The sequence below is a fragment of the Chlamydiota bacterium genome (assembly GCA_012729785.1).
Lineage (GTDB): Bacteria > Auribacterota > Tritonobacteria > UBA1439 > UBA1439 > UBA1439.
The window spans coordinates 112,795-156,000 of record JAAYCL010000037.1 but is presented as its reverse complement, the minus strand read 5'-3'; the positions used below and the strand labels follow the sequence as shown (position 1 = coordinate 156,000).

Below are 43,206 nucleotides of genomic sequence, written 5' to 3'. Positions count from 1 at the left end.
GTCGCCCCCCGCGCGGGGGCGTGGATTGAAACCGCTCCCTGATCTCCTTATCCTCTTTCTCCAGCCGTCGCCCCCCGCGCGGGGGCGTGGATTGAAACTGCCGCCCCCGGGGCGAGGTTCTTCCCTCCGCCGGTCGCCCCCCGCGCGGGGGCGTGGATTGAAACAACTTTGTGCCGTCTGGTATAGCGGCGTGGGGAGTCGCCCCCCGCGCGGGGCAGCATCCTCGACCATGAGCCGGAGACGCGGGAGGCGGTCAGCGGGGGATGAGGCGAGATGGGACCGGCTCCCCGGCGGAGACGGGGGAGCGCGCGCGGAGGTAGTCGGCGAAGGCGTCGCGGTCGAGGACGCCGCTGTTGGTCATGTCGCGTCCCTCGAGGAACGTCGCATACGAATCCCCCCCCTGGGCGAGGAACGAGTTCGTCGTCACCGTGTACGCCGCCGCGGGGTCGAGCGGTTCGCCGCCGCAGCGGACGGATCCGACCCTCGACCCCTCGGGCGCCTTCGGGGAGTATTCGACCGTGAGGCCGGAGAGCTGGAGGATGCCGTACTTGAGCGCGAGACTCTGCTCGAGGATCCGCAAGAGCTGCGCGCCGGTGAGCGTCATCGTGTACAGGGTGTTGTCGAACGGCAGTATCTTGTAGATGTCGCGGTAGGTGACCGGGCCCGCGAGGAGCGGGTTGCGGATGCCGAAGTTGTTGTGGAACGCGATCTGCGCCCCCGTGGCCGCCCGCATGCTGTCGGCGATCAGGTTGCCGAGCGGCGCCTCGGCGGTGTCGTTGCCGGCAAAGTCGTCGCTCGACTCCGCGACCGTCTCGTCGAACCTCTCCCCGACCAGCGCGGCCCACCGGTCGACGATCGCCTGCGCCTCGGGGTCCGGCAGGCAGCGGCCCTTCTCGAGCGGGACCAGCTCGTAGCGGTGGCTGGCGACGCGCCCGCGGTCCGGGTCCACCCGGCAGTCGAGCCGGCCGAGGTACTGCCCCGTCCCGCCCGCCTGGACGATGAGGGTGCCGGTCCTGCGGACGCGCAGGGGCTTGCGCAGCAGCTCGTGCCCGTGGCCGCCGACGATGACGCCGATCCCCTTCACCTCCGCGGCGATCTCCTTGTCCTGCCACGAGCCGCAGTGGCTGAGCAGGACGATGAAGTCGACCCCCTGCGCCTTCAGGGCGGCGATCTGTTCCCTGACGACCCCCTGCGGCTTCTCGAAGACGATCTTCTCGGTGCGGCCGGGCATCACGATCGCGGGCGTCGACTCCGTGATCACACCGATGATCCCGACCTTCAGCCCGTCCGCGTCCTTCACGACCGCCGGGCGCAGGAACGACGGCGGGGGGCCCCCCGACGAGACCCGGACGTTCGCACCGAGGATCGGGAAGCGGGCGGCCGCCGCGAGCGCCTCGACGACGCCGACGCCGAAGTCGAACTCGTGGTTGCCGATCGCCATCGCGTCGTAGCCGGCGGCGTTCATCGTCTCCACCACCGCGATCCCCTTCGACACGTTCCCCTCGGGCGTGCCGAGGAAGATGTCGCCCGCGTCCAGGAGCAGCGTCGGGATCCCCGCGGCGCGGTTCTCCTCGCGGATCTCCCTGACACAGCTCGCGAGCGTCGCGGCCCCCCCGGACGGCTTCCGCCACCCCTCGACCCGCTCCTCCGTGATGTGCCCGTGGACGTCGTTGGTGTGGAGGATGCAGAGCTGCCGGAGCGGCGCGCGCGGCGTGACGGCGCAGCCGGCGAGAAGGGCGAGGGAGGCGAGAAATAAGGGGCGCGAAAATCTCTTCAGCATAGATCCCCCGGGAAACCGGAAACGAGAAACCGCGGTTCCGTCACATCCTTGCGCACCGGTCGCACGCGAACCGGCGGCGCCTGCGCGCATCGAACTCCGGCGCCTCCTTCAGGCAGGTGCCGAGGATCTTGAACGACTGCGCGAACAGCTTCACGCTCTGCCGGTTGAGCGCCGCCGGCGTCTCCCCGACGTCGCTCCAGCCGGGCGTCGAGAGGTCGCCGGGTGGGAGGGCGAGGGCGTCCCAGTTGTTGAACAGCCGCCCCCAGTCGCTTTCGAGCGCCTCGCGGATGATCCGCTGGTGTGTCGGGTACCAGAACGAGTCGTGGTAGAGGACGCTCGCGACGTACGCCCACGGGGCGAGCACCGTCTTCAGCGTCCACTCCACAGGCCTCCGGAGCCGGCCCCAGTATATCCGGTGCTGCATCCGGCTCGCGAACGTCATCTTCCTGAACGGCCCGGTGAAGCGCCAGTTCTCCGCCGCCGCGTTTCGGTCGCCCGCGATCTCCACCTCGCGCGTGTCGGCGCAGCCGAGCCCGGCGTCGTGGGCGAGGCGCAGGTATTTGATGTCGCGGAGCGGGTCGAATCCCATCATCCGGGCGGCGACGGCGTCGATGGCGACCTGGTCGACCGAGGCGAGGATGACGTTCTTCACGTGCGGCCGCATGCAGCGGGGCCCGGGGCCGTCCCCGGCGAAGGTGCCGTCCATCACCGCGAAGACGCCCCGGTGGATCCTCTTCTGGATCGCCAGCAGGTCGACGAGCGTCTCGTGGATGACCGGGTGCGTCCAGTGGCGCCGCTCGTTCAGGAGGCCGCCGAAGGCGTTTTTCATCGCCCCGGTGGTGGTGGTGAAGACGTGCGTCTTCACCGTGGGGAGGTGGACGATGTTCTCCCCGACGAAGCGGCGGGGGAGCATGAACCCTTTCGGGTAGACGTCGTTCAGGCAGAGGAAGCGCTTCGCCAGGTCGCCGACCGCGTCACGGACGTTGATCCACTCCTCGCCCTCGTAGAGGTGGATGTTCCGAAGCCCGTGGGCCTCGACGACGTTCAGCTGCTTGTTCTCCCGCTCGCCGAGGCGCGCGTCGATGACGACGGTCCGGTTGTGGCAGCCGTGGATGCGCGCGGGGTCGTAGCCGTCCCGCTTCATCGCCCGGATGACGCCGTCGAGCTGCCACGGCGTCGTCGAGGATGCCGGGAAGAAGAAGTGCCACGAGATGTTGATCTTCAGGGCGGTGTCGGCGTCGTTCGGGATGACGTCCCGGTAGCCGGCGAGGTTCATCAGCCGGTGGTAGTCCTCGAGCACGGTGGCGGGGGAGGTGCGGAGGACGGCCACGACCGGCTTTTTCATCGCGGCAGCATTGTAGCACAGGCGCCCCCGCGGCGGAACCGGGCGATGTGCGCGGAGGGAAGGGCGGCCGGCTCCCACCGCCCCTCCCCGCCGCTTGTGGCGCGCGCCGCAACCGGGTATACTCGCCCCATGGCGGACGCGCCCGATTCCTTGTGGCAGCAGGCCCTCCGGGTCATCCCCGGCGGCGTGAACTCGCCCGTGCGCGCCTTCCGCGCCGTCGGCGGCGAGCCGTTCTTCGTCGAGTCGGCGCGGGGGGCCCGGCTGCAGGCGGCGGACGGCCGCGCGTTCATCGACTACGTCCTCTCCTGGGGGCCGCTCATCCTCGGCCACGCGCACCCGGTCGTCCTCGGGGCGATCGAGGAGGCGCTCGGGAAGGGGACGACCTACGGCGCCCCCACGCGCCGCGAGACAACGCTCGCCGAGCTGATCCGCGGCGCCCTCCCCTCCGTGGAGCAGGTGCGCCTCACGAGTTCCGGGACCGAGGCGGCGATGGCGGCGGTGCGGCTCGCGCGCGCCTTCACCGGGCGCAGCGCCGTGGTGAAGTTCACCGGCTGCTACCACGGGCACTCCGACGGCCTCCTCGTCAAGGCCGGCTCGGGCGCCGCGACCTTCGGCGTCCCCGACAGCGCGGGCGTCCCGCCCGCCTTCGCGCGCGAGACCGTCCCGCTCCCGTTCAACGACCTCGAAGCCGTGGAGGCGCTGATGCGGAGCCGCGGCGCGGAGATCGCCTGCGTCATCGTGGAGCCGGTGGCGGGCAATATGGGCGTCGTGCCGCCGCGCGACGGGTTTCTGGAACGGCTGCGCGCGCTCACGCGGGCGCACGGGGCGCTCCTCGTGTTCGACGAGGTGATCACCGGGTTCCGGCTCTCGTATGGGGGCGCGCAGGGGGTCTTCGGAGTGGCGCCCGACCTCACGGTGCTCGGCAAGATCATCGGGGGGGGGCTCCCGCTCGCGGCGTTCGGCGGCCGGAGGGAGCTGATGGGCCTCCTCGCCCCGGAGGGGCCGGTCTACCAGGCGGGGACGCTCTCGGGGAACCCGCTCGCCGTCGCGGCGGGGATCGCGACGCTGTCGATCCTCTCGGGGGGAGGGATCTACCCGGCGCTCGAGGAGAAGGCGCGCCGTCTCGCCGAGGGGCTGGGCGAGGCGTGCCGAGGCGCCGGCGTCCCCTGCGCCGTCTCCCGCGCGGCCTCGATGCTCACGCTGTTCTTCCGCGACGGCGCCGTGACCGACTGGGAGTCCGCCCGGCGCGCCGACCAGGACCGCTACGCGCGCTTCTTCCACGCGATGCTCGACCGCGGCGTCTACCTTCCGCCGTCCCAGTTCGAGGCGATGTTCCTCTCCGCGGCGCACACCGACCGCGAGATCGACCGCACCCTCGCCGCGGCGAGGGAAGCCGTCAAGACCCTGTAGGGGCCGCCGCGACGCCCCGCCGTTTTCTCCGCAGCGCCGAGACCAGCAATGTCACCGCGACCGTCGCCGGCAGGGCGAAGATCGCCTGCTCGGGCCAGAAAAGCCCGATCCATCCCCCCCGCCACGAGAACGGGAAGAGCCAGAAATACTCTGGGCCCAACTGCTTCTGGCAGGCGTCGAGGGCGAGATGGAGCAGCGCGCCCGCGAGGAGGCAGGCGAAGGCCTCCCTCCGCACCGAACGCACGAACAGGAGCGCGCACAACGCGCAGCAGGGGACGACCAGAACCGGGGAGTGGAGCGGCTTGACGAACGGGTAGGCGGCGGGGAAGAGGATGTGCGCCGGGCGGGAGAGGAGGTCGGGGAGGACGGCCCCGAGCGCGAAGAGGGGGAAGAGCCGGTCGAAGAGACCGCGGCGGACGAGCTGCGCGGAACAGAGGTGCGTCAGGAGGTCGGGCATCCGGTCACCCCATGCGTCTTGTTCAGGCCGCGCATACCGCGCTCCGCGTTCATCTGCGCCCCGTCGCTCCTGCCCGAGCTCTCCGCGTTCTCCGCGTTCACTTCTGTCCGACGCCCGGCAGGCGGGCGCGACGGTCCGGGGCGGATCCTCCTGTCTCCCCCGGCGCCTTCGCGGCGGAACGGGTGCCTGTCTCAACGGGATGCGGGCTGAGTCCCCTCCCCCGCGAGGAGGGGAAGGGCGTTTCGTATCCCCGGCGAGGCGTGGACGCGGACTGTTCCTCCCTCCTCGGTCACGAGGATGCACTCCGTGCGCGGAAGACGCTCCACGAGCCGGAGCGCCTCGGGCGCCCCCATCACCACCAGCGCCGTGCCGAGGGCGTCGGCGACGACGCACGAGTCGGCGACGATCGTCGCGCTCGCCACCCCCCGCTCCGCGGGACTGCCGGTGCGCGGGTCGAAGATGTGGCTGTAGCGCTTCCCGTCCTGGATGAAGCAATCCTCGTAGTCGCCCGAGGTGGCGACCGCCCGGTCGGAGAGGTCGAGGGCGACAAGAACCCCCTGAGAACGCGGGTGGCGGATGCCCACGCGCCACGGCGTGCCGCCCGCGCTCATCCCGAGGCAGTACACGTCGCCGCCGATGTCCACCAGCGCTCCCCGCACCCCCGCAGCCCTGAGGACGGACGCCGCGCGGTCGGCCGCGTAGCCGGCGGCGATGCCGCCGAGGTCCACGCGCGTCCCCCGCGGCTCGGCGCGGGCGAAAAACCCGCCCGACTCCTCTCGCAGGGCGACGCGGCCCGATACGCGGACCGGCGCGTCGGGGACCGCGCGCGTCCCTCCGGTCTTGAACCCCCAGGCCTCCTCCGCGGGAAGGACGCAGACGTCGAAGGCGCCGCCGGTGAGGCGCGAGATCTCCGCGGCGCGCCCGAGCACCTCGAAGGTGCGAGGGTCGACCTCGACCTCCCCCTCCGCGCCGTCGGCGTTGAGGCGCGCGATGTCGCTCCCCGCGCGGTAGATGCTCATCAGGCGCTCGATCGCCGCGATCTCCTCGAGCGCCTTCGCCGCGGCGCGCCCCGTGCGCCCCGAGATCCTCTCGAATACGCTCCCGACGATCGTGAGCTCCGCCCGCGTCCCCATCGCGGCGGCGCCGTAGCGCCACTCCCGGGGCAGGAAGAGCGCCGCAACGCAGACCGCCGCCGCGGCCGCGGCCGCGAGCGCCGCCGCGCGCCGTTTCACCGCCACCCCCCGCCGAGTTGCCTGTTGGCTCCCCCCGCACGGCGTGCTACACTTCGGCGGTGGGCAGCGAGGCGGCGAAGCGTAGGCGTGCGGGCGGAATGATCTTCATCGCACAGGCGCCGCGTCATGTGCGTCATGGTATCACAGAGGGCCCCGCAGTCGCAGCGGATATCCGAGACGGGCGCTCCCGCCGCGCCGCAGCCGCGTGCGATCCCGTTGTGACCCTGGGCGGCGGCTTCGACCTCGCGCGCCGCCTGCTCGCGGGGATGGAGGGTGCGCCATGTTCGACATCGGCGGTCCCGAGCTCGCGGTCATCCTCCTCGTCGCCCTCCTCGTCCTCGGGCCCCGGCGCCTGCCCGAGGCGGCCCGGTTCCTCTCGCGCGTTGTCCGGGAGATCCGCAACGCCGTCGAGGAGATCAAACACGACCTGAACGACCGCGGCGACCTCGGCGGATGAGGGAGGGGCTCGAATGGCTCGTCGCATCGGGATGCTGATCCGCGCGGGGGTACTCGTCGTCCTCGCGGCGGTTCCGCTCATCTACTCGGGGCGGTTCCACAACTCGTTTGGCGTCCCGAAACAGGCGTTCTTCCAGGCGGCGGTGGCGGTTTTGCTCCTCCTCTTCGGGGCGCAGGCGGTGCTGCAACCGCGGCGGCTCGTTGCGCGCTCCGCCCCGGCCGATTTTCCGCTGTTGGGCTGGCTCGCCTGGTTCGCCCTCGCCGCCGTCTTCTCCGTGGACCGCGCCCAGGGGATGCGCGAGCTCGCCTACGCCGCCTCCCTCGTCGGGCTCTACTTCCTCGTGACGCGCAACGTCGAGACGCGCGGCCAGGCGATCGCCCTCGTCGCGGTCGTGGTCGCACTGGGGGTCGCGGAGTCCGCCTACGGCATCGCGGAACGTTTCGACGTGAAGCTCCTCTACGAATCCAGGGTGAAGGAAGCCCTTCCCTCCACGGACGTCTCGTCGTGGCGCTGGGATATCCTCGGCACCTTCGGCAACCCCAACCACCTGGCGAGCTACCTCGTCCTCTGCTGCCCGGCGCTGCTCGGCGGCCTCGGCCTGCGGCGGCCCGCGGCGCGCCTGGCGTCGCTCGCGGGGCTCATCGTCGCGCTCGTCTGCCTCGTCCTCACCGGCGCGCGCGGCTCCTGGGTCGCGGCGGCGGCGGGCCTAGCCCTGCCGGTCGCGTGGGCGCTCAAACGGGGGGGGCGCGGCGTCCTCGGCCCGGCCGCGGCCGCCCTCCTCCTGCTCGCCGTGACGCTCGCCGCCGTCTGCCTTCTCCAGCCGCGGATCAAAACGGAGCTCGCCGCGCGCGTCACCGGGTCGTTCAGCGACTCCACGGGGTCGATGTACTACCGGATGCTCGGCTGGAAGGTCGCCGGGCGGATGATCGCCGCGCGGCCGCTGCTCGGCAGCGGCCCCGGGACGTTCAAGATCCTCTTCCTCCCCACGCTCGCGGATCTGCTGGCGGACCGCGACCCGCTCTCCTACTGGTTTCTCAAGGAGAAGATGAACGAGGCGCACAACGAGTTCCTGCAGGCGGCGGTCGACGCGGGCATCCCCGGACTACTCCTGTTCCTGTGGGCGCTCGCCGCCGTCTTCCGCGGCATCCTGCGGCGCGCGCGGGCGGCGGGGTTCCACGACGGTTTCTTCATCGCCTCCGCCGCGGCCGGCCTCGCGGCGGTCCTCGTGGACGCCTTCTCGTCGATCCCGTTCCACGTCGTGCCGACGCGCGTCGCCTTCTGGGCAATCGCCGCCGGCCTGCTCGCATGGCCCCCGCCGCCCCCCGCGCTCGACTCGCGGCCGGGGGAGGGGCCGGCGCCGGCGTTGGCCTGGACCCTGGCGGCGTATCTGGCCGTCTTCTCCGCGCTGTCGGCGATCCAGGCGGTCCGTTCCCTGATCTTCGACTACCGGTTCAAGATGGCCACGACGCTCAACTATATGCAGCGGATGCCGGAGGCGCTCGTCTGGTTCCGCAGGGCGCTCGACGCCGACCCGTCGTCGGGACAGGTCAAGTTCTACTACGGCTCGACGCTCGTGCACCTGGGCCGCAACGCCGAGGGGGCGGCGTTCCTCGAAAAGAGCACAAGGAACTTCCAGGACATCTACCTCTACAAGAATCTCGGGATCGCCTGCGAGCGGATGGGCAGGATCGACGACGCGATCGCCCAGTACCGGCGGTGGCGGGGGATGGGGATCGCCGCGCACGAGGCCAACAACCTCATCGGCCTCGCGCTGCTTCGGCAGGGGAAGCCCCTCGAGGCGGCGGAGGCGTTCAAGGAGACGCTGCGGGTGCGCCCGTGGGATCTCCCGGCGTACTCGAACCTCGCCGCCATTCTGATCGACGCCGGGCGCTACGACGAGGCGGTGGCGGTTTTGAATCCTGACCCGCTCTGGAAGACGCCGGACGCCTACGCCGTCTACGGGGTCGCCCTGCTCAAGGCCGGGCGTCTCGAGGAGGCGCGCCGCAAGTTCCTGCGGACCCTCGAGCTGGACCCGCGCTCCGTCAAGGCGCGCAACAACCTCGGCGCCCTCCGCTATATGCAGGGGGACCTCGAGGGGGCGCTTCGCGAGTGGGAGGAGGCGCTCAAGACGGATCCGGGAAACGTGATCGCATCGAGGAACGCCGAGACGGTGCGGGGGAAGCTGGAGGAGCGGCGCCACGCCGCGGCGCGCTGGCCGTTCTTCTCCGCGGGGGCGTCGCGCCCCCCTACACCCGGATCTCCTTCACGATCGCCTTGATGAAGCGGATGAAGTCGCCCTTCACTCGGCGGGTCGTCTCGATGACCTCCGCGTGGCTCAGGGGCCGCTCGAGCACGCCGGCGGCCATGTTCGTCAGGCAGGAGATGCCGAGCACGCGCATCTGCATCTGGCGGGCGACGATGACCTCGGGGATCGTGGACATGCCCGCCGCGTCCGCGCCGATGAGGGCGTAGCCCCTGATCTCCGCGGGCGTCTCGTACGACGGGCCGGTGGAGGCGAGGTAGACGCCCTTCTGGAGCCGTATCCTCTCGCGTTTTCCGATCCGTTCGGCGAGGGCGAGCAGATCCCGGTCGTAGGTGTAGGTCATGTCCACGAAGCGCGGGCCGAGCTCGTCGGAGTGCTCGCCGCGGAGCGGGTCCTGCTTGAAGTTGTTGATATGGTCCGTGATGAGCATGAAGTCGCCCACCTTGAACCCGCGGTTGATGGCCCCCGCGGCGTTCGTGACGAGGAGGACCGGAGCCCCGAGGAACTTCATCACGCGCACCGGGTAGGTGATGTCGGCGAGCGAGTGCCCCTCGTAGTAGTGGAACCGGCCCGACATCGTGACCACGCGCCTGCCGCAGAGGGTGCCGAGCACGAGTTCGCCCGCGTGCCCCTCGACCGAGGCCATGGGGAAATGCGGGATGTTCTCGTAGGATATCTTCACTGGGTTCTTGATGTCGCGCACGATGGCACCAAGGCCCGACCCCAGCACCAGGGCGATCTGGGGCTGGATGTCCGTGACGGCGTGGATGTAGTCAACCGACTGCCGAAGGTTACGCAGCATCTTTTTCATCGAGAATCACACGCTCCTTTCCGTGGACGTATCCGCATCGTGCCCGATCTCCTCCTCGACCGCCTCCTCCTCGCGCTCCAGCGCGCGGAAGCTCACCCCCTCGCGCCAGAGACAGATGACCCCGACGAGGTTGATGAAGATATACTGCGAGCCCCACGCGATCCAGCCGCCGGCGAGCGCGGTGTTGGCCGCGTGCCCGAAGACGGTGAGCGCCTTCCGGTAGGCGAGCTGGAACGAGCCCAGGTAGCCCGGGCTGGGGACCATCACGGCGAGGGAGAGCATCGACAGGAGGAGGGCGTAGCCGGTCAGGCCGAGGCCGCGCACCCCGAAGGCGCGGTTGATGAAGTAGTAGGTCCCTATTATCGCCGCCCAGACCAGGACCGAGTGCGCCACGACCAGGGCGACCTGGGCGCCGTCCCTGAGGACGCTCAGCCCCCGCACGAACGAGGCGACGGCGGCGCGGGCCCGCAGGGCGAGTCCGGGCGAGAGCCGGACCAGGAGACGGTGCGTCCCGCCCTCGACGGCCGCGGGGTACACCCTGGCGGCGATCAGGAGCGCCAGGACCCCGAGGTAGCCGGCCACGAGCACGAGGGCGAGGTGTTTGAGGTACTCCAGTTCGGGGCTGAAGGTGATCGAGAAGACGAGGAAGAGAAAGATCCCCATCACGCACAGGGCGTCGGACACCCGTTCGAGCACCACCGTGGCGAGCACTGTGCCGATGCTCACGCCGTGTTTCTTCCCGATGAGCACGGCGCGGATGACCTCGCCGCTTCGGGCGGGCAGGACGTTGTTGGCCATGAAGCAGATGCTGATGGCCGAGAAGAGATCCATGAAGCCGATGCGCTTCGTCGGCGAGAGGAGACATCCCCAGCGGAACACCCTGAAGAGCATCGAGACCGACACGCACGCCATCGCCGGGAAGAGCCACCGGTACTCGGCATGGGCGAGGGCCTCCCAGAGGGCGCCGAAGTTGACGCCGCGGAACGCCACGGCGAGACAGCATAGGGCAAGGGCGATCCCCAGTACGGCCCGCGTGCGTTTCTTCATCCAGCCGCTTCCCCCTCCGCCGCGGCCGCAGCCGCGGACCGCGCTCCCGGATCGGAGACGAATGATAGCACCCGGACGGGGCGGTTGACAAGGGCGGGAGCGGCTTCAGCGTGCTCCACGGTTTCAATGGAACCGACGGCGAAACCGGCATCTCCGCCCTTCCTGCGAGTGGGAGCATGCTTTGCGGGACGACGCTGTCTCGCGGCGGGCACGGCTCGGGAGGGTACCCTCTTGTGCGAACAGGGCGATACAAAGGATGGCCGCCGCGTGTGGGAGCGAAATATTCGGCGTATTGCCGAACGCGCCGCGACGAGCTACATTGTACTGATATCTCATCGATAACGGGTCTGCGGACGCACGGGAGCGTACTATGCCGGGCGCATCGAAAACGCATATTCGAGCGGCGGCGGCTCTGTGCATCGCGGGATTCTGTAGTAACCCTTGCGCGCCGCTCTCAGCGACCCCGGAACTGCTGCGCACGCTCTCCGAAAGTTCCAAGATCTCCGCGGACAATTCCCCCCTGGACGATTTCTTCTCCGGCGCGCCGGTGTCCCGCGTACTCGTGACCCTGCGCGAACCCGCGGGAACGAACCGCCTCGCCGGAATCGCGGAGATAGCGGAACGCCCGGCGCTGCGGGCGGCGGCGGAAGCGGCGCAGGACAGGGTGATCGCCTCTCTCGATCCCGAGGAGGTCTCCATTACGCGGACCTTCACCTACCTGTTCGGTTTCGCCGCGGAGACGACCGTTGAGGGCCTCCGGGGACTAATCGAGCGCGAGGAGGTTCTTTCGATCGGCCGGAATCGAGTTCTCGATGCGCATCTCTCCCAGGGGATCCCGCTGATGCGCGCCTCCGCGGTGCGGAGCATCTACGACGGGACGGGCGTTTCGATCGCCATCTGCGACACGGGGATCGACTACACGCACCCGATGCTGGGAAACGGCGGGTTCCCGAACAGCAAGGTGATCGGCGGGTATGACTATGGGAACGGCGACGCGAACCCGATGGATACGCAGGGGCATGGAACCTGCTGCGCCGGGATTGCGGCGGGGACCATCGGCGCCACGGGCGATTACATCGGCGGGGTGGCGCCGAACGCGAGGCTGTACGCGTTGAAGATATCCCCCGACGGTTCCGGGAGCGCCGACGAGGCGGATATGATCAGCGCCTGGGACTGGTGCATCACGCACCAGTATGACAACGCCGCGAACCCGATCGTGATCATCAGCACGAGTTTTGGGGGCGGGAGATACTACTCCGCCTGCGACAGCGCCAGCCCGTTGATGACCGCCGCCGCGGCGAATGCGGCCGCCGCGGGCATCAGCATCTTCGCCTCCTCGGGGAACGAAGGCTACTGCGATTCGATGGGCTGGCCCGCCTGCATCTCGCACGTGAACTCCGTCGGGGCGGTATACGACGCGGCGTTCGGAACGTATTACCCGTGCGTTTCGTCGGCGTCCTGCGCCACGAAATACTCGACCGGCAGCTGCGACACGGGATGGTACGCGGCGGATGCCACCGCGGCCGATCTGGTCACTTCCTACTCTAACACCGCCTCATTCCTGACCCTCTGTGCCCCCTCGAACCGCGCCTCCACGACGGATATCTCAGGCGCGGGGGGGTATGCCTCCGGGGGGTACTACACCTCGTTCGGGGGCACGTCGGCTGCGTGCCCGTACGCCGCGGGCGCCGCGGCGTGCCTGCAGAGCGCCGCGGCGGCTCTCACGGGAGACTTCCTCTCCACGGCAGAGGTCCGGCTGCTGCTGACGGCAAACGGCGATCCGGTGGAGGACGACAAGATCGCGATCACGACGCCGAGGGTGAATCTCCTCGCCGCCGTGGAGGCCATCGCCCCCGCCGCATGGACCTATCCGCTGAAGCTGAATTGCCAGGCGGCGGGTTCGGCTCCGTCGGGGTTTCGGCCGACACCCGAGGTTCCGTTCTACTCGTGGATCCGCTACGGCTGGCTTCCCTGAACCGCGCAACGGCGCGGAGGGGTTGAAGAGGGACGGGCGAGGAGGGCGGCGCCGAGGGCGCCGACGATCTGCGGTTCCGGGGGGATGTCGACGGCGACGCCGAGACGCCGCCCGATGGCGTCCGCGACGCCTCTGTTCTTGGCCACGCCGCCGGTCAGGGTGACCCTGCGGCCCAGGGGGAATCTGCCCGCCATCCCGGCGATCCGATCGGCGACCGCCTCGTGGAGCGCGAGGACGATGTCGCGGCGGGGCATCCGCCGGCTGAGGAGGGAAACCACCTCTGACTCCGCGAAGACGGTGCAGGTGTTGCTGATGCGGAGTCCGCTCGCGCCGCCGCGCCGCGCGCGAAGGCCCTCGTTCCCCATCTCCTCCAGCGGGATCTCGAGCGCCTGCGACATGATCTCGAGAAACCGCCCCGTCCCCGCCGCGCAACGATCGTTCATCACGAAATCCCTGACGAAGCCGTCGCGCACGGAGATGATCTTGGTGTCCTGGCCCCCGATGTCGATGACGGTCTCGGTGCCGGGGAAGAGAAACGAGGCGCCGCGCGCGTGGCAGGTGATCTCGGTAAGCGCCGCAGCCGCGAACGAAACGTTCTTGCGGCCGTAGCCGGTGGCGGCGGCGGCCGCGACGCCGGACGGTTCGAGGCGCGCCGTGCGGAGCGCGCCGCGGAAGGCATCGCGCGCGGCTTTGACGCCGTCCGCCCCGGTCGAAAGGATCGAGAAGGCGAGGATCTCGCCGCCCTTCAGGACGAGCGCCTTCGTGGCGATCGCGCCGGCGTCGATGCCGGCGGTGCAGGGGAACGCCTCGGAGGAGGAACGGGTCGCCCTCCGGGGAAGCGCGGGGCGCGGGGCAGGGGGGGGCGCGCTACTCCTCTTCCTTGTGCTCGTCCCACATCTGCTCGTAGTCGATCTCATCGATTCCGGTCGTCGCCTTGGAGACGTCCGGAGCCCAATCCTTGAGCTCGCGGGGCGAGGTGTCGATCTCCTCCGACCTGAGCACCTCGTAGCTCCTGCCGTCGTCGGTCTTGTAGTTGATCTTCTCCTTCAGGCAGAAGCTCATGACCGCCCTCATCGCGCGCGCGTCGAGTTTCTCGCGGAAGAACTTCTTCTTCTTGCGGCTCCACTTCATCCGGTAGGTCTTGACGAGCTTGTCCTTGACCCGCTCGATGCCGTCGCCCCAGACGAAGATTGTGCCCACGATGCCCCTCCATCCCTGCCTTGGCGCGCCGTACCCCGGTGTAAAAAACCCGGCTTTTCTGGAAGCGGGGGGAAGGTAGCCGAAAGGCGGGGGGGTGTCAAGCGAAAAGTCGCTAAAGACGCCGCGGATCGCGGCGGGGGGGGCGTGCGAGCAACAACCGCGCCTTTATTCGGCGATACAGGGGAACAAGCTGCGCGCCGCGCCGCGCCCCGGCCCGGGGCGCGGAGACCGGAGGTTTCAACGGCGGGGGCGCGGGGGCTCGCCGCGCGCCGCAGGCGCGCGCTGGACGGAGAATCGGCGCCGGGAGGGGACTGCGGCTTTTCCTCGCGCGCGGCGCGGACGGTTCTGCTATCATTGCGTCGACCCTCATCCCGCACGCGGAGCATAGGAAAGTGAAGGACACGTTCACCGCGGAGATCGGCCGTCTTATCCGGCCGATGGAGGAGCTCGGGCCCCTCGTGCCCGACACCACCTTCTTCCTCAAAAACACCGGCAGCTTCGTCTACGCCGAGGGGTATTGGCACCCGCCGGGGGCCTTCTACGGGAAGATCATCGACTACCCATGCGCGGAGGGGACGTTCGAGGTGCACGGCAGGCGCTACGAGCGCCTCACCATGCGCGTGGAGAACGGAACGCGCCTCCTCGTGCCCCACGACGTCCAGCTGCAGATGCAGTATCGCATCGACCCCGGGTTGCAACCGCCTCCCGCGAAGCCGGTCATCACCGGGTACCACCATCCGTTCGAATTGCAGACGATGCAGGGGTGGTTCTGCGGCCACCGGTCGATGGAGGCGGCGATCGAACGGTACCCTGAAACGGGCAGGCGCATCCGCGAACTCGCCGCCCTGTTCGATGTCCCGCTCGAGCGGCTCGGCGTCACCGGCCCGCTCGCCTACGGGTGGGAGGAGGACAGGGCGCTCAACCTCGTCTTCAGCGGGACGCCCGAGGAGAACGCGGAGACCGCGCGCAAGATCAGGCGACTCACCTACACCGATTCGAAACGCCGCATCGTCGAGTACGGGAAGTTCTGGCCCCTCCGCCTCGCCCATGACGGCGTCCCCGTCTGCTGCTTCTTCGTCTACGCGGACCGGGGGAGGATACCGGTGTGCGGGCAGGGGATCGAGCTCGTGCGGGAGCCGGTCGAGGCGTTCGGCACGGTCGTCGACACCCTGCATTCCCTCTACATGCCGCTCGTGCTCCGTCTCGGCGACGCGTACCTCGACGGCGCTCCCGCGGGGGAGATCGATCTGATCATCGCCGACAGCTCGCTGCGCGGGGAGTTCTACCCGAACGAGCGGGTCCATATCACGCGGGGGAGACTCGTGCGGCTCTCCGGGAACGGCGCCTCCGCGGAGGCGATCGTGGCGCTTGACGCCGGCGACATCGAGAAGGAGCGTTTCGTGAAGGGGGTGCCGGCGTTCTAGATCGGGCGCGCGGGCCGGGGCGGTCGGGTGCGGCGGCCCGGAATCAGCGGACGATGCGGCGGATGGCATGCGCGGCGAGGCGTGCCTTGAGAGGAGGTGCGTGATGAAACTGGCGTGGTGCTGTTTGGCGGTCGCCCTGGTCGCGTCCGCCCCGTTCGCGGCCTGTGCCGCCGCGGAGTCCGCCCCGGCGGCGGCTCCGTCCCCCGCGCCGCCCCCGGCGCAGATGGTCCCCCCCTACGCGTACGGGCCGTTCTTCGGCGGGGACGATCCGTGGATGGAACTGCGGATGATGCAGGACCGGATCAACCGCATCATGGAGGAGAGCTTCGGGCGGGTGGCCCCGCGGGCGCCGATGCCGTGGGGGATGCCGGCGCTCGATTTCTCCCCGGATATCGATCTCACCGAGACCGACGCGGCGTACGTGGTCGTCTGCGACCTGCCCGGGATGGAGAAGGACAAGATCGAGGTGACCTTCAAGGACGGGGAGCTCATCATACGCGGCAGCCGCGCGGCCGCGCGGGAGGAGGGGGGGGAGCCCGGCTGGTACGTGCGCGAGCGGAGTTCCGGCGCCTTCGAGCGCATCATCGCCATCGGCGAGGGGGTGAAGGAGGACGCGATCACGGCGGAGTACACAAACGGGGTTCTCACCGTCACGGTGCCGAAGACGGAGTCCGCGGCGAAGCCGGGCAAGAAGATCCTCGTGCTCTGACGGGACCGTTCGGGGACAACAACGCCGCGGCTCACGGCCTGTCCGCGGCTGCCGGCGGGATATGCCCCGACAGGGCGTAGAAGAGCCCGCCCAGCAGCGCGACGACGATGTTCTTCGCCCGGAGCACGAGGGCGATGTTCGCCCCCGCGGCGCGGTCGTAGCCGAGGCGCGTGAAGAAGATCGCGAAGGCGAGCTCCCAGATCCCCGCCGCGCTGGGGGTGACGGGGATGGCGCAGATGAGGAGGATGATCGGGACGACGACCATGATGTCGAGGAATCGTATGTCGAGGCCGAGCGCGCAACAGACGATCCAGGTATTCACGCTCGTGAGGAACTGGAAGACGACGGAGTGGAGGAGGGCGAGGGCGACGACCCGCTTCTCGCTCCTGAACGAGTAGACGGCGTCGTGGAAGGCGAGGAACTTGTCGCGCGCGCGTGAGAGCCTCTTCCCGCGGACGATGCGTCCGGCGCGCTCCACCAGGGGGCGGTTGAAGACCAGGAAGAGGAAGAAACAGAAGCCCGCGATGATGGCGCACATCCCGGGGAGGAGCCCCGCCTCCCGGAGGGTCGCGGTGTTGAGCAGCGTGGCGGCGCCCGCGACGAGGACGAGTCCCGTGAGCCCGGTGAGCCGCTCCATGAAGACCGAGGCGAACGATTCGACCTGGTTGTGGATCTGCCGGCCGAAGATGTAGCTCCGCGCAACGTCGCCGCCGAACATGCTGGGGAGGAAGCTCGAGAAGAAGTAGCCGATCGTGTAGTAGAAGATCAGCAGATGCACCGAAACCCGGATCCCCCGGGCCTCGAGCACCACCTTCCAACGCAGGCAGCTGATCAGCATGCCGAGGTAGGCGGTGGCGAGGATCGGGATGATCCAGACGGGCCGGATGCGGGCGAGCCCCCGGAGCACGTCGTCCGGCCCCACCCACCAGATCACCCCCGCCAACAGGACGATCCCCGCCGCGAGGCGCGCGACGCCCCGGCCGGTGCCGCTGACTGTCGATGCCATAGCGTGCGGATGCCCCCGTATCCCGCGCCGGCGGTCAGGCGAGGAACGGCGCGAGGAGCTCGGCGCTCTCGCGCGCCCGCGCCTTCTCCCGCGCGATGGCGGGGACGAGCCGCGCCCTCAGCTCGTCGCGGCGGACCCAGGTCCTCTCGGTGAGCTCCCAGAGGCGCCGTTCGCTGAAGCCGTCGAACTCCAGGATCTGGTCTTCCATGTCGATCGAGCGCATATAGCCGCGGTTCTTCGGATACGACACGACGCAGCCGACCGGCGTGCCCATCGCGGTGGCGAGGATGAGGCAGTGGGTCCTGAGCGCGATCAGCATCTCCAGGCGCGAGAGGATCTTCGCGATATCGTTGTGGGAGAGATCGCGGTTCGATATGATCGCGGCCCGTTCCGGGCGCGCGAGGGACCGCCGCAACTCCTCGGTGATCTCCAGATCCATCGGCTGTGTCACCACCAGGAGGACGTCCACGCCGAACGAGTCGATCGCCCTGTCGACGACCGCCGCCGCCGCCCTGACGAATGCGCCGCGGTCGATCCCTTTCCTCCCCGGCGGCGTCACGTCGGTGTCGAGATACCGGTTGATGTTGAAGCCGATCGCGGGCCGCCCGCCGGAGAGGATCCCGGTGCGGCGCGCCAGCTCCGCGAGGCGCGCGTCGTCGGAGGGGACGACGTTCAGGGCGCAGTCCGCGCCGAGGCGGAGCTTGTCCTCGAACGGGCCGAGACGCCGGGCGAGGTCGTGGGAGTCGGCGTCGCGCGTGACGACGAGGTCCGCGGCGCGGAGGATGCGGGCGAGAAGGCGTTCGCCGGCGGGGGTCTTCACCGGCCCGAGGCTCATGTTGTAGAGCACCAGCGGGACGCCGCGGCGCCGGGCGAGGGGGAGCGCGAGGGAGAGGGTGAAGAGGTAGTTGTGCGTCGGGTCGTAGAGCCGCCGGTCGAAGAGGATCGCGTCGGTGACGAGGACCAGATCGGCGGAGAGGGTGGCGGCGAAGACGGGGACGCCGAGGATCTTCACGCTCAGGTTCCAGGGCAGCAGCCCCACCGGTTTCACCCGGTACCGCGCATAGGCCCGCCTGACGAAACCGGGGTTGATGGTCGGGACGGCGAAGAGGGTGTCGGGATGACGCGAGGAGACATCCTCGAGGAGTCCGCCCAGTATCGCGGCGTCGCCGGCGTTGCGGCCGGAGAAGTTGCCCAGGACGCAGATCTTTTTCACGTGGCCTCGCCTGTAGTGCGCGGGGGGGGTCAGAGCAGCCCCTGCGCCCGGTACCAGTCCGCGGTGCGTCGGATCCCCTCCGGCATCCCCACACGCGGCGCGTAGCCGAGCTCCCGCTTCGCCTTGGAGATGTCGAATGCGCGGTCCTTTCTGAAGAAGTCAACCCGCCGCCGGAAGATCGGCGGCTCGATGCCGAGCGGGCGGCAGACCTTCTCGCAGAGGAACGCCGCCGCGTAGACGGGGGCGAACGGGATGCGCATGCGGGAGACCGAAACCCCGAGCGCCTCGGCGATCGTCTCGACGAGTTCCCGGAGGGGCGCGTAGCGCGCGCCGCCGAGGATGTAGACGTTGCCCGGCGCGCGCGGGTGCGTGCCGCAGAGGACGATGCCGTCCGTGAGATCGTCGATGTAGGTAAGGTGGTAGTAGGCGTCCCCGCGCCCGATCATCCGGAAGCGCCCCGACTTGATGTGGCGGAACAGCTTGAGGAACCGGAGGTCCCCGGGGCCGTAGATCCCCGTCGGCCTGAAGACGACGCCCGGGAGGCCGCGGGTACGGAAGAAGTCGCGCGCCCGTTCCTCCCCCTCGACCTTCGACTCCTGGTAGGCGTCGCCGGGATTGAACGGGGCATTCTCGTCCGCCGGAATCCGGCTCACGTGGCCGTGCACGCCGACGGTGCTGCAGTGGACGAAACGGCGAGCGCCGCGGGCGCGCGCGGCCTCGAGGATGTTCAGCGTGCCGGCCACGTTCACGGCCCTGAACTCGGCGTCGGGGACCCCCTCCTGGCGGAAGAGGGCGGCGATATGGTAGACGGTCTCGCAGCCGTCGGCCGCCGCGAGGAGGGAGTCCCGGTCCTTCAAGTCTCCGCGGACCACCTCCACGCCCGCCGCCTGGAGCGCCGCGGCCTTTTCCGGCGCGCGCGCGACGGTGCGGACGCGGTAACCGAGCCCGGCCAGCTTCACACAGAGGCGCCCGCCGGTGAATCCGGTGCCGCCCGTCACCAACACGCTCGCAGCCATCCGCACAATCCCTTCCCGCCGCGCTGATTTCGGGATAGTATATACCCTGCAACCGGCCCGAACAATCCAGTTTTCGGGGCATCGGGCTCGCGGGCAGGTGGACGATGAGACGGCTGGGGCATGCGGCGAGAATCGCGGGCGGCTACATCCTCCTTTTCCTCGGGATCATAGGGCTCTTCTTGCCGCTGCTGCAGGGGGTGCTGCTCATCGTCGCCGGCGCGACGATGCTCGGATGGGACCTCGAGAAGATGCGGGAGGCCCGCAGCCGCATCGCGGCGCGGGTCCGCCGATTCGCCGGGAGGAGGCGCCCGCCGTCAGCGGACGGGGATCTGTCCGGTCCCGGAGGGGCATAGGGACGGGGCGAGGGGGTTCGCGAAATGGATATCGCCGTGTTTCGATGGATCAACGGTCACCACAGCAGTTCTCTCGATGTCCTGATGTGGGGATCGAGCGCGGCGGTAGACTTCTTTCTTCTCTGGCTGCTCCTGGGCCTCGCCGTGTGGGCGTTTGACCGGAAGCGGGGCAGGGAGACGCTGCTCGGCCTCCTGATCGCGGTCGCCTTTTCATACCTCTCGGTGGACCTGATCCTGAAGTCGCTCGTCGCGCGCGCGCGGCCGTTCGTCTCGCTCGACGGGGTCCGGCTGCTCCGTGACACCCCCTCCCTCCGGCTCTTCAAGGAGACCTGGTCGTTCCCCTCGGGCCACTGCACCTCGTCCGCGGCGGCCGCCTGGGTCCTTGGCTCGCGCCACCGGCGGCTCCTGCTCCCGGCCGCCCTGCTCGTCGGGCTCGTGGCCTACTCCCGCGTCTACCTCGGGATGCACTACCCGACCGACTGCCTCGCCGGGCTCGCGCTCGGTGCGCTGTGCGGCGCGGGCGCCTGCCGCGCGGCGAGGGCGGTCTCGCGGCAGCCCCGCGTCTCGTCCGGGCCTCGGGATTGACTTCCCCCTCGGGATCGGATACCCTCGTCTTCCGGCGCGGCGGAAGGAATGCGATGGCGGCTATCCCGGCGGGGATCTTCAGGGAATACGATATACGGGGGCTCGTGGGGCGGGATCTCAACGAGCGCACCGTCGCCCTTCTCGGGCGCGGGATCGGGACCCTCCTCGCCCGGAAGGGGATCTTTCGCGTCTCCATCGGGCGGGACGTGCGCCTGAGCTCGAAAGGGTACCGCGACTCCCTTCTCGCCGGGCTCCTCGAAACCGGGATGCGCGTGGCCGATCTCGGGGTGGTGACCACGCCGATGCTCTACTTCTCGCTGTTCACCCTCGATGTCGGCGGGGGGGTGATGATCACCGGAAGCCACAATCCCCCGGACTACAACGGCTTCAAGATCGCCGAGGGCAGGTCCACCATCCACGGGGAGAGGATCCGGGAGGTGCGGGAGGTCATCGAGGCGGGCGATTTCAAAAGCGGCAAGGGCGCCGTCGAGGAGGTGTCGGTGGAGGAGGAGTACCGCCGGGCTCTCGTCGAGCGGGTCTCGATGGGGCCGCGCCCGGTGCGGCTGGCGGTGGACGCGGGGAACGGCGCCGCCGGCCCCACGAGCACGCGGATCCTGCGGGACCTGGGCTGCGAGGTGACGCCCCTCTACTGCGAACCGGACGGCCGTTTCCCGAACCACCACCCCGACCCGACCCTCCCCGCGTCCGTGAAAGACCTCCGGTCGAAGACGCTGGAGGTGAAGGCGGACGCCGGGATCGGATTCGACGGCGACGGGGACCGGATCGGCGTCATCGACGAGAAGGGCGGGATCGTCTGGACGGACATGCTGCTCATCCTCTACGCCCGCGACCTGCTGAAGCGCCGGCCGGGTTCCGCGGTGATCTTCGACGTGAAATGTTCCCACCTGTGCGCGGCCGAGATCGCGAAGGCGGGAGGGGTCCCGGTGATGTGGAAGACCGGGCACTCGCTCATCAAGCAGAAGATGCGCGCGGAGAACGCCCCGCTCGCCGGCGAGATGAGCGGGCACGTCTGCTTCGCGGACAACTACTTCGGCTACGACGACGCGACGTTCGCCGCCTGCCGCCTCGCCCAGATCCTCTCGCGCGAGGATCGCCCCCTCTCCGCGCTCCTCGGCGACATCCCGAAGACCTTCGCCACGCCGGAGATCCGGATCGACTGCCCCGACGACAGGAAGTTCGAGATCGTCGCGGCGCTCAAGGCGCAGCTCGGCGCCCGCTACGACACGCTCGACATCGACGGCGTCCGGGTGCGCTTCGAGGACGGGTGGGGGCTGGTGAGGGCCTCGAACACGCAGCCGGTTCTCGTCCTGCGCTTCGAGGCGGAGACGCAGGAGCGCCTCGACGAGATCAGGGGCATCGTTTTGGAGAAGCTGCGGGAGCATCTTCCGGCCCCGATCTGAACGCCGGCGGCGGAAAGGGGTTCACATGGAACCGGCGATACTCGTGATCGAGTTCAACAGCGTCGCGGGCGGGATCTTCGTCACGGACCTCCTCGTGAAGGAGGCCGCCGTGGAGATCCTCGACTCGCGCACGGTCTGCCCCGGGAAGTACATCGTGACGGTTTCCGGCGACGTCGAGGCGCTCCGCTCCGCGTTCAAGGCGGCGCGGGAATCCGACCTCGGCGAGACGATCACCGAGCAGCACCTCCTCCCCCGCGTCCACCCGCTCGTGGTCGCCGCGGCCGGCGGGGAGACCGGCGCGGCGGGGCAGGGGGCGGTGGGGGTGATCGAGACCTACGGCGTTCCGGCGTGCGTGCGCGCGGCCGACGCGGGCGCGAAGGCGGCCGGCGTCGCGATCGCCGACCTGCGTCTCGCGAACGCACAGGGGGGCAAATCCATCGTCGTCTTCGCCGGGACGCAGCAGGACGTCGAGGAGGCGCTCGCGGCGGGGAAGGCCGCGGCGGAGGAGATGCGGGGGCTCATCAATGCCGTCATCGTCGAGCGCCCGCACGACTGTGTGGCGAGGTTCCTGGAGGCGTAGGGCCTGGAGGCCCGAAAGACAGACAGCGATGGACATCGTCGAGCAGGTGAAACGGTCGGGGGTCGTGGGCGCGGGCGGCGCGGGCTTCCCCGCCTGGAAGAAGCTGAGCGCCCGGGCGGAGTACGTCATCGCCAACGGCTCCGAGTGCGAGCCGCTCATCCGCGTCGACCAGCAGCTGATGACCCGCTACGCCTGCGAGCTCGTGGAGGGGATGCGGCTGGCGATGGAGGCGACCGGGGCGAAGAAGGGGATCATCGCCCTGAAAAACAAGTACCACCGGGCCGTGACCGCGCTCGAGGGGTGCGCGGCGCGCGGCGACATCGCGATCCACCTCCTCGACAACTACTACCCGGCGGGCGACGAGCAGGCGCTGGTCTGCGACGTCACGGGACGGATCGTCCCCGAGGGCGGCATCCCGCTCGACATCGGCGTCGTGGTGCAGAACGTCGGGACGCTCATCAACATCCGGCGCGCGCGGGACGGACGGGCGGTCACGCACCGGTGGCTCACCGTGACGGGGGCGGTGCGGGAGCCCAAGACGATCTGCGTCCCCGTGGGGACCTCGGTCGCGGACGTGCTTCGGGCCGCGGGCGGGCCCCTCGTCGCGCCGTACGCCGTCATCGACGGGGGGCCGATGATGGGCGTCGAGTCGTGCGGGGTGGCGCGCAAGACCACCACCAGTCTCATCGTGCTCCCCGAGGACCACAAGCTCATCCGGTACAAGCGGAAGGATATCGCCTACGACGTGAAGATCGCCCGCTCCGCGTGCGAGGGGTGCCGCTTCTGCACCGATCTCTGCCCCCGGTTTCTCCTCGGGCACACGCTTGAGCCGCACGCCATCATGGGGGCCGTGGCGTACCAGTCGGCCGAGGAGATCGACCCGCGCGTCGTTGCGCAGGCCTACCTCTGCTGCCAGTGCGGCCTCTGCGGGATGTACGCCTGCCCGACGATGCTCTCCCCCGAGCGGATCATCAGGGCGCTCGCCGTCGACCTCAAGAAGGCCGGGGCGAAACCGATCCACCGGCGGCCGCGCCCGACCGCGCTCCCGGAGAGGGACTATCGCCGTTCGCCGGTGCCGGCCCTGGTCGAGCGGTTCGAGCTCGGGGGGTACGAGGCGGAGGCGCCGCTGGTGGACGCGCCGCTCGAGACCGGGTCGGTGCGCATCCCGCTGAAGCAGCACGTCGGGGTCCCGTGCGTGCCGGCGGTGAAGGAGGGGGACCGGGTCAAGGTCGGGGACCTGATCGCGGACGTCCCCGCGGGGGCCCTCGGCGCGCCGCTCCACGCGAGCATCACCGGCGTCGTCTCCGCGGTCGGCCCCGAAGGGATCGAACTGCGCGCCTGACGGGCGGGTCCCCCGACCCCAGCGCGACGACGCCCTCGCCGCTTTTCTCCCCGCAGCCCAGGTCCTGAACCGGACGTTTCCCGGCGAGATCGGCGTCGGGTGTCAGGGGCGAAGGATCTCGCGGTCGTTCGAGTGAACGGGCGCAAGGTCTCGGACCTCCGCGACGTCGCCGAGGCGCCGCGCAGCCCGGGAGGCGGCCTCCGCCGCATCTCGGTCGCTCGAGATCGCCCTCGACGCGGAGGGGTGCGCGGCCGCGGCGGAGAGGATCCTTGCGCGCTACGGGGTGGGGGAGCTGCGCTGGCTGCCGGGGTGCGAAGGCGAAGGCGCGAATCCAGGGCACGCGCCGGCGATTGACTGACCGGTGAGGCGGCCGGATCGCCCCCCGCGTTCAACCGCGGGGTGCGGTCCGGTCCGGGAGGCCCGGGGCGGTCGAGGCGGGGGGGGGCGGCGCATCCACCTCGTCCCGCGGCGGCGTCGTTCCTTCCGGCTTCCCCCCGAACGCCTTCTCCCAGAACCGCTCCGTGTTCGAGAAGCGGGCGGAGACGCGCAAGGCGCGCGGGAGCTCCTCGAAGGAGATCTCCGACTTCAGGCCCTCGTCGAGGTATTCGGCGAGAAGCGCCGAGAGGATCGGTTCGAGCCTGGCACGGAGCGCCTTCGCCTCCGCCGGGCCGGGGAGGGGGAAGACCGCCACCGCGCGGCAACGGTTGCGGTCCTCGATGTCGAGGGCGAGGCCCATCCTGCGGGCGGGGTCGAGCAGGGCGAGGACGAGCGTCGCCCACCCTTTCTCCTTCTCCCGCAGGTAGGCGCTCAACCCCCCCTTCTCGTCGTTCGCGTACCCGTAGGCGTCCCATCCCTTGGGAAGGAGTTCCATCGCGGCCGTGAACGAGGCGCTGCGCGCGATGCCGCCCTTCTCGGCGAGGGCGCCGGCGATGAGCCCCCTGTCCGTGGCGAGGAGGGCGCGCGTGTCGCTCACGTAGTAGGCGGAGAAACGGCCCTTCTTCGCGCGTTCGGCGTTGAAGTAGATGCCGTCATCCGGCGCCGCGCCGGCGCGCACCTCGCAGATGATGGAGAGGACGATGGAGAGGAGGGCGGTCTGGGCGCCCGCGGCCGTTTCACCGTCGCGGATGTTGAGCTGGAACCTCCGATCCCCGTAGGTGAGGTCGAAGCGCCCGGTGCCGGGGAGGAGCGCCGCGTCGAGAAGGAGCCGGTCCCGCCCCTCGTGGTCGCGGGGGAGGAGCGAGAAGCACAGGTCGGAGAAGCGGAAGAGGTTCACGTCGCCCAGCCGCCCCGAATCCCGCTTCTCGCGCGCGCGGGCGACGAGGAAACCGGCGAGCCGGTTGAACACCCACCGCTGCCCCGGGTCGTCTTCCCTGGTCTCCAGGTGCATCAGCAGCACGGCGTCGGCCGGGGCGGAGGCGGGCCCGCCCGCTTGCGCGGACCCGGGTGCGGCGGCGAGGGCGAGGACGCAGGCGAGCGCCGCGCAGACGGCGGGGGCGGAAACGGGACGAGTCGGGACTGTGCCCATGGGGAGCGGGTGCCGTGCGGACCGAAACCCTTATTCCTTGATGGTGGTCAGAGAGGGACGGTTGTCCCGTGCGCCGGGCGGAACGGCGGCCTCCCGCTCCCGCCGCTCGCGCTCCTCGAGGCGCTTCTGAAGGCGGTCCTGGCGATCGCGCTCCTCGAGCTCCTGCGCGGTCATGTAGTACGCCTCCGGCACCCTCTTCTGCCCCACCTGGAAGACGTCCGTGGCGACCGCCTTGGGGAGGTCCGGGGCGGTGACGACGACCGTCTTGCCGTAGTCAAGGAGCCCCTTGCAGATGTTGTAGTAGAGGTTGAGGATGCCGACGCCGAAGCGGGCGGGGTCCTCCTTCGTGAACCGGTCGATTGCCGCGCCGGCGGGGGACGCCGCCGCGACGGCAACCGCGGCGAGAACGACGACGGCCAGGGTGCGCATGGGACCTCCAGGGGACCAGTCCGCGAATCGGCAATCAGGATAGCAGGACCGGGAAGGCGCCGTCAACGCTGTTTTTGGGCGCGCACGGCCCCGCCGGATGAGGGCGTCACCGCCCGTTGCCCGGCGGCCGGGAGCAGGCCGTTGTCCTCGAGATAGTTGCAGAGGAGTTCCGCCATCTTTTTGTGCCCCTGCAGGGTGAAATGACAGCTGTCGACAAAGAGGGAGGAAGGGAGGGCGGCGAAGGCGCCGTGGATATCCAGGACGTGCGCCTGTTCGCGCGCGGCGAACGCCAAAAGGTCCTTGTTGCCCCGTGCGATCTTTGTCAGATATTTTGCCGGGACGCGGTCGTTGCGCAGTATTCGCTCATCGCCGTAAGGCCGGGTCATCAGCACCACCGCGGCGCCATGCCGGCGCGCGGTTTCGACGAACCCGGCCAGGTTCTCGAGGTACTCCTCCGGGGATACCCGGGGGCCGGAGAAGGACTCCCTGCGGAGCAGGCACGGCACCATATACTGTTTCAGAACGAGGTAGAAGCGGTACCTGAGCAATGTTCCCTGGAGCGTGTCGACGAAAGGGATCGCCGAGCTGAACTGCTTGTCAGGGGCTCCCAGCGCCTCCCAGTGGTCGTTCCATCCGAAACTCACGAGGACGAGGTCGGGGGAGTACGTGGCGACCTCCTGCTGAAACCTGCGCAGGCCCTGGTAGGAGGAATAGCCGGCGACGCCGGCATTCACGACCGCAAATTCGCGGACGCCCGGAAGGGATCTCAGGTCGAGGACCGCCTGGAGCTGTTCGGGCCACCCGCCCCTGTCGGGGCCGTCGGTGTTGGAGTCCCCGTAGCAGAAGATGCGGAATTCGTGCGGCCCCTTCACGGGCGGCAACTCCTTCCCCTTGAATCCCTGCGCGTTGTACGGGTATCGGCGGATTGACCGCCAGAATAGGACCGGGTCCGGTTCCCGGGCCTCGTCCTTGGTGATGTGATGGGCGCGCCAGTCCGTCTTCTTCGCCGCCGACTCTACCGTGATGATCGGGCGGTAGTAGCCGAGCACCCCGGTGGCGGTGAGGACCCGTGCGCAAAGCTCAAGCGCCCCTATGAGGAGGAGGATGGAGAGGAGAGAGCTCAGCGCCCCTTTCAGGCGCGACGAACGCAGGAACCGTTTGTTGAGGGAGTCCCAACGCACGAGGCCGGTCGCGCGCGTGAGGGCGAGTATGGCGATGGCGATGACGGCGCCAATGAGTATCCTCTGAACCGCGGGAAACAGTTCGGTGAGCGGCAGCAGCAGCGCGCCGAGGAGCCCGAGGACGAGGCAGATGACGGCGAATAGCATCAGCTCTCCAGGATTGCCTTCTTGGTGATGTTGAAATGGAGCTTCGCCACCCGCGCGAGTCCCTCGACCCCGTGCGCCTTGACGAACTCCCGCGCCTTCCGGGACACGGCGGCCCCGCCCCCCTTCGGGAACTCGGTCTTGAACTCCTCGCCGAGCTTCTTCAGCCGGCTGCAGAACTCGCTCCGGGCGAGCACCGAGGCGGCGGCGACGGCGACGTCGGACTCCGCCTTCGTGCGGAGGACGATCTCGATCTTCTTGCCGCGCTTCATCAGGGCGGGGGTGAGGACGCTCCGCTCCGCGAACTTGTCGAGGATGGCCTTCTTGCAGGCGGTCTTCTTGATGAGCACGTTCTCGAGCGCGCGGGCGTGCCCCCAGGCGAGGAGCCGGTTCAGGTTCCCGATCTTGTCGTAGAGGGCGTTGTACTTCTCGGGGCCGATGGCGACGACGGAGTGCGTCGTCTCGGCGCGGATCGCCTCGGCGAGCTCGTCGATCCTCCTGGCGCCGAGCGTCTTGCTGTCCGCCACGCCGAGGTCGAGCAGCCGGCGCGCGGGCTCCCCGTCGACGTAGACCGCGGCGACGAGGAGGGGCCCGAAATAGTCCCCCTTGCCGCTCTCGTCCACGCCGACGCGCGGCTCGGCGATGGACGGGTCGAGCAGCTCCTCGTAGCCGAGCGACACCTCCTTGAGCACCGCGGGCTCGAGGTAGAACTCTACGAATTCGCGCGCGCCCTTTCCCTGGACGAGGAGCTTGCCGTTCGTGAACGCGGTGACGCTCACGCCGTCCTTGGCGGCCGCGAAACGGGCGTGGGGGACGTCCGGGCGTATCGCGTAGCCGCGCGCGGCGAGATCGCGGCGGACCTGGGCGGCCTGCCGCTCGTTCACGCGGGCGATGTACGTCGTCTCGGAACGTTTGGTGAGCATGAGGACGGGCGCTGTCGAGGCGCGGGATCGAACGGTCAGGACGTCGATTTCATCAGAAGGTCCACAGGTACATCGGTTTCGGGGCGCAGGCCTCCAGCAGCCCGTCCCAGAATCCCGCCGCGGGCGACACCGTCCGCGACGAGGCGCTGAACAGGTCCCTGAACGAAAACAGTTTCTCGTAACGGACGAGGCGGGGCTCCCGCACGCCGGCAAGCGACGCCGCCGCATCGAGCGCGTCCTCGCGGTACCCGATGCCGTCGATCAGCCCCGCCTTGAGCGCCTCGGGGGCGAGAAAGAGCCGCCCGTCGGCGATCGTTTCCATCCGCTGCATGTCCAGGTTGCGCTCCCGCATCACGATGCCCGCGAAACGACGGAAGACGCCGTCCGCGATCCCCTGCAGCAGCCGCTCCTCCTCCGGCGTGAGGGGGCGGGTGGGGGAGAGGATGTCCTTCATCCTCCCTTTCTTGATGACGACCTCGCGCACGCCGATCTTCTCCAGGAGCCCCTCGAGATTGACGCCGTGCATGATGACGCCGATGCTCCCGGTGATCGTCGTGGGCTGCGCGATGATGCGGCTTCCGCCGACGGCGACGTAGTACGCCCCCGAGGCGGCGACGTCCTTGAGGTGGCAGACGACCGGCTTCCCCTTCTCCCGCAGGGCGCGGACCTCGTGGTAGAGGAGATCGCTGTCGCCGACGCCCCCGCCCGGGCTGTCGATCTCCAGGATCACCGCCCTGACGTCGTTGTCGCGCTCGGCCTTCTTGAGCTGGGCGATGACGGCGGGGACCGTGTTCCTGCCGCCGATGAGCGGGTCTCCGTAGCCCCGCCCGATCACGCCGGCGAGCGAAATGAGCGCCACCTTCCGGTCCCCCTTCCCCTCGACGGTCAGCTCGCGGAACCTGAGCGTCTCGTCGTCGGAGGAGGCCTTCTCGCCCACCAGGAGGACGAGCAGCCCGGCGTTCAAGAGGACGCTCCCGGCGAGCGCCGCGACGAGCACGGCCAGCCCGATCCATTTCAGCACCCTGCCCGCACGGCCTACCACGGTTCCCTCCCCTCGCCGAAACTGTATAGCCATTTTAGTATGATCGGCTCCGGGCGTCAAGGGCGCAGCCGGGGCACTTTCCCCGGTGTGTCGATTGCAGGCCATTGCCCGCGGAAGGATCGCTTCATCGGGTCATTCCGGCGAACGCTGGAATCCGGACGGATGACGGGATGAAATCATTCTCCTGCACGGGGGGATTCCAGTTGTGGATTCCGGCATCCCGTTGCGATTCAACCTGTCCCATCGGTTGACCACTGAAAACCGGGAAATGTCCCGCGCAGCCGGCACGGGGAGCGGCGGGAGGGGGGAATGTGCCGTTCGTGCATCGGATGTTGGGGGATGGCGGGGGGGGTTGCAGGAGGGGGGGCGAGGTGTATAATGACGCGTTGCGGAAGAGCCGTTCTGAAAGGGAACGATATGCGGAGAGGGCTGTTATGTGCCGCCGCAGGACTGATCGCGCTATCGCTCCTGCTCTTCCTGCTGCTTCCGGTCGAGTTCTTGAAGCTCGAGGATGGCGTTCTTGAGCCCGCCCCCGCGGCGGACGCGCAGGGCCCCCGCACGACGACCATCGTGCGGGGGGATTTGACCGAGTACACGCAGTGCGTCATCCCGCCGGGGAGTTCGCTCGTCTTCCCGCTCGTTTTTCCATTTCCCCCCTGGTACCAGTTCCACGTCTCGTTTTCCGCCGTTCCCGTCGGGGCGCAAAGAGCTTCGCTTCGCGTGGAGGCGCGCTCACCGGAGGACGGAGACCCGCGGGTCCTATTCTCCTGCCGTGGCGTGAAGGGGGGGCAGGAGGTCTGCATCCCCCTCTCGTTCTTCTCCAGGAGGATCGCCCTCTCGTTCCACGCGCCCGAGGGGATTGTGTTGCGGAATCTTCGCATTGTCCCCGTCCCGCTGATCCCGATGGCCGCCGGACTGGCCATCCTGTATGTCGCCGCCCTGTGTGGTTTGCGGCCGCGGGCGGCGCCGGCGTCTGTCTCTTCGCGCGGAAGGAGGTTCGTCTTCGGGCTTGTGCTGCTCGGAATGATGGCGCTCTTTGTGGGTGGCGCGGTCGAGGCGTTCATGCGGCTGGTCCCCTCGCGATGCCCGAACTCCGTCCAACAGCGGATCAGAAGCCACCCACTGCAGCGCCGGCGGCATATGCGGATGAACAACAGCAACAGATACGACGCGGAGCTCGGGTTCACCCGGGTGCCGCACTTCAGGATGGACTATGTCTTCTCCGACGGCGATCTGTTCCATCTCGGGCTGACGGGACTCAAGGGGTGTACGCCGCCGCAGCGGATCGCCGCAGACTGGGACGCCGAGGGGTTCCGCGTCGCGGCGGGCGGCGGCGGGCCGCCGGATATCGTGTTCCTGGGGGATTCGTTCATCGAGGCCTCGAATGCGGCGGTGCCGCTGTGCGACGTGGTGCAGGAGTCGACCGGCACGCCGTGCGCGAATCTCGGCCTCTCGGGAACGGGGACGACGCAGCAGAGGATCATCCTGGAGCGATACGGCTTCCGCAGGGATCCCCGGCTGGTTGTGCATATCCTCTACGAGGCCAACGACCTGTCCGAGAACATCGCCTTCGAGAAGTTCCGCCGCGGCGGGCTCTGCGACGGAAGCATCCTCTGGGGCCAGGTGTATCTTCCGGCCCCGATGGGGTTCTCATACACTCCCCTCGACGAGCTGCGCGTGCTGAAGCTGATCCCCCGGGATCCTGTGCGTCCATTGCCCGGATACGTTTCTCGCGAATCGAGCGGCGACGGGGGGGGCGAGGGGGCATCCGGCGGCGCCGAGCGGAATTCCGTCGCGGCGGCGCTGAACGACATCGAACTCCCGTCGCTGGGCCCCGGGGTGCGTATCGCGCTGTGCCCCCACTCCCTTCGCATGCTCGCAAGCAGCATCCGCACCGAGTGGCCCCGGGAGGGATGGGAGATCGCACAGCGTGAATTCCTGACGGCGCGGGACGAGTGCAGGAAGCGGGGGATCGCGTATGTCGTCTGCTTCATGCCGTCGAAGGACCGCGTCTACCTGCCGCACATGCTGCACTCCGCGGGGAGGGAGAAAACAGAACGACTGTTCCAGGCGCTCGTCCGGGATCTCGGCGAGGATATCCTCGGGAAGGTGGAACGGGAGATGGTCGAGAAGAGAAGGATGTTCGGGGAATTCGCCGCCAGGAATGGCATCCCGTACATCGATCTATGTCCCGTCCTCGAGAAGGCCTCCGGGTCGCTCCCGCTCCTCTACTACTGCAACGACACGCATCCGAGTCCGCGGGGGCACAGGGTCGTCGGGGAGGCGATCGCCCGGTGGATGGAAGAGCATATGCCGGGATTCCGTTCCACGCACCGTGCGGCGGAGCGACACAGGCGCCCGTGACGTCGGCGCCGTTGGCGGCGCGGTCGAGGGGCGAAGGGCCCGATGAACCGGCGGGTGGGGTAGCGAGGGTATCTCTTGTGCGGCCGGTTTCCCTCCTGTTGGCCGCCACCCTGAGAGGGGGGCGTTTGACGCCCCCCGGGCCCCGTCGTCTATATCCTGGGCATGAACGGCCCGGTCACCCCCCCCGCGCGGTGCGCACCCTCGTTCTCGAGGAGTCGATGCGCGCCCGCGTGGGGCATATCGGGTCGGCGCTTTCGATCGCGGAGATCGCCGCGGTCCTCTTCGGGGAAACGATGCGGCTGCCGGGCACCGACGACCCCTCCCGGGACCGGTTCATACTCCCGAAAGGCACGCGGAGCTCGCCCTGTATGCGGCCCTCCACCTGGAAGACATCCTCTCCCGCGCGGAGCTGTACGCGCAAGCGCGCAAAGAGGTGGAGGCCGCCTCGTGAGAAAACAGTTGGCGGCGATCCTGTGCCGGCTCGCGGAACGGGGCCCGGCTGGTGCAGGATCATCTGAGCGGCATGTTCCCGGTGAAATACCGATGGCCGGTCTTCGCCCTGGACGCCACGCCGCTCGGGGACTGCCGCGCCATCATCGACGAGGAGGGCAAGATCCGCGCCCGGGCGCCGAAGGTGAGCAAGTGCAGGCATATGCCGCTCGATTTCAGCGACGACGACCGGCGCGAGCGCAATGGCCTTTTCGAGGTCCTTCCTCCCCGGGTCCCATTTCCCCATCTTGAGACGCAGGGATCCAAGCTCGAACCAGGCGTCGGCGTTGGTGGGGTTTTTTCGAGTGCCAGCGCGAACATCCGTTCGGCTTCACGGAAGCGGATTTGCCCCCCCTGAGCAAACGTCCCCTCTCAAAACATGACGCATCGTCCCCCGCCGTGAGTCTTTCCGCCTCGATTCGAATGTTTTCCCACAACAGACGGGCGCATGTATGGACTCTGAGACTCGCGATGCGCGGTTTTGAACCGCCGACAGAGATATCGTCGTACGGTTGAAGATCCCTACTGTCGTTGATGCCCATCATCGCCATGACCATGTGGGGGGCGCAACTGCGGAGGTTGGCCTCCAGGTGCTCAAGTATGTACGAGGTTTGGACGCAGGGGACTCCCTTGTTGATCACGCTGATCTTCACGCTCAGACCCGCGTTGTTGAGAATCTCTTCAAGTTGAAGGGGATAGGAGTTTTCGCCCCCCAGGGCCGTGGTGGATTCTCCAAGGCAGATGATCCGGAATTCGCCCTTCTGGGTGAGCGAGGCCCTATTGCGGCGGTCCTGGAGGTGGAGAAAGACACGCCCTGCTGCGCGCAGTTTGATCTAAAGAAGGAGCAACGAGAGGCAGATGCCGAGGAGGACAGCGGCTGTCCTCGCGCGCGGGGTGGAGGCGTGTCGCGGAGATGCTGCGTGACCCATGACGTCGCTCACCGATGTGCGATGCTTACCTGTCGAGCAGGAGCCACTCGGGCGGGGGGGGGATCTGGTCGGGGCGGATCTCCTTCTTGGCCACGACGCAGCGCTCCAGCACCAAATAGTCCATGTCGGTCGTGGCGAAGCAGCGGTACGCCTGGTCGGGCGTGAGGACGATCGGCTCGCCGCGGACGTTGAAGGATGTGTTGATGATGACAGGGACGCCGGTGAGCTTCCCGAACTCCGCGATGATGTCGTAGTAGCGGGGATTGGAATCGCGCCGCACCGTCTGGGGGCGGGCGGTGTGGTCGGCGTGCGTGACCGCGGGGATGACCGACCGCTTGTCCGGCCTGACCTCCCCCACGATCAGCATATACGGGGCGTCCGTGCAGCCGAGGTCGAAGTAGTCGCCCGCCTTCTCGACGAGCACCGCCGGGGCGAACGGCCTGAACTGCTCGCGGTGCTTGATCTTCTCGTTCAGGATGTCCTTCATCTCGGCCGTGCGCGGGTCGGCGAGGATCGAGCGCGCCCCGAGAGCCCGGGGGCCGAACTCCATCCTGCCGTTGAAAAGGCCGACGACGTTCTTCTCCGCGATGAGGCCGGCGACGACGCGCGGAAGCTCCTCGGCGGAATACTCCGTGTAGGGGATCCCCTGTTTGTCGAGCCAGTCCCTGATCGACGCCTCGCTGAACGACGGCCCCAGGTACGCCTGATCCATCACCCAGTTCCGCGGATTGCCGAGGACCGTGTTGTAGACGTAGAGGGCGGCGCCGATCGCCGCGCCGGAGTCTCCCGCGCCGGGCTGGATCCAGATATCCTTGAACGGCGTCCTCCGGAGGACCTCGCCGTTGGCGACGCAGTTGAGGGCCACCCCCCCCGCCATGCAGAGACGGTCCATCCCCGTCTCGCGGTGGAGGAACTCGGCCGTCTTCAGCATCGCCTCCTCGGTGACCTCCTGGATGCTGTGGGCGATGTCGGCGAAGCGCTGGCACTCCCGCGCCCAGCCGTCGTCCCACCCGGGCAGGTCTTTTGCCGGGAAGAGGCGCTCGGTGTAGAAGACCGACTCGGGCGGGCGCGGCGGGCCGAACAGATCGATGAACTTCCGGGTGAGGTTCCGGAGCTTGTAATGGTAGGCGAAGTAGTCCATGTCCAGCCGGAAACTCCCGTCGTCGTTGATCTCGACGAGCTCGCGGATCTTGTCCGCGTAACGGGGGGTCCCGTACGGCGCCATCCCCATCACCTTGTACTCCCCGTCGTTGACCCGGAAGCCGAGGTAGCCGGTGAAGGCGCTGTAGAGGAGGCCGAGGGAGTGGGGGAAGTTGATCTCGTGCGTGAGTTCGACCCGGTTGCCCCGCCCGATGCCGTACGAGGCGGTGTTCCACTCGCCGACGCCGTCGATCGTAAAGATCGCCGCCTCCTCGAACGGGGAGCAGAGGAAACAGGACGCCGCGTGGGAGAGGTGGTGGTCGGTGTAGAGGATCTCCCCCTCGTAGCCGGTCTCCTTCCTGATCACCGACGGGATATGCATCTTCTCCCTGAGCCATATCGGCATCGCCGTGACAAACGACCGGTAGGAGCGCGGCCAGGTGGCGAGGTAGGAGAGGATGAGCCGCTCCATCTTGACGAACGGCTTCTCGTAGAAGACGACGTAGTCGAGGTCGGCCATCCTCACGCCGCCGAATTTCAGGCAGAAATCGATCGCCTGCTTCGGGAAGCCCGAGTCGTGCTTCTTCCTGCTGAATCACTCCTCCTCCACCGCCGCGACGATCCTTCCGTCCAGACAGAGGGCCGCCGCGGAGTCGTGGTAGAAGCAGGATATGCCGAGTATCTTCATGGATCTGCAGTCCGGCCGGCGCCGTCTAGAACTGCCTCCGCAGGGTTTCGATCGTGTCGCGGGTGCGGCGGCGCGGGCGCCACGCGCCCGGCGCGCGCAACCGGAGGAAGTCCCGCCCCGCCAGCCGCGCGATGACCGCGGTCACGGCGACGACCGTGAAGTAGACCAGCGTGAGGATGACGACGGTCTGGGCGTGTCCGATCCGCGTTGCGACGCGGAGCCACCATCTCCTGACCGCGTCGAGGGCCCGCTCGATCGGCTCGGGGAATCGCCTCCGTTGCCAGACGAGGAGGGAGAGGGCGGCCACCGTGGACAGGAATGCAACGACGATCTTCAGTCTCAGGTTCAACGGAGATGCCCCGGGGCGATCAGAACAGGGTGTAGATGAACGGCAGGACCGCCGACCCCTCCGTCACGAAGACGAGGATGCTCAGAAGAACCAGGACGATAAGGATCGGCGCGATCCACCACATCTTGGTCTCCTTGAGGAACAGCCATAACTCCTTCAGCAGTTCACGCATATCGTCACTATAGCACAGGGCGCAAGCCGGCGACAACTATTTTGCCTCTTGGCCGCGCCTCGAGACCGAGGGGGCGCTCACCGCCGCTTCGAGACGAGCCGCTCGTAGGCGCGCTCTATCGCCGCGAACTTGCGATCGGAGGTGAAACGGGTCATGAAGGCGGCGTGCCCGGCATCGCCGAGGCGGGCGGCGAGAGCCGGGTCATCGAGGAGGAGCGCGATCTTTCCGGCGAGCGCCTCCGTGTCGCCGAACGGCACCAGGAGGCCATCCCGGCCGTCGGAGATGACGTCCGGGGTCCCGCTCGCCCACGCGCCGATCACCGGCGTACGGTAGGCCCACGCCTCGAGGAAGACGATGCCGAAGGCGTCGTTGCGGGAGGGCATCGCAAACACCGTCGCCGCGTCGAGAAGATCGCGCTTCTCCTCCTCGGGGATATCGTGTCGCACAATGATCCGGCTCTTCGTTTCGTCGGGAACGCGAGCGTAGAAGTCGGTGAAATCCCTGTTGGCCGAGGCGCCGGCGAGGACGAGGGTGAACTCCCTCCCCTTCCGCCAGAGCAGCTCCGAGGCCTGGACCAGGTGCACCGTCCCCTTGTCGTAGCAGCGCGTGCCCAGGAAGACCACGAGGGGGCCGGCGACATTGTGCATTTGCCTGAAACGGTCTGCGCGCCCGCCGGCGATCTCCCGGGGCGATATCCCGAACCCGATCACCTCGACGCGCGCGGCGGGGACGCCGAGGGAGATAAGGGCGCGCTTCTCCCCTTCGGTGAGCGCGAGGACGAGGTCGGCGCGGCGCAGGATCTCGATCTGGTACGGATCTGAGTGGACCCGCAGGATGAAATCGTCGCCGGGTTCCCCGGTGTGCAGGCACGGGGTGATCACGAGAGGGGCGCGGCTCCGCCGGGCGATCCCGCGTGCCGCGTACAGGAGGATGCCGTACGGGAGCACGCCTGCGTGGACGAGATCCACGTCGTGTCTGCGGAGGGAGGTCCGCAGGAGGCCGGGGACCACCGGGAGGTAGAACAGGTGTTTCGTCCACCGGAACGGGGTCAGGTCGTGGAGGCGATTCCGCGCCTTCTTCGGCAGGTGACGGGTGCGGAAACGGCGGATCGTAACGCCGCGGTGGAGCTCGACGTTGCGCCTCGCGCGCCTCTTCGTCGGATCCTCGAAGTAGTCGTTCTCGAGGGCGTCGGTGGTGAAGACGCGGACCTCGTGGCCCCTCGCGGCCAGATGCTCGGAGAGGAGCTGGAAGTATCTGGCGGAGCCGCAGTGGAACGGCCAGTACTGCTGGACGAGGTGCAGGATCCTCACCGTGGGGCCGCCTCGAGCGCGATCGTGCGCACCTTGAAGCTCAGGTCCGTGGGTTCGCCGGTCAGATCGGCGCTGTAAAGGTCGTCCGCCTCCAGCGTCACGGTGACGGGGCCGGGCCCGGCGCCTTCCAGCGGAAACGAATGCTCGCTCCAGCCCGCCTTCGGCACGACGCGCCCAAGCTCGCGGCCGTTGGCCTTCACCCGCAGGCCGACCGGTTTCGCGGTGTAATGGTCGTTGCCGACGGTGATCCGCAGCGACAGGGCTGACCCCGCCGGCGCCTTCAGCGCGACCGTGGCCGTGCGGGCGAAGCGGCGGCAGTCACGATCGGCCTCGTCGTGCATCAGGTACCAGCCGGGCCCGGGGCGCGCGCCCGGCGAGGCGAGGCCGATCCCCGGTGCGTCCGGGCGGTCCCATCCTTCCGCGGGAGGAAGAGGGAGGCGGATGCGGGCGGGCTTCACCCCCGGGCTCAGGAGCCGCCAGACGCGCTCGTGCGTCAGGGGGGGCATCCTCCTCCTCGCCGCGAACAGGCGGGGGAGACGGGTGAGGGCGGCGAGGACGGCGTGCGCCTGCGTGGCGATCAGTCGTGGCTGCCCCCTCCAGTAGTGGTCTTGGGCGACCCCCCATTCCCGGCGCAGGGTGCCTGCGAGGGCGCGGGGCAGCATCGGCGCCGGAAAGCATTTCAGCATCAAGAGGATCCTGTTTCGCAGCGTAAGGTAGTTCTTGCGAGGGGAGTTCTCCCGCATCGTGGCGGATGCCTTGTGGTAGGCGCGCGCCGCGGGCACCGTGACGATGCGGTACCCGTGCGCCCTGATCCGCAGACTGAGTTCCACGTCCTCGAGGTAGATGAAGTAGGCCGGGTCGAAGAGACCCGCCGCGCGGAGCGCCGCCGCCCGCACGAAGAACGCTCCGCCGCAGGCCGCGATCACCTCGGAGGCAATGGAGAGGCCGGGGAGGTCGTAGCGCCCGTTCAGGTAGTCCCATGCAAGACCGATCCTGTTGAGGCATACGCCGATCCCCTGGATGATGTCGCGGCGGTCGAAGTAGAGGAGCTTGGGCGCGCACACCCCTACGGATGGGTCGGCCGCGGCGGCCTCGACGAGCGCCGAGAGCCAACCCGGGTCGACCTCCATGTCGTTGTTGAGGAGGGCGATGAAGTCTGCCCCCCGCTCCAGCGCGTACGCCATCCCCCGGTTGTTACCCGCGGCGAAGCCGACGTTGCGCCGATTCTCCAGGACCGTCACCGCCGGGAAGTGGGTCCGGACGTACCCCGCGCTTCCGTCCGAGGAACCGTTGTCCACCAACACGGTGCGCAGATTCGGGTAGGCAAGACGGGCGAGGGAGCCGAGGCAGGAGTGAAGGTGTTCTTTTCCGTTCCAGTTGATGACGATGACGTAGACAAGCGGTTGCATCGGTCTCCGGGAGCCCCCCGCCGCATCCCTCGCGCGGCGCGGGTCCAGTATAGCAAAGGAGTCGCCCCGGGCGCGCGTGCAAAGGAAGGGGGGCGAAGAGGCGCTGCTGTTATGCCGCCTGGAAGGGGATCCCGATTCCCGGAACGGAGGAGCGGGGCGGGGAAAATTACCCGGGGATACGCGGGGCCGCGCGTGCACGCGGCCAAAACGCTTTACATGGCTGCGACGCCTGTATATAGTGGCGCCGGTCAAAGGCGGGGGGACAGGCGAGGCCATGGCGGAACAGGGACGAACGGCGGCGGGCGCGGCGGGTACAATCGGGGCGTGGATGCTCCGCCCGTTGGTGCTGCGCTACCTCCGCTCCGGCTTCGCCCCTCTCCCGACGCTGCTGCAGCTCGAGATATCGTCGCACTGCAACCTGCGGTGCGTGATGTGCGCAAAGACGATCGGTGCGACAAACGTCGTCCCCGATCGCCTTATGCCCATGGGGATCTTCTCCGCGCTGAAATCCGTGCTCCCCTTCGTCGAGTATGTGGACCTGAGCGGGATATGGGGAGAGGCGTTCATCAAGCCCGACCTGTATCTCGAGATGCTCGCGGTGCTGAAGACGCACGGGATATTCGTCCGCACGATCAGCAACGGCACCCTCATCGACGGAGAGACCGCTCGGGAGATCGTCCGGCTGGGGCTGGACCTCCTCACCGTCTCCGTCGACGCGGCGCGGCCCGAAACCTACCGAAGGATACGCCGGAGGGGGGAGCTCTCCACGCTCGTCGCCGCCGTGCGGCGTATCGGGGAGGAGAAGAAGAGGCAGGGGCGCTCCGCGCCGAGGATCGAGTTCATGGCGCTCGGGATGCGGGACACGATCGAGGAGCTCCCGGAGCTGGTCCGGTTGGCGGGGGATCTCGGGGTGTCCCGTGTCGGTCTCCAGCAGATGGCGGAGTACCGCGGGATGGAGGGCCAGTCGGTCGCCTGGCGCCATCGGGAGATGGGAAGGAAATGGAGCGACGCCGCGCGCACGGTCGCCGGGGAGGTCGGCGTGGAGTTCTCCCTGATCCCGCCCGACCAGTTCGAGGCCCCGCAGGAGATGGAGACGTTCAAGGATCTCCGTGGCGCGCCGCGCACCTACGCCCTCAAGGACTGCTTCCTCCCGTGGAAGATGGCCGTGGTGACCGCGGGAGGGGATGTCATCCCATGCTGCGCGATGTTCGATTCGATGGGCAGTCTCCGAACGCAGAGTTTCAAGGAGATATGGAACGGGGAGCGGTTCAGGGAGTTGCGGAGGAGACTTATCGCCGGGACGCCGCCGGCGGCCTGCATCGCCTGTTCCGCGCGCGGGTGGAGAAAACCCGACCCGCCGGCCGAGTTGCGCATGGTCCGGGAGCTCTTGTTTCTCCCCCTTCGGCGCACCCTCCGGCGCATCCCTTTCCTGGGGCGCGCGAAGTCCGCACTGAAGAACCGCCTCGGGAAGGCCTGACCGGATCGGAGGCCGGCGGCCGCGGTCCGGATACGGAAGAGGCGGGGGCCGAAGGCGCCCTCCCTTGCTCATCACATCAGGTGAATGGAGATCGAGGACGCCGTTCTCATCCCGCCAACAGGCCCAGCGAGGCGTACAGCCGCTTCACCTTGCCGTATTGAATCTCCCAGGTGTATCGCGACGCCACCTTGTCCCGTCCCCGTCTCCCCATCTCCCGGCGTCTCTCCGGGGCGTCGAGCAGGAGCCGTATCCTGTCGGCGAGGAGATCCACGTCGCCGAACGGGACGAGGAACCCGTCCGCCCCGTCCTCCACGACCGCCGGCACCCCTCCCGCCGCGCAGCCGATGACCGGAACGCCGCATGCCCACGCTTCGAGGTAGACCATTCCGAACGACTCGTTCCGCGACGGCATCACGTAGATATCTCCCGCGGCGAAGAGATCCCGCTTCTCCTCGCCCTCGACGCGTTCGAGCATGGCGATGCGTCCGCCGACAGCCGGCGGGAGCGACGCGTGAAACGATCTGAAGGAGTCATAGGTGGGCCCCGCGAGAACGAGTGAGACGTCGCGGCCGTCGGCGAGGAGACGCTCGAAGGCCCGCACCGTCTGCTCAGCGCCCTTGTCCCGCGCCTTGGGGCCTACGGAGAAGAGGACGGTTCCCCGCAGGCCGTGCGCCCTTCTGAACCGCTCCCCGTCACCTCCGCGCAGGCCGACCGCGTCGACGCCCATTCCCACGATCCTGATTGTATCGGCGGGGACGCCCGCCCGCCGCAGCGCCTCCGCCTCGATGGAGGTCTGGGCGATGACGGCATCCGCCTCGGCGAGGAGTTTCATCTGGGCGGGATCGGTGTGGATCCTGAGCACCCGTTCGTCGTGCGGTTCCCCCGTATGGACGAACGGGCTGTAGATCAGCGGAACCCCTTCTCTCCGCGCGATCCTCCACGCGAGGTAGAGGAGCATCCCGTAGGGCACGAGGCCCGCGTGCACCGCATCCACCCGGTGGTGTCTCAGCCCTTCGCGCGCCATCCCGGGCAGGAAACCGGTGCCGAAGAGGTGCGGGGCGGCCGGGAACGGAAGGCGTTTGAGGCGCCACCGGAGGCGGTCGTAGTTGGGGATGTGGCGAAGGGGGAACCGCCGTATCGAGACGCCGCCGCGCGTCTCCCTGCGTACGACGACCCTCGCGCCGTCCCGGCGCACAAACCTCTCGAAATGAAGGGCGTCCGTCGTGAAGACGGAGACGCTGTGCCCCTCCTTTGCGAGGCGCTCCGCCATCTCCTGGAAGAAGATCCCCGAACCGCAAAGGGCCGGCCAGTACTGATGGCAAAGATAGAGCATTCTCATCTGACGCCCCGTTCCGCGGCGAACCCGATGCCGCGGTTGTCCGGCGAAACGAGGTTGGGGGCCTTCGCGGGAGGGCTCATCTCGGCGTCGACCGCGTGACGGCGAGTTCCCTAACCGTGGCGCCGACGAATTTCGGGAGCTTCCCCGGCCGGGGGATCCTGGTTGTCCGATCGGCCCTGATTTTGATCTCGAGGGGGAGGCGCGTCTCCGGAAGCGCGACGCGGACGGTCCTCCATTCCGAAGAGAGCGCGAGCGATCCGAGCGGTTCCCCCCCGGCGCTCAGTTCGAGTGTCGGATAGGGGGCGGCTCCTTTCGCCGCTTTCGCGGTCATGGCGAGGGTGCGCCCCCCCCGCTCCGTCCCCGGCTCGACGGTGAGGTACGCCTCCTTGCCGATCTCGGTACCTCCCGGATACCACCCAAGCCCCATCCTGAGGGGGCCCGAGAGTGTGATCCCGCCGCCCGAGGCCCGTGAGATCCCCGCCTGCTTCAACAGGTAACGCGCGCCGTGCGCGAGGGCGGCCCCGACGCCCGAGGTGCGCGCCTCGTGCAGCAGCTTTCCGGCGAGCGTCCTCCCCGCCTTCCCATACTGCGGTTGGCAGGTCTGGAGGGCGAAGAACAGCATCTCCTCCATCTCGTCCTTCGAGAGATCGGGGTAGCTCATCACGGCGCCGAATTTGCCGTCGAAATTCGCCCAGTCGTTTGTCACGAGAAAGCCGTTCTTCTCGCACAGGGTGTAAAACTCGGTGCCGGGGAACGGGGTGGCGATGCTGAACTGGAGCGAGTCGTTGGGGAGGCGTCTGGCGAGGTCGATCGTTTCGCGGATCGTTTCCCGTGTTTCACCGGGGAGCCCGATCATGAACGTGCCGTGGACCTCGAGGCCGCACTCCTTGGCGAGCCGGAACCGGTCCGCAACCAGGTCGAGGTCGATCCCCTTCTTGATCGTCTTCATGATCGCCCTCGATCCGGTCTCGACGCCGAACTTGATCTTGCGGCACCCCGCGCGGCGCATCGCCTCGAGCATCTCCCGGTCCACCGTGTCCACCCTCCCCATGCAGGACCAGAGGATGTCGAGGCCCCGGCCGACGATCCCCTCGCAGATGCCGAGGACGTGCCGTTTCGAGAGGGCGAAGGTGTCGTCGTCGAAGAAGAACTCCCCGGGGCGGTACCTCTTCACGCACTCCTCGATTTCGTCCACGACGTTGCGGGGGCTGCGCGTCCGATACCGGTGCCCGTACATCGTCTGGGGCCAGAGGCAGTAGATGCACCGGAACGGGCACCCCCTGCTGGAGATGAGGGTGATCCAGGGGAGGGCCAGGTAGTTCGGCTCGTGATAATGGTCCCACGGGTAGAGGTCGCGGGCGGGAAAGGGGAGGGCGTCGAGGTCCTCGATGAAGGGGCGGGGAGGATGCACCCGCACAATGTTCCCGTCGCGCCGGGTGAGGCCGGCGACGCCGCGCGCGTCACGGCCGTCCTCGAGAGCGCGGACGAGCTCGAGCACCGTCAGCTCATATTCGCCGCGCACGACGTAATCCACGAACGGGTGCTCCCGCAGGATCGATTCGTGGAAGATTGTCGCGTGCGGCCCCACGAGCGCAACCGGTGCGCCGGTCCGCTCCTTCACCATGCGGATGGTAACGATATCCTGGGCGAATGACGCGGTCGCCGTTTCGATGACGACAAGGCCCGGCGCGGCCTCCTCGACCCGCGCGCAGTAGGCCTCCGCATCGAGCGCGTCCACGCTGCAGTCGATCACGCCGACATCCATGCCGTGCTTCATGAGGAGGGCGGCCGTGTAAGCCTGGTAGATCGGGAAATGGTAGCTGCAGCGGCCCTTCTCGCGCCATGTCTTTCGACTGACGGTGAACGGCCATCGGACGTTGGAACGAAAACCGATCCTGCCGGGGGTGAGCCACGGCGGGTTGGTGATGAGGGTCTTCATAGGCGTCCGACGCGGGAGGTGGTTTCCATGATCCTGCGCGCAATGATACCACCTCTCGCCGCTTCCCCCCCAGGCCTTTTCTCGCCGGGCTCGCCCCGCCGTTCCGGTCCGCGGGGTATCTGCGGCCGGGCCATCTTTGTTATAGTATGTCCGTCGATGACCATGCTTCGCGCCGTTGCGTCCGGATGGCACCCCCCCCGGCAACGACACCTCGGTGGGGGCCGGAGGAGGATATCTCCCCGGGGGCGTGGCATCTCCGGCCGGTTGGGCGCAGGGCCGGGAACGCCGCCGCGGCCCGGGCCGCAGCGATACCGTTGCGGGAGGCCACCGTCCCCGTGCGTATCCTCAGCGTTGTGAACCAATACTGGCCGTACCGGGGAGGAGCCCCGAACTACGTCAAGGAACTCTCCGACCGCTTCGTGCGGGACGGCCACCGGGTCACCGTTTTCACCACGAACGCCTGGGACCTTGAGTACCTTTTTCGCCCCGACCGGAAGCATTTCGAGCCCCGCAGGTACGAGGTCGCCGGGGTCGAGGTCCGGCGTTACGCGGTGCGCCACCCGTCGCCGCGGGGGCTGGTCCGCCGGGCGTTGGGACGGATCCCGTCGAACCCCGCGAGGTTCTGCGTGCGATCCCCCTCGGCGATCCTCCCGGGGATGTGGCGGGATCTTCTCCTCCGAGCGGGGCGCTACGATGTCGTCACCGCCGCGCCGAGTCCGTTCTATTCGTTG

At 68.7% G+C, this 43,206-nt stretch carries 36 protein-coding genes and 2 pseudogenes (1 of these 38 only partly in view); 15 read left to right on the top strand and 23 right to left on the bottom strand.

What is annotated here, in order from left to right:
* Positions 1-253 precede the first annotated feature (253 nt).
* The gene (locus GXY35_09680) at positions 254-1,780 is read right to left on the bottom strand and encodes a bifunctional metallophosphatase/5'-nucleotidase (GenBank protein NLW94846.1); all 1,527 of its coding nucleotides are present in this window, start codon (positions 1,778-1,780) and stop codon (positions 254-256) included.
* A 40-nt stretch (positions 1,781-1,820) separates the two neighbouring features.
* Positions 1,821-3,125 (bottom strand): DUF362 domain-containing protein, encoded by a 1,305-nt coding sequence (locus tag GXY35_09675; protein NLW94845.1) that lies wholly within the window; start codon positions 3,123-3,125, stop codon positions 1,821-1,823.
* A 129-nt stretch (positions 3,126-3,254) separates the two neighbouring features.
* Here GXY35_09675 and hemL point away from each other — a divergent pair, with 129 nt between their 5' ends.
* On the top strand, positions 3,255-4,535 hold the full coding sequence (gene hemL / locus GXY35_09670) for a glutamate-1-semialdehyde 2,1-aminomutase (GenBank protein ID NLW94844.1): 1,281 nt from the start codon (positions 3,255-3,257) through the stop codon (positions 4,533-4,535).
* Here the strand turns inward: hemL and GXY35_09665 are convergent.
* Together GXY35_09665 and GXY35_09660 are read right to left on the bottom strand one after the other, a co-directional pair.
* Positions 4,522-4,992, bottom strand: a complete 471-nt coding sequence (locus tag GXY35_09665; protein NLW94843.1) for a hypothetical protein — start codon at positions 4,990-4,992, stop codon at positions 4,522-4,524. The genes hemL and GXY35_09665 overlap by 14 nt on opposite strands.
* Positions 4,993-5,183: 191 nt before the next feature.
* Positions 5,184-6,224: an FAD:protein FMN transferase gene (locus GXY35_09660; GenBank protein ID NLW94842.1), complete on the bottom strand. Its 1,041-nt coding sequence runs from the start codon at positions 6,222-6,224 to the stop codon at positions 5,184-5,186.
* A 280-nt stretch (positions 6,225-6,504) separates the two neighbouring features.
* On the opposite strand from GXY35_09660, the gene tatB reads away from it, so the two are divergent.
* On the top strand, positions 6,505-6,681 hold the full coding sequence (gene tatB / locus GXY35_09655) for a twin-arginine translocase subunit TatB (protein ID NLW94841.1): 177 nt from the start codon (positions 6,505-6,507) through the stop codon (positions 6,679-6,681).
* A gap of 13 nt (positions 6,682-6,694) precedes the next feature.
* On the top strand, positions 6,695-8,959 hold the full coding sequence (locus GXY35_09650) for a tetratricopeptide repeat protein (protein ID NLW94840.1): 2,265 nt from the start codon (positions 6,695-6,697) through the stop codon (positions 8,957-8,959).
* On the opposite strand, the gene GXY35_09645 is transcribed toward GXY35_09650, so the two are convergent.
* Positions 8,928-9,755, bottom strand: a complete 828-nt coding sequence (locus GXY35_09645) for a purine-nucleoside phosphorylase (GenBank protein NLW94839.1) — start codon at positions 9,753-9,755, stop codon at positions 8,928-8,930. The genes GXY35_09650 and GXY35_09645 overlap by 32 nt on opposite strands.
* Positions 9,756-9,761: 6 nt before the next feature.
* On the bottom strand, positions 9,762-10,802 hold the full coding sequence (locus GXY35_09640) for a flippase-like domain-containing protein (GenBank protein NLW94838.1): 1,041 nt from the start codon (positions 10,800-10,802) through the stop codon (positions 9,762-9,764).
* Positions 10,803-11,349: 547 nt separating this feature from the next.
* Here GXY35_09640 and GXY35_09635 point away from each other — a divergent pair.
* A complete protein-coding gene (locus tag GXY35_09635) occupies positions 11,350-12,777 on the top strand; it encodes a S8 family serine peptidase (protein NLW94837.1) in 1,428 nt (475 codons plus the stop codon).
* Here GXY35_09635 and GXY35_09630 read toward each other — a convergent pair.
* Both GXY35_09630 and GXY35_09625 read right to left on the bottom strand, forming a co-directional pair.
* A complete protein-coding gene (locus GXY35_09630; protein ID NLW94836.1) occupies positions 12,759-13,694 on the bottom strand; it encodes a 2-hydroxyglutaryl-CoA dehydratase in 936 nt (311 codons plus the stop codon). The genes GXY35_09635 and GXY35_09630 overlap by 19 nt on opposite strands.
* Positions 13,645-13,977: a hypothetical protein gene (locus GXY35_09625; protein ID NLW94835.1), complete on the bottom strand. Its 333-nt coding sequence runs from the start codon at positions 13,975-13,977 to the stop codon at positions 13,645-13,647. The genes GXY35_09630 and GXY35_09625 overlap by 50 nt, the downstream gene beginning before the upstream one ends.
* A gap of 392 nt (positions 13,978-14,369) precedes the next feature.
* On the opposite strand from GXY35_09625, the gene GXY35_09620 reads away from it, so the two are divergent.
* Both GXY35_09620 and GXY35_09615 read left to right on the top strand, forming a co-directional pair.
* The gene (locus tag GXY35_09620; protein NLW94834.1) at positions 14,370-15,401 is read left to right on the top strand and encodes a hypothetical protein; all 1,032 of its coding nucleotides are present in this window, start codon (positions 14,370-14,372) and stop codon (positions 15,399-15,401) included.
* A 103-nt stretch (positions 15,402-15,504) separates the two neighbouring features.
* Entirely contained in the window at positions 15,505-16,110 is a 606-nt protein-coding gene (locus GXY35_09615; protein ID NLW94833.1) for an Hsp20/alpha crystallin family protein, read from the top strand.
* A 31-nt stretch (positions 16,111-16,141) separates the two neighbouring features.
* On the opposite strand, the gene GXY35_09610 is transcribed toward GXY35_09615, so the two are convergent.
* The 3 genes from GXY35_09610 to GXY35_09600 are packed head-to-tail and all read right to left on the bottom strand — an operon-like array spanning position 16,142 to position 19,345.
* Positions 16,142-17,116 (bottom strand): flippase-like domain-containing protein, encoded by a 975-nt coding sequence (locus tag GXY35_09610; protein NLW94832.1) that lies wholly within the window; start codon positions 17,114-17,116, stop codon positions 16,142-16,144.
* Positions 17,117-17,150: 34 nt separating this feature from the next.
* Positions 17,151-18,329, bottom strand: a complete 1,179-nt coding sequence (locus GXY35_09605; GenBank protein NLW94831.1) for a hypothetical protein — start codon at positions 18,327-18,329, stop codon at positions 17,151-17,153.
* A 29-nt stretch (positions 18,330-18,358) separates the two neighbouring features.
* A complete protein-coding gene (locus GXY35_09600) occupies positions 18,359-19,345 on the bottom strand; it encodes an NAD-dependent epimerase/dehydratase family protein (GenBank protein NLW94830.1) in 987 nt (328 codons plus the stop codon).
* Between the two features lie 104 nt (positions 19,346-19,449).
* On the opposite strand from GXY35_09600, the gene GXY35_09595 reads away from it, so the two are divergent.
* The 5 genes from GXY35_09595 to GXY35_09575 are packed head-to-tail and all read left to right on the top strand — an operon-like array spanning position 19,450 to position 23,626.
* Positions 19,450-19,698 (top strand): hypothetical protein, encoded by a 249-nt coding sequence (locus GXY35_09595; GenBank protein NLW94829.1) that lies wholly within the window; start codon positions 19,450-19,452, stop codon positions 19,696-19,698.
* Between the two features lie 24 nt (positions 19,699-19,722).
* Entirely contained in the window at positions 19,723-20,283 is a 561-nt protein-coding gene (locus tag GXY35_09590) for a phosphatase PAP2 family protein (protein ID NLW94828.1), read from the top strand.
* Between the two features lie 53 nt (positions 20,284-20,336).
* Positions 20,337-21,704, top strand: coding sequence for a phosphomannomutase/phosphoglucomutase (locus GXY35_09585; protein NLW94827.1), 1,368 nt, complete (start codon positions 20,337-20,339; stop codon positions 21,702-21,704).
* 25 nt (positions 21,705-21,729) lie between these two features.
* Positions 21,730-22,284 carry a BMC domain-containing protein gene (locus GXY35_09580; protein NLW94826.1) on the top strand — a complete coding sequence of 185 codons (555 nt, stop codon included), beginning with the start codon at positions 21,730-21,732 and terminating at the stop codon, positions 22,282-22,284.
* Between the two features lie 28 nt (positions 22,285-22,312).
* Positions 22,313-23,626 (top strand): electron transport complex protein RnfC, encoded by a 1,314-nt coding sequence (locus tag GXY35_09575; protein ID NLW94825.1) that lies wholly within the window; start codon positions 22,313-22,315, stop codon positions 23,624-23,626.
* Positions 23,627-24,014: 388 nt separating this feature from the next.
* Here the strand turns inward: GXY35_09575 and GXY35_09570 are convergent, their stop codons facing one another.
* The 5 genes from GXY35_09570 to sppA form a co-directional block, all read right to left on the bottom strand.
* Entirely contained in the window at positions 24,015-25,151 is a 1,137-nt protein-coding gene (locus GXY35_09570) for a hypothetical protein (GenBank protein ID NLW94824.1), read from the bottom strand.
* Between the two features lie 30 nt (positions 25,152-25,181).
* Positions 25,182-25,580, bottom strand: coding sequence for a hypothetical protein (locus GXY35_09565; protein NLW94823.1), 399 nt, complete (start codon positions 25,578-25,580; stop codon positions 25,182-25,184).
* 62 nt (positions 25,581-25,642) lie between these two features.
* Positions 25,643-26,908: an SGNH/GDSL hydrolase family protein gene (locus GXY35_09560; protein NLW94822.1), complete on the bottom strand. Its 1,266-nt coding sequence runs from the start codon at positions 26,906-26,908 to the stop codon at positions 25,643-25,645.
* Positions 26,908-27,828 (bottom strand): ribonuclease HIII, encoded by a 921-nt coding sequence (locus tag GXY35_09555; GenBank protein ID NLW94821.1) that lies wholly within the window; start codon positions 27,826-27,828, stop codon positions 26,908-26,910. Before GXY35_09555 ends, GXY35_09560 begins: the two co-directional genes overlap by 1 nt.
* Before the next feature lie 52 nt (positions 27,829-27,880).
* Positions 27,881-28,870 (bottom strand): signal peptide peptidase SppA, encoded by a 990-nt coding sequence (sppA, locus tag GXY35_09550; GenBank protein ID NLW94820.1) that lies wholly within the window; start codon positions 28,868-28,870, stop codon positions 27,881-27,883.
* Between the two features lie 2,186 nt (positions 28,871-31,056).
* Here sppA and GXY35_09545 point away from each other — a divergent pair.
* A pseudogene (locus GXY35_09545) lies at positions 31,057-31,685 on the top strand (hypothetical protein).
* Between the two features lie 72 nt (positions 31,686-31,757).
* Entirely contained in the window at positions 31,758-32,081 is a 324-nt protein-coding gene (locus tag GXY35_09540; protein ID NLW94819.1) for a hypothetical protein, read from the top strand.
* A 596-nt stretch (positions 32,082-32,677) separates the two neighbouring features.
* Here GXY35_09540 and GXY35_09535 read toward each other — a convergent pair.
* From GXY35_09535 to GXY35_09515, 5 genes and pseudogenes are all read right to left on the bottom strand, one after another.
* Positions 32,678-34,480: pseudogene (locus GXY35_09535) on the bottom strand (carbamoyltransferase).
* A gap of 25 nt (positions 34,481-34,505) precedes the next feature.
* Positions 34,506-34,829, bottom strand: coding sequence for a hypothetical protein (locus GXY35_09530; protein ID NLW94818.1), 324 nt, complete (start codon positions 34,827-34,829; stop codon positions 34,506-34,508).
* 19 nt (positions 34,830-34,848) lie between these two features.
* Positions 34,849-35,001, bottom strand: coding sequence for a hypothetical protein (locus GXY35_09525; protein ID NLW94817.1), 153 nt, complete (start codon positions 34,999-35,001; stop codon positions 34,849-34,851).
* 77 nt (positions 35,002-35,078) lie between these two features.
* Positions 35,079-36,311, bottom strand: coding sequence for a glycosyltransferase family 4 protein (locus tag GXY35_09520; protein ID NLW94816.1), 1,233 nt, complete (start codon positions 36,309-36,311; stop codon positions 35,079-35,081).
* The gene (locus GXY35_09515) at positions 36,308-37,720 is read right to left on the bottom strand and encodes a glycosyltransferase family 2 protein (protein ID NLW94815.1); all 1,413 of its coding nucleotides are present in this window, start codon (positions 37,718-37,720) and stop codon (positions 36,308-36,310) included. The genes GXY35_09520 and GXY35_09515 overlap by 4 nt, the downstream gene beginning before the upstream one ends.
* Positions 37,721-37,994: 274 nt before the next feature.
* Here GXY35_09515 and GXY35_09510 point away from each other — a divergent pair, with 274 nt between their 5' ends.
* Positions 37,995-39,197 (top strand): radical SAM protein, encoded by a 1,203-nt coding sequence (locus GXY35_09510; protein ID NLW94814.1) that lies wholly within the window; start codon positions 37,995-37,997, stop codon positions 39,195-39,197.
* Between the two features lie 106 nt (positions 39,198-39,303).
* Here the strand turns inward: GXY35_09510 and GXY35_09505 are convergent, their stop codons facing one another.
* Both GXY35_09505 and GXY35_09500 read right to left on the bottom strand, forming a co-directional pair.
* Positions 39,304-40,536, bottom strand: coding sequence for a glycosyltransferase family 4 protein (locus GXY35_09505; protein ID NLW94813.1), 1,233 nt, complete (start codon positions 40,534-40,536; stop codon positions 39,304-39,306).
* Between the two features lie 76 nt (positions 40,537-40,612).
* Complete coding sequence (locus GXY35_09500; protein ID NLW94812.1) at positions 40,613-42,475, bottom strand: radical SAM protein; 1,863 nt, start codon at positions 42,473-42,475, stop codon at positions 40,613-40,615.
* Between the two features lie 353 nt (positions 42,476-42,828).
* Here GXY35_09500 and GXY35_09495 point away from each other — a divergent pair, with 353 nt between their 5' ends.
* On the top strand, positions 42,829-43,206 hold the beginning of the coding sequence (locus GXY35_09495; protein ID NLW94811.1) for a glycosyltransferase family 4 protein. It continues 855 nt past the right edge of the window; only the first 378 of its 1,233 coding nucleotides appear in the window; it begins with the start codon at positions 42,829-42,831; the stop codon falls past the right edge of the window.

Coding starts and splice junctions, on each gene's coding strand:
- GXY35_09680 (NLW94846.1), bottom strand. CDS start 1,780: ATGCTGAAGAGATTTTCGCGCCCCTTATTTCTCGCCTCCCTCGCCCTT.
- GXY35_09675 (NLW94845.1), bottom strand. CDS start 3,125: ATGAAAAAGCCGGTCGTGGCCGTCCTCCGCACCTCCCCCGCCACCGTG.
- hemL (NLW94844.1), top strand. CDS start 3,255: ATGGCGGACGCGCCCGATTCCTTGTGGCAGCAGGCCCTCCGGGTCATC.
- GXY35_09665 (NLW94843.1), bottom strand. CDS start 4,992: ATGCCCGACCTCCTGACGCACCTCTGTTCCGCGCAGCTCGTCCGCCGC.
- tatB (NLW94841.1), top strand. CDS start 6,505: ATGTTCGACATCGGCGGTCCCGAGCTCGCGGTCATCCTCCTCGTCGCC.
- GXY35_09650 (NLW94840.1), top strand. CDS start 6,695: ATGGCTCGTCGCATCGGGATGCTGATCCGCGCGGGGGTACTCGTCGTC.
- GXY35_09645 (NLW94839.1), bottom strand. CDS start 9,755: ATGAAAAAGATGCTGCGTAACCTTCGGCAGTCGGTTGACTACATCCAC.
- GXY35_09640 (NLW94838.1), bottom strand. CDS start 10,802: ATGAAGAAACGCACGCGGGCCGTACTGGGGATCGCCCTTGCCCTATGC.
- GXY35_09630 (NLW94836.1), bottom strand. CDS start 13,694: ATGAGATCGACTACGAGCAGATGTGGGACGAGCACAAGGAAGAGGAGT.
- GXY35_09615 (NLW94833.1), top strand. CDS start 15,505: ATGAAACTGGCGTGGTGCTGTTTGGCGGTCGCCCTGGTCGCGTCCGCC.
- GXY35_09610 (NLW94832.1), bottom strand. CDS start 17,116: ATGGCATCGACAGTCAGCGGCACCGGCCGGGGCGTCGCGCGCCTCGCG.
- GXY35_09600 (NLW94830.1), bottom strand. CDS start 19,345: ATGGCTGCGAGCGTGTTGGTGACGGGCGGCACCGGATTCACCGGCGGG.
- GXY35_09595 (NLW94829.1), top strand. CDS start 19,450: ATGAGACGGCTGGGGCATGCGGCGAGAATCGCGGGCGGCTACATCCTC.
- GXY35_09590 (NLW94828.1), top strand. CDS start 19,723: ATGGATATCGCCGTGTTTCGATGGATCAACGGTCACCACAGCAGTTCT.
- GXY35_09585 (NLW94827.1), top strand. CDS start 20,337: ATGGCGGCTATCCCGGCGGGGATCTTCAGGGAATACGATATACGGGGG.
- GXY35_09580 (NLW94826.1), top strand. CDS start 21,730: ATGGAACCGGCGATACTCGTGATCGAGTTCAACAGCGTCGCGGGCGGG.
- GXY35_09575 (NLW94825.1), top strand. CDS start 22,313: ATGGACATCGTCGAGCAGGTGAAACGGTCGGGGGTCGTGGGCGCGGGC.
- GXY35_09570 (NLW94824.1), bottom strand. CDS start 25,151: ATGGGCACAGTCCCGACTCGTCCCGTTTCCGCCCCCGCCGTCTGCGCG.
- GXY35_09565 (NLW94823.1), bottom strand. CDS start 25,580: ATGCGCACCCTGGCCGTCGTCGTTCTCGCCGCGGTTGCCGTCGCGGCG.
- GXY35_09560 (NLW94822.1), bottom strand. CDS start 26,908: ATGCTATTCGCCGTCATCTGCCTCGTCCTCGGGCTCCTCGGCGCGCTG.
- GXY35_09555 (NLW94821.1), bottom strand. CDS start 27,828: ATGCTCACCAAACGTTCCGAGACGACGTACATCGCCCGCGTGAACGAG.
- GXY35_09540 (NLW94819.1), top strand. CDS start 31,758: ATGTTCCCGGTGAAATACCGATGGCCGGTCTTCGCCCTGGACGCCACG.
- GXY35_09525 (NLW94817.1), bottom strand. CDS start 35,001: ATGCGTGAACTGCTGAAGGAGTTATGGCTGTTCCTCAAGGAGACCAAG.
- GXY35_09515 (NLW94815.1), bottom strand. CDS start 37,720: ATGCAACCGCTTGTCTACGTCATCGTCATCAACTGGAACGGAAAAGAA.
- GXY35_09510 (NLW94814.1), top strand. CDS start 37,995: ATGGCGGAACAGGGACGAACGGCGGCGGGCGCGGCGGGTACAATCGGG.
- GXY35_09505 (NLW94813.1), bottom strand. CDS start 40,536: ATGAGAATGCTCTATCTTTGCCATCAGTACTGGCCGGCCCTTTGCGGT.
- GXY35_09500 (NLW94812.1), bottom strand. CDS start 42,475: ATGAAGACCCTCATCACCAACCCGCCGTGGCTCACCCCCGGCAGGATC.